The 57,671-nt window shown below is 36.0% G+C and carries 32 protein-coding genes, 3 pseudogenes, 1 riboswitch and 2 other annotated features (1 of these 38 cut by a window edge); of the genes and pseudogenes, 11 read left to right on the forward strand and 24 right to left on the reverse strand.

Going from position 1 to position 57,671, the window contains the following annotated elements; translation table 11 throughout:
* Positions 1 to 1,058, reverse strand: partial view of an amino acid permease gene (locus COI44_RS11605; protein ID WP_098428092.1) — the 5' portion only. 295 nt of this gene lie to the left of the window's left edge; 1,058 of the gene's 1,353 nt are visible here — the first part of the coding sequence; the start codon lies at positions 1,056 to 1,058; the stop codon falls past the left edge of the window.
* Between the two features lie 60 nt (positions 1,059 to 1,118).
* Positions 1,119 to 1,353, reverse strand: a binding site (T-box leader).
* A 292-nt stretch (positions 1,354 to 1,645) separates the two neighbouring features.
* Here COI44_RS11605 and COI44_RS11610 point away from each other — a divergent pair.
* The gene (locus tag COI44_RS11610; RefSeq protein WP_098428093.1) at positions 1,646 to 1,888 is read left to right on the forward strand and encodes a hypothetical protein; all 243 of its coding nucleotides are present in this window, start codon (positions 1,646 to 1,648) and stop codon (positions 1,886 to 1,888) included.
* Between the two features lie 165 nt (positions 1,889 to 2,053).
* Here COI44_RS11610 and pstA read toward each other — a convergent pair whose 3' ends face one another.
* The 5 genes from pstA to COI44_RS11635 all read right to left on the reverse strand — a co-directional run bounded on the left by pstA (position 2,054) and on the right by COI44_RS11635 (position 7,536).
* The gene (gene pstA / locus COI44_RS11615) at positions 2,054 to 2,941 is read right to left on the reverse strand and encodes a phosphate ABC transporter permease PstA (RefSeq protein WP_097973410.1); all 888 of its coding nucleotides are present in this window, start codon (positions 2,939 to 2,941) and stop codon (positions 2,054 to 2,056) included.
* Entirely contained in the window at positions 2,938 to 3,834 is an 897-nt protein-coding gene (pstC, locus tag COI44_RS11620; protein ID WP_141546903.1) for a phosphate ABC transporter permease subunit PstC, read from the reverse strand. The genes pstA and pstC overlap by 4 nt, the downstream gene beginning before the upstream one ends.
* Before the next feature lie 74 nt (positions 3,835 to 3,908).
* Positions 3,909 to 4,811: a phosphate ABC transporter substrate-binding protein PstS family protein gene (locus COI44_RS11625; protein WP_142329253.1), complete on the reverse strand. Its 903-nt coding sequence runs from the start codon at positions 4,809 to 4,811 to the stop codon at positions 3,909 to 3,911.
* A 369-nt stretch (positions 4,812 to 5,180) separates the two neighbouring features.
* Positions 5,181 to 6,077: a phosphate ABC transporter substrate-binding protein PstS family protein gene (locus COI44_RS11630; protein WP_098428096.1), complete on the reverse strand. Its 897-nt coding sequence runs from the start codon at positions 6,075 to 6,077 to the stop codon at positions 5,181 to 5,183.
* 232 nt (positions 6,078 to 6,309) lie between these two features.
* A complete protein-coding gene (locus tag COI44_RS11635) occupies positions 6,310 to 7,536 on the reverse strand; it encodes a Zn-dependent hydrolase (protein WP_098428097.1) in 1,227 nt (408 codons plus the stop codon).
* Positions 7,537 to 7,988: 452 nt separating this feature from the next.
* Between COI44_RS11635 and COI44_RS11640 the strand changes: the two genes are divergently transcribed.
* Positions 7,989 to 12,413 carry a pullulanase X25 domain-containing protein gene (locus COI44_RS11640; protein ID WP_098428098.1) on the forward strand — a complete coding sequence of 1,475 codons (4,425 nt, stop codon included), beginning with the start codon at positions 7,989 to 7,991 and terminating at the stop codon, positions 12,411 to 12,413.
* Between the two features lie 42 nt (positions 12,414 to 12,455).
* Here the strand turns inward: COI44_RS11640 and COI44_RS11645 are convergent, their stop codons facing one another.
* The 5 genes from COI44_RS11645 to COI44_RS11665 all read right to left on the reverse strand — a co-directional run bounded on the left by COI44_RS11645 (position 12,456) and on the right by COI44_RS11665 (position 23,941).
* Complete coding sequence (locus tag COI44_RS11645) at positions 12,456 to 14,801, reverse strand: immunoglobulin-like domain-containing protein (protein ID WP_098428099.1); 2,346 nt, start codon at positions 14,799 to 14,801, stop codon at positions 12,456 to 12,458.
* Positions 14,802 to 15,129: 328 nt separating this feature from the next.
* Complete coding sequence (locus COI44_RS11650) at positions 15,130 to 17,847, reverse strand: bifunctional YncE family protein/alkaline phosphatase family protein (RefSeq protein ID WP_286163890.1); 2,718 nt, start codon at positions 17,845 to 17,847, stop codon at positions 15,130 to 15,132.
* Between the two features lie 568 nt (positions 17,848 to 18,415).
* The gene (locus tag COI44_RS11655; RefSeq protein WP_098428101.1) at positions 18,416 to 21,562 is read right to left on the reverse strand and encodes an efflux RND transporter permease subunit; all 3,147 of its coding nucleotides are present in this window, start codon (positions 21,560 to 21,562) and stop codon (positions 18,416 to 18,418) included.
* Between the two features lie 552 nt (positions 21,563 to 22,114).
* The gene (locus COI44_RS11660) at positions 22,115 to 22,939 is read right to left on the reverse strand and encodes an amidohydrolase family protein (RefSeq protein ID WP_098428102.1); all 825 of its coding nucleotides are present in this window, start codon (positions 22,937 to 22,939) and stop codon (positions 22,115 to 22,117) included.
* Between the two features lie 588 nt (positions 22,940 to 23,527).
* Entirely contained in the window at positions 23,528 to 23,941 is a 414-nt protein-coding gene (locus COI44_RS11665; protein ID WP_098428103.1) for a hypothetical protein, read from the reverse strand.
* 161 nt (positions 23,942 to 24,102) lie between these two features.
* On the opposite strand from COI44_RS11665, the gene COI44_RS11670 reads away from it, so the two are divergent.
* Positions 24,103 to 24,348, forward strand: coding sequence for a hypothetical protein (locus COI44_RS11670; protein ID WP_098428104.1), 246 nt, complete (start codon positions 24,103 to 24,105; stop codon positions 24,346 to 24,348).
* A gap of 1,527 nt (positions 24,349 to 25,875) precedes the next feature.
* Here COI44_RS11670 and COI44_RS11675 read toward each other — a convergent pair.
* From COI44_RS11675 to COI44_RS11685, 3 genes are read right to left on the reverse strand one after another with little or no spacing between them, the layout of a single operon-like run.
* Entirely contained in the window at positions 25,876 to 26,964 is a 1,089-nt protein-coding gene (locus COI44_RS11675) for a GerAB/ArcD/ProY family transporter (protein ID WP_098428254.1), read from the reverse strand.
* A gap of 26 nt (positions 26,965 to 26,990) precedes the next feature.
* The gene (locus tag COI44_RS11680; RefSeq protein ID WP_098428105.1) at positions 26,991 to 28,178 is read right to left on the reverse strand and encodes a Ger(x)C family spore germination protein; all 1,188 of its coding nucleotides are present in this window, start codon (positions 28,176 to 28,178) and stop codon (positions 26,991 to 26,993) included.
* Positions 28,175 to 29,770: a spore germination protein gene (locus tag COI44_RS11685; RefSeq protein ID WP_098428106.1), complete on the reverse strand. Its 1,596-nt coding sequence runs from the start codon at positions 29,768 to 29,770 to the stop codon at positions 28,175 to 28,177. The genes COI44_RS11680 and COI44_RS11685 overlap by 4 nt, the downstream gene beginning before the upstream one ends.
* Positions 29,771 to 30,393: 623 nt before the next feature.
* Here COI44_RS11685 and COI44_RS11690 point away from each other — a divergent pair.
* The gene (locus COI44_RS11690; RefSeq protein WP_098428107.1) at positions 30,394 to 31,635 is read left to right on the forward strand and encodes a helix-turn-helix domain-containing protein; all 1,242 of its coding nucleotides are present in this window, start codon (positions 30,394 to 30,396) and stop codon (positions 31,633 to 31,635) included.
* Positions 31,636 to 32,198: 563 nt separating this feature from the next.
* Here COI44_RS11690 and COI44_RS11695 read toward each other — a convergent pair.
* Together COI44_RS11695 and COI44_RS11700 are read right to left on the reverse strand one after the other, a co-directional pair.
* Positions 32,199 to 32,603: a BsuPI-related putative proteinase inhibitor gene (locus COI44_RS11695; RefSeq protein WP_098428108.1), complete on the reverse strand. Its 405-nt coding sequence runs from the start codon at positions 32,601 to 32,603 to the stop codon at positions 32,199 to 32,201.
* 546 nt (positions 32,604 to 33,149) lie between these two features.
* Entirely contained in the window at positions 33,150 to 38,063 is a 4,914-nt protein-coding gene (locus COI44_RS11700) for a S8 family serine peptidase (protein WP_098428109.1), read from the reverse strand.
* Positions 38,064 to 38,607: 544 nt separating this feature from the next.
* Between COI44_RS11700 and COI44_RS11705 the strand changes: the two genes are divergently transcribed.
* Positions 38,608 to 39,012 (forward strand): BsuPI-related putative proteinase inhibitor, encoded by a 405-nt coding sequence (locus COI44_RS11705; protein ID WP_179887094.1) that lies wholly within the window; start codon positions 38,608 to 38,610, stop codon positions 39,010 to 39,012.
* Between the two features lie 516 nt (positions 39,013 to 39,528).
* On the opposite strand, the gene COI44_RS11710 is transcribed toward COI44_RS11705, so the two are convergent.
* From COI44_RS11710 to COI44_RS24610, 3 genes and pseudogenes are all read right to left on the reverse strand, one after another.
* Complete coding sequence (locus COI44_RS11710) at positions 39,529 to 39,726, reverse strand: aspartyl-phosphate phosphatase Spo0E family protein (RefSeq protein WP_098428111.1); 198 nt, start codon at positions 39,724 to 39,726, stop codon at positions 39,529 to 39,531.
* A gap of 1,461 nt (positions 39,727 to 41,187) precedes the next feature.
* Complete coding sequence (locus COI44_RS11715; protein WP_254664642.1) at positions 41,188 to 41,361, reverse strand: aspartyl-phosphate phosphatase Spo0E family protein; 174 nt, start codon at positions 41,359 to 41,361, stop codon at positions 41,188 to 41,190.
* A 1,019-nt stretch (positions 41,362 to 42,380) separates the two neighbouring features.
* Positions 42,381 to 42,764 (reverse strand): annotated as a pseudogene (locus COI44_RS24610) (DDE-type integrase/transposase/recombinase); the annotation flags it as partial.
* 1,532 nt (positions 42,765 to 44,296) lie between these two features.
* Here COI44_RS24610 and COI44_RS11730 point away from each other — a divergent pair.
* Both COI44_RS11730 and COI44_RS24165 read left to right on the forward strand, forming a co-directional pair.
* On the forward strand, positions 44,297 to 47,440 hold the full coding sequence (locus COI44_RS11730) for a S8 family peptidase (protein WP_286163891.1): 3,144 nt from the start codon (positions 44,297 to 44,299) through the stop codon (positions 47,438 to 47,440).
* Between the two features lie 355 nt (positions 47,441 to 47,795).
* The gene (locus tag COI44_RS24165) at positions 47,796 to 47,939 is read left to right on the forward strand and encodes a hypothetical protein (RefSeq protein ID WP_179887095.1); all 144 of its coding nucleotides are present in this window, start codon (positions 47,796 to 47,798) and stop codon (positions 47,937 to 47,939) included.
* A 541-nt stretch (positions 47,940 to 48,480) separates the two neighbouring features.
* On the opposite strand, the gene COI44_RS11735 is transcribed toward COI44_RS24165, so the two are convergent.
* Positions 48,481 to 49,371, reverse strand: a complete 891-nt coding sequence (locus COI44_RS11735; RefSeq protein WP_098428114.1) for a LysR family transcriptional regulator — start codon at positions 49,369 to 49,371, stop codon at positions 48,481 to 48,483.
* A gap of 84 nt (positions 49,372 to 49,455) precedes the next feature.
* Positions 49,456 to 49,560, reverse strand: a riboswitch (SAM riboswitch).
* A gap of 73 nt (positions 49,561 to 49,633) precedes the next feature.
* Here COI44_RS11735 and COI44_RS11740 point away from each other — a divergent pair.
* A pseudogene (locus COI44_RS11740) lies at positions 49,634 to 50,052 on the forward strand (IS110 family transposase); the annotation flags it as partial.
* Between the two features lie 80 nt (positions 50,053 to 50,132).
* Here COI44_RS11740 and COI44_RS23890 read toward each other — a convergent pair.
* Together COI44_RS23890 and proC are read right to left on the reverse strand one after the other, a co-directional pair.
* Positions 50,133 to 50,219: pseudogene (locus tag COI44_RS23890) on the reverse strand (formylglycine-generating enzyme family protein); the annotation flags it as partial.
* A 207-nt stretch (positions 50,220 to 50,426) separates the two neighbouring features.
* Positions 50,427 to 51,248, reverse strand: a complete 822-nt coding sequence (gene proC / locus COI44_RS11745) for a pyrroline-5-carboxylate reductase (protein WP_098428115.1) — start codon at positions 51,246 to 51,248, stop codon at positions 50,427 to 50,429.
* Between the two features lie 391 nt (positions 51,249 to 51,639).
* Positions 51,640 to 51,852: a binding site (T-box leader), on the forward strand.
* A gap of 103 nt (positions 51,853 to 51,955) precedes the next feature.
* On the opposite strand from proC, the gene proB reads away from it, so the two are divergent.
* The 3 genes from proB to COI44_RS11760 all read left to right on the forward strand — a co-directional run bounded on the left by proB (position 51,956) and on the right by COI44_RS11760 (position 54,849).
* Complete coding sequence (gene proB, locus COI44_RS11750) at positions 51,956 to 53,059, forward strand: glutamate 5-kinase (RefSeq protein ID WP_098428116.1); 1,104 nt, start codon at positions 51,956 to 51,958, stop codon at positions 53,057 to 53,059.
* Between the two features lie 166 nt (positions 53,060 to 53,225).
* The gene (locus tag COI44_RS11755) at positions 53,226 to 54,473 is read left to right on the forward strand and encodes a glutamate-5-semialdehyde dehydrogenase (RefSeq protein WP_098428117.1); all 1,248 of its coding nucleotides are present in this window, start codon (positions 53,226 to 53,228) and stop codon (positions 54,471 to 54,473) included.
* Between the two features lie 85 nt (positions 54,474 to 54,558).
* The gene (locus COI44_RS11760) at positions 54,559 to 54,849 is read left to right on the forward strand and encodes a hypothetical protein (RefSeq protein WP_098428118.1); all 291 of its coding nucleotides are present in this window, start codon (positions 54,559 to 54,561) and stop codon (positions 54,847 to 54,849) included.
* A gap of 16 nt (positions 54,850 to 54,865) precedes the next feature.
* Here COI44_RS11760 and rlmD read toward each other — a convergent pair whose 3' ends face one another.
* Complete coding sequence (gene rlmD, locus COI44_RS11765) at positions 54,866 to 56,254, reverse strand: 23S rRNA (uracil(1939)-C(5))-methyltransferase RlmD (RefSeq protein WP_098428119.1); 1,389 nt, start codon at positions 56,252 to 56,254, stop codon at positions 54,866 to 54,868.
* A gap of 13 nt (positions 56,255 to 56,267) precedes the next feature.
* Positions 56,268 to 57,128, reverse strand: a complete 861-nt coding sequence (locus tag COI44_RS11770; protein ID WP_098428120.1) for a DNA-3-methyladenine glycosylase family protein — start codon at positions 57,126 to 57,128, stop codon at positions 56,268 to 56,270.
* Positions 57,129 to 57,671: the final 543 nt, after the last annotated feature.

Consider the following 57,671-nt stretch of genomic DNA (forward strand, 5'->3'; position numbering starts at 1 on the left):
GCAAATAAGGAAATTAGTACACCGCCAAGTAAAGTGGAAGTACACATTAATATTGCGTATACAGGAACTTTCCTCTTAGATAATCTTGAAAATATTTTCGGAATGCGACCGTCCGCAGCTTGCGTATACAGAACACGGGATGAACCATACAATCCAGAGTTCATCGATGAAATAATCGCTATTAGAACAACGGCGTTCATAATATGGTCAGCACCAGGAATCCCTATCATTTTAAAGACCATCACAAATGGACTTTCAGGCACCCCGTTTACTTTATTCCAAGGAATTAAACTAACGATGATGAAAAATGGAATGATATAGAAAGAAATGATTCTGACTAATGTACTTCGAACGGCTTTTGGAACCACTTTTTCGGGATTTTTTGTTTCTGCTAATGTAACCCCGATAATTTCCGTTCCACCATATGAATAAATTACCACCAGCATAGCTGAGATTAATCCTGTTGATCCATTCGGAAAGAAACCGCCATGGTCTGTCAAGTTAGAGAAACCAACTGCTTTATGATCTCCAAAGTTCACTAGTAACAACACTAATCCAGCTAAGATGAACACAATGATGACAGTAATTTTAATTAAAGCAAGCCAGTATTCCGTTTCAGCAAAAACCTTTACTGATAGCAAGTTGATTGTTGTAACTAACACCGAAACAACTAATGCCAGTAACCAGATTGGATAGTTAGGCAACCAATATTGAATGAAAATGGCAGCAACGATTGATTCGGCCGTGATGTTCAATACCCACATTTTCCAATAGATCCAATCAAGGAAATAAGCAGGATACTTTCCTAAAAGAGATTGGACAAGATCCCTGAAAGTTCTTGCATCGCTATTGCGAACCGCCATTTCAGCTAAACCTTGCAAAATGAATAATAAGATGATGCCTCCTAGCAAGTAAGCAATAATGATGGATGGGCCTGCCATATCAATTGCTGAACTACTTCCCTTAAATAGACCTGCCCCAATGGCACCTCCTAATGCCATCATCGTAATATGTCTTGACGTCATTGTCCTTTGTAAATTCCGTTTTTCCGTTTTCATATCCTAACCTCCCAAAAAATCAAAAAAGGCATATCATCTCATTCTTCATAATCAAATGAAGAAAGAGACGACATGCCTTAGCTTACCGCGGTACCACTCTTATTGGCTCTTTTCGAACCCTACTTTAAAAACCTTGTAACGAAGGTCAATCGTTAAAACAAGAGAAAAGATTAAATCTAATCTTTCGCTTTACCACTCCCAGGCAAGTTCAAAGTATCATTGGACTGCGTTGCACCAACCCGCAGCTCTCTTAACCTAATAATTAACTTTTACTACTCCTGATCTTTGCGTTTTGATAAATATTTCTGAATATTTTTTATAATAACTAATACTATACGGACGTGAAGCAAACTTGTCAACCGTTTTTTTAGGATAATAATTTCAGAAAAACAAATCATAAGCTTATTGGTTCAGTAACTAAATAGATCCGTAAAACCCTTTTATTGAAGCATTCATTTGTCAATTTCGTTAGCCCTGAAAATCCAGATAAATCAAACGATATTTGTTTCAAATATTGATATTTTTAGTGGTCATATGTAAATACCAACTATCAAAAAATTATTAAAACAAAATGGAGAGTGCCAAGAATGAATGAAATGATTGAAAGTTTGGAAAGCATACACAATGAAATAAGTCTTAAGCTCAGCAATGCTTTCAACTTCTCAGAAACCAATGATAACCATAACCAAAATTCTCATCACGATTATACTGAATTATCTAAAGCTGCTAAAGAACAGTTAGAACAAAATAAAGAACATCAAATAGCTAAGACAATTTTAAAACATTTAGAAACATTACTTAGTGAGATTGATAAAATAAAAAACGATTAACTTTTAATCGTTACAAAACATTATCGAAAAAAAGGATTTTCCCTCCTGTATCAATAATATTTTTACTCAAATTAGCACTTAAAACATGTATAAAGGACAGGGCCAACTAATACAAAAAATCTCTACAGAATCTTCCATAGAGATTTTAAAAAAATAAATATTTTATTATCTTTTTGCCCCTGTGAAGCGTCTATTTAAAAACTTAGCAAACAATCTAGCAAATAAATTAAATAATAGGATCATTACAATTAAAACTGCTGCAGATTTTGTAGCGATACTTTGCGCATCTGGAACTATACCTTCTGAATTTAATTTCCAGATATGAACTGTTAATGTTTCTGCTGGTCTAAAAATATTAAACGGATTCATCGGTGTATTTAATGGAGCAGCATTATTTAGAATAGGCGTTGTAAGTCCAGCAGTATAGATTAATGCCGCTGCTTCACCAAAAATTCTTCCAGCTGCTAAAATAATTCCCGTAATTAATTGCGGAATTGCTGTTGGGATACTAATTTTAGTAATTGTTTGCCACTTTGTAGCTCCTAATCCAAGACTACCTTCTTTACTAGTTTTAGGAACATTTAATAACGCTGTTTCACTTACCCTTGTTAAACCTGGAAGATTTAAAATTGAAATCGCAAGTGCACCACCAATTAAAGTGTAACCCCATCCAGTCATCGTTACAAATACTAATAAACCGAATAAACCTACTACGATTGAAGGTAATGAAGCTAACGTTTCAATACATAGTCTTAAGAAATTTAAAAAACGTCCTGGTTTTGCATATTCTGCCATATAAATCCCAGCTCCTACTCCAATCGGAACTGAAATAATTAATGTTAACACTAAGATATAAAATGAATTAAAAAGTTGTGGTCCGATCCCACCACCTGCTTGAATATTACTAGGTTTTCCAAACAGGAAATCAAAGTCCCAGAATCCCCAACCTTTAAAAATAATTTCACTCAATAAAAATAATAATAATATTACAACTAAACCAGCTATTAAACAAAGTATTCCGGTCCAAATCTTATCCATTTTTCTTGCAATCATGATTCATATCCTCCTTTTCGTCCAATTAATCGAATGACTAGTATAAAGAGGAAGGATATTAGAAGTAAGATCATTGCTAAAGTCCATAAAGTGTTATTCCACGCTGTACCGTTTAATGTATTTGCCATATCCATTGTTAAAATTCCTGTTAATGTTGCTGTTGGGTCAAAAATACCATTAGGGAACTTAACTGTATTTCCGATTACCATTTGTACAGCTAATGCTTCACCAAATGCACGAGCAAGACCTAAAACGATCGCAGTTAAAATGTTTGTTTTTGCAGCTGGTACAATTGCCAACTTAATTGCTTGCCATCTAGTTGAACCTAGTCCATATGATGCTTCTAAATAGGTTCTAGGAACAGCTCGAACAGCATCAGATGCTATACTTGCAATTGTAGGTAAAATCATGATACTAAGCACAATAATCCCTGCAATTAAGCTAAAACCTACGCCACCTACTGTATTTCTAATAAGAGGAACTAATATTGTTACGCCAAGAAATCCATAAACTACTGAAGGAATACCGACTAGAATTTCCAATACTGGAATTAATACTTTTTCACCAAACTTCGGTGAAATAAAATTCATGAAAATTGCTAATGCAATCGCAATTGGAGCAGCTATAATAACAGCACCAACAGATACTAGAATTGATCCAACAATAAAGATTAAAGCACCATATGTTGGGTTTGATGCATTATTTGGACTCCAATGTTTTGAAAACAAAATTTCACTTAACGATATATCATTTACTGTAAATGATTGGATTCCTTTACTAACAATAAATCCTATTATTGCTATTGTAATACCAATCATTAAGAAACCACATATCGTTACAAGAGTTCTTCCAAGGTATTCAATTAGAAAAAAGTTTCTTTTTTTGAAATTCATGATAAACCCCTATCATCCATTAATAAATTAGTTTGAGAGTTGGTATAAAACCAACTCCCATTTTTTATATTATATTATTCTAAACCTGTCATTTTTGAAGCCGGGATATAACCCATCTCAACTAGCTTGTTAGCAAACTCGTCGCCACTAATGAATTCAATATATTCTTTTACAGGAGATTTCGCATCGCCTTTTGTAATCATGTACTCGTATGAATAGAATGGGTAATCACCTGCAACGATATTGTCAGTAGTAGATTCTTTTCCATCAATTTTCACAGTTTTTAATGCATCTTTTTTATCGCCGATTAAATATGAGTTAGCAAGATAAGAAATTGCACCAGGAGTAGAGTTTACAGCTTGTTCAACTGCACCGTTTGAGTCTTGAACTGTTCCTACGCCATCATTAATCTTAACGTCTTTCATAATTTTCTTTTCAAATGCTGCACGTGTACCAGATGATGCTGGACGATTAATTACATTAATTTTCTCATCTTTACCGCCAACTTCTTTCCAGTTCGTCACTTTACCAGCGAAAATATCTTCAATTTGTTGAAGTGTAAGTGAATCTACACCAACATCTTTATTTGTTACCATTGAGTAACCAACACCAGCAACTTTAGCTTCTACTAATGAACTTGCTAAAGATTTATCTTCTAATTTTTCAGCAGCTGGTACATCTGAGTTACCAATTTGAATTGCTCCAGTAGATACTTGGTTTACACCAGTACCACTACCGCCACCTTGAACTGTAATTGATACTTGTGGGAACTTCGCCATGAATTCAGTTGCCGCTTCGTCAGCTAGTGGTTGTAATGCCGTTGATCCTGCAGCACCAATTGTTCCTGTTAATTCTACTTTTTTATCATCTGTACTAGTCTTACCAGTTGTTTTTTCATCTTTATTAGAACATCCTGCTAACATACCTGTAATAGCCATTGCTGCAAATGTTAATTTTAATCCACGTTTCATTTTAATCCCCCTAAAATGTTTGTTTTTATTTTTAATTTTGTATTTAATTTTTGTTTGTTATCTCTTACAATCTCTACTTTAAAGTTTTTAGGTTAAGCAAGTTTTAATCAATCGTAAAGAAATTGTAAATCTTTTTAAGAGGTAGTATGTTTAATTGATTTAAGGGCATTGAATGTAAGATAAATACTAATTACTTATTAAAACTTGCTAAATATAAAAAAGAAAACTACTTAAAAGCAGCTTAACTTTTAAATAGTTTCTGGTGCTGATCTATGGCGAATGGGGAATACTGAAAACACATAGTTGATTCTAAAGGAAATAAAAAAAGCTGACTCAAAAAGTCATAGACCTTTTGAGTCAGCTTAAATGGAATTATTATTTTAAACCTGACATTTGTGAAGCTGGGATATAACCCATTTCAACTAACTTGTCAGCAAACTCGTCACCACTAATGAATTCAATATATTCTTTTACTGGAGATTTTGCATCACCTTTTGTAATCATATACTCATATGAATAGAATGGGTATGCACCAGAAGTAATGTTATCAGTTGAAGATTCTTTTCCATCAATTTTCACAGTTTTTAATGCATCTTTTTTATCGCCGATTAAATATGAGTTAGCAAGATAAGAGATTGCTCCTGGAGTAGAGTTTACAGCTTGTTCAACAGCACCGTTTGAGTCTTGAACTGTTCCTACGCCATCATTAATCTTAACATCTTTCATGATTTTCTTTTCAAACGCTGCACGTGTACCAGATGATGCTGGACGATTAATTACATTAATTTTCTCATCTTTACCGCCAACTTCTTTCCAGTTCGCTACTTTACCAGCGAAAATATCTTCAATTTGTTGAAGTGTAAGTGAATCTACATCAACGTCTTTATTTGTTACCATTGAATAACCAACACCAGCAACTTTAGCTTCTACTAATGAACTTGCTAAAGTTTTATCTTCTAATTTTTCAGCAGCAGGTACGTCTGAGTTACCAATTTGAATTGCTCCAGTAGATACTTGGTTTACACCAGTACCACTACCGCCACCTTGAACTGTAATTGAAACTTGTGGGAATTTCGCCATAAATTCAGTTGCTGCTTCATCAGCTAGTGGTTGTAATGCTGTTGATCCTGCAGCACCAATTGTTCCTGTTAATTCTACTTTTTTATCATCTGTACTAGTCTTACCAGTTGTTTTTTCATCTTTATTAGAACATCCTGCTAACATACCTGTAATAGCCATTGCTGCAAATGTTAATTTTAATCCACGTTTCATTATTGTTTGTCCTCCTAAGGAAAATTATTATTTTCTACATCTCTAACTATAAAAAAGAATAATTAACCTAGTTTTAAACGATTGTAAATAATTCGTAAAGTTGTTTTAAAAAAACAACTTTAGGATAAAAATAAGACTCTCTAATTTTTTAGAGAGCCATGAGAACCGATCTATTTTGTTTACGATTATTGAAAAACATATCACTTATCACTACTAGTTTTTAAAAAAAACCTTATTTATTCACTTTTTCAAGACATAGTTTTAATACAGCATTAAGCAAAACATTCGCTCCTTTTGCACAATCCTCATATGAAGTTAACTCATCTTCACGATGACTATATCCATTTACACTTGGTACAAAAATCATAGCCGTTGGGATATAAGAAGCAATGAATTGAGCATCATGCCCGGCACCGCTATACATTCGATTTTCTTTATACCCAAGCTCTTTGCAAGCATATTCCACAGCATTTACGACCTCTTCATTAAAGTCTACTGTGTCTCGATCCCATAGACGTTTGGATTTGATTGGACAGCCACTTATATTTCTTGGCAATTCTTCTACCATTCTTGTAACTTCTGCAATAACACTCGGATCCTTATGTCTCGCCTCTAAAGTAAAGATTACTTCTGAAGGAATGACTGTATGAATATTTGGATATGCATTTATACGACCGATTGTATAAACGAGATCTGAATCTAGTCTTTGTAATTTCTTTTGTAAATCTACTACCACATTAGCAGCAGTAAACATCGGATCTTTGCGCATGCTGATTGGCGTCGTACCTGCATGGTTGGATTCTCCAAATACAGAAATTTCATAGCATACCATTCCTAGTACACCTTCTACTACCCCGATTTCTAAGTTTTTCCGTTCCAGTACAGGTCCTTGTTCAATATGTAGTTCGATATAAGCAGTAGCTTCTCTCAATCGATTTGTTTCAGAACCTTCGAAACCACTTATATTCAATGCTTGAGCAAATGATATCCCATTTTTATCTGTTGAATCACTCATCTCCTCCTTATCAAATTTACCTGATAGCACTCCAGAAGACATAAGAGATGGCTCAAATCTTGCCCCTTCTTCATTTGTAAAGTTGACAACTATAATTGGATAATCCAATTCGATTTTTTCATCTATTATTGTATAAACAGTTTCTAAAGCTGTGAGTACACCTAGTACGCCGTCGAAACGTCCTCCCTTAATTACTGAGTCCAAATGGGAACCAATTACAATTGGAGGCAAGTTTTGTTTCCCCGGTAATGTGGCATACATATTCCCCATATCATCATGCTTTACTGTCATTCCTACTTCTTCACATAACGCTTGAAATTTCTTCCTTGCAGCAATATCTTCAGCAGATAGTGCTAGTCTTGTTACTCCGTTGTTTTCCGTTTTACCATATTCACTAAACAACTCTATTAATTTTTGAAGCCGATTAGCATTTGTCCTGATCATATGAAAGCCTCCTTTTATTATTGGGCAATATCCTCAATAACAATTGCTATTAATTCATTTAGTGAACTAGAAATATTTAAAGTTGTTTCATTAAATAATACGATGGAAACTGCTGTTATAATACTAGGAATTGCACCTTACTTATTCATTCAAAACAAAGACACACATGCTTAAACGTCTGAAACTGATTAATTACCTAATCCATAACGAAAAAAGGACCATTAACATTATTTATATGAGTCCTTTCTATAACTGACATTAAGTGACCATATTTCAGAAAATTTTGTATTATTTTGCTATTTTCCATTGATTTGTGTTAATAAAAAGTTATAATTATTTTGAAAACAATTTGTGCAAACGTTTGCAATAAGTTGGCATTACCTACATACATATTTTTATTGCATCTTTTGTAAAAACGTTTTCCTAATTTAGAAAGAGAAAGGGGTTTTTTCATGAGGAGAAAACAGAGATCACTATTATCGCTTGTTACTGTATTAGGATTAGTTCTCCAGATGTTTCCGACATTTTTTACAAATGGAACTGTAAAAGCAGCAGAAACGACAGCTAGACAAGTTGTACTTGTAGGAAGCCTTCAAAAATTGTTAGGAAATTCAGGTGATTGGGACCCATCCTCGCACCAAACTGAAATGGTGTATAAAGGTAATGGGCTCTATACATTTACTGGCACTTTACCGGCTGGTGAATATGAGTACAAAATCGCCATTGGTGGAAACTGGTCAGAAAATTACGGTGAAGGCGGAAATCCTGGCGGCAACAACATTAAACTAATACTATCCGAACAAAAGGATGTCACTTTCTACTATAATGATAACACTCATTCAATTACTGATAGCACTCATTACACCTCTATAGCAGAGGAAAGACAACCACGTCTTGTTGGAACGATCCAGCCTGCTATTAATGCAGGGCCAGCTTGGACCCCAGCAGAATCAACAGCCTTTTTAACAGATGATAATTTCAAAAATATCTATTCATTTACTACAAAAGTGCCAAGTGGTACTTACGAATACAAGATTGTACTAGGAAAAGATTGGAGCGAGTCCTACCCTACTTCCAATCTGAAGTTAACTGTACTCTCTGAATCTACTATTACATTTTTCTTTAATAACCAAACAAAAGAAGTTTATACAGATTATAAACCAACAGGCTCTGATGGCTTGATTGATCAGAATGCACTCTATCATGATTCATGGGATCAAGTATACAAAAAGCCATTTGGGGCCGTTCCAGAAAAGACACCTGTCACCTTCCGAATATCAGCTAAGAAAGGAGATTTAACAAGCGCGAGCCTTTATGTAAAAAATTATAATTCTGGCACAACAAAGGTCTTGGCTATGAAGAATGTAGGCTGGTCAAATACAAGTGGCAAAGGTGACCTTGAATACTGGGAAGCTACGTTTACGCCAACAGACAAAGGTATTCATGGGTATAAGTTCATTGTCAGAGATCAAGATACAACAGCTGAATATGGAGAAGACACACAAGAAGGTCATACTGGAAAAGCAGTAAATAAAAATGCTGGCCTTTTCCAACTGACAGTATATGACCCTAGTTATCAAACGCCAGATTGGATGAAAGAAGCAGTAGTCTATCAAATCTTCCCCGATCGCTTTTTTAACGGGAACAAGAGTAATGACAATGTAAAGGATAAAGTCGGAGCTCGTGGTAATCAGCCAATCGAACACCCCGCTTCTTGGTCAAGCTTACCTGATAATCCTTATGAACAAGGAACTGGATCATATACTGGAGACGGAGAGTTTAGTAATGATTTTTATGGAGGAGACATTGTTGGAATCAAGTCTAAGCTTGATTACCTTCAATCACTAGGAGTCAATACACTCTATTTAAATCCGATTGCTCTTGCACCATCTAACCATAAATATGATGCAACAGATTACAAATTAGTTGACCCGATGTTTGGCTCAGAAAAAGAATTTAAGGATTTCACAAAAGAATTAGCAAAACGTAATATGCATTTAATTTTGGACGGTGTTTTTAACCACGTCTCAGACGATTCAATCTATTTTGATCGCTATAACAAATATAAAACAGTTGGTGCATATGAGTACTGGTCTCGTATTTATGAATTGATGAATAATGAAAAACTGTCCGAGGCTACTGCCAAAGAGAAAGCGAAAAAGCAATTTATCTCCGAAGGCCAATCTTTTAGCCCGTACGGTTTTGAAAACTGGTTCCATGTTGAAAATGTTAAAGTGCCAAATGAAAAAGTAAACGGTGTTTCAACTGGAGAACATTATAAGTATGAAGGTTGGTGGGGCTATGACAGTCTCCCAGTATTTGAATCAAAAGAAGGTTCAAAGGTTGATCACCCTAGTGAACTTAATAACACCGCATTTGCTAACTATATAATGTATGATAAGGATTCCGTAAGCAAATCATGGATTGATCGCGGTTCTTCCGGTTGGCGTTTAGATGTAGCGAATGAAGTAGACAGTTCATTTTGGCAAGAATTTCGAAAAGAAATTAAATCCAAGACGATGACAGGCGCAGGACAAACTCTCCAAAAAGATGAAAAACCACTTATTTTGGGAGAAATTTGGGATGACGCTTCTAAATACTTTTTAGGAGATCAATATGACTCTGTAATGAATTATCGTTTCCGAGGTGCCGTACTAGATTATTTAAAGAATGGTAATGCAGAAAATGCTCAAAACTCACTCCTTGCTGTTCAAGAGGATTATCCAAAGGAAGCTTTTTATGCTCTCATGAATCTAATGGGATCTCATGATACTGCACGAGCTATTTTCCTGCTAGGTAACGGAACAGATACTTATAACAGAGCTGAACAAGATCCGAACTATAATTACAATGAAGGTGTGAAACGATTAAAGCTAGCCTCTATCCTTCAAATGGGTTATCCTGGTGCACCTACCATTTATTATGGAGATGAAGCGGGTCAAACAGGTTCAAAAGATCCAGATGATCGCCGTACGTATCCATGGGGAAATGAAAACCAAGATTTGATTAAACATTATCAAAATATTGGTCAAATTCGTAGTAAAAATTCCGATCTATTTAGTCATGGTGATCTTCACCATATTTATGCTAAAGACGATGTATTAGCTTACGTTCGTACGAAAGGCACAAAATCAGCTCTTATCATTATCAACAGAGGGAAAACTGCACAAACTGTTGAAGTTGATACAAAAAAGCTGATTGCAAACGGAATTCGTCTAGAAGACCAATTAGATAAAAAATACGCTGCTACAGTGAAGGATGGCAAGTTAACATTGACCATACCTGCTGAATCAGGAAGAATGTTACTTTCTAGCAATGACGTGAAAAATCCACAGTCAGTTAAAAATGTAATCGGTACTGTAGGTTCTAAACAAATTACGTTAAGCTGGACAGGAACTGGCACAAAATTCAATGTCTATGAATCAACCGTTGCTGGCGGATTATGGACAAAAGTAAAAGAAACGAAAGACACTAATGTAACCATTTCAGATTTAAATAATGGTCGCAACTACTATTTTTCTGTAACTGCTGTAGATTCAAATGGGAACGAATCTGAACCTGCAGTCTCTGTTGGTCTCGTGCCTCATTACGATGTTAGCAAGGCTAGCGTGTACAACATGACAGCCATAGCCAATCAGGAGTTGAATTTAGCGCTTGATTCTACTGTTAAAGCAACTTTTTACTTGCCGGGTGCAACAGAAACAGGACCTGCTGAAGGAATTACTCCTGAGCTTCAAGTAAGAATGAAAGGCCAAACTGCTTGGGAATCATACAAAGCTCTATATAATGGTCAATCTCAGGAAAATCAAGCTAATGAGTTCCAAAGTAGCTTCACACCATTAGAGGCCGGCATATATGAATACCGAATGGCCTTTACACCTGATTTAGGAAATACATGGGTATACTCTGAAACAAAAGAAGTGAATTATACACGTAGCACTATAGATACTACTCCGCCTGCTAGTAAGGTCACTTTGGAGACACCAATTAAAGAGTCTGGTCAGGTTAACTTGAACTGGAAACTAACGCAGCCAGATCAGCCATATAAATCTGTCATTTATCGTGACGGTCATATACTTACTTCAGTGAATGGGGACACTACTACCTTCCGTGATTATCAGGTCTCAAACGGTACAGCATATAACTACCAAATCCGTGTCTTTGATCAAGCAGGGAACTATGTGGATTCAAATACTGTAAATGTCACACCAGATATTGTCATGGTACAAGTCACATTTAAAGTGCATGCACCAAATGACACTCCATTGTCAGCACAAATGAATATACCTAACAGCTTAAATGGTTGGAATACAGGTGCATGGTCAATGAGCCGAAATGGTGCAGTTACACCAGATTGGGAATATACAGTTGAGCTTGAAGAAGGAACTGAAATTACTTATAAATATACGCGAGACAACACATGGGATCATGAAGGATTAGCAGACCACACACCAGCTGATCCATCAGATGATGATATCAGCTACTATGGTTATGGTGCGACTGGAACTGATATGAAAATTGTTGTTTCAAATCAAGGTGGCAACAAAATGACTGTCCAAGATACAATTTTACGTTGGATTGATAAGCCACTTGTAGTAAGCCAAATTGATGTGAATGGTTCAACCTTAACTGTCAAAGGGAATTCTATTAAAGGAGCTAACCTCACTATCAACGGAGAAAAAGTAACTGTCGATAATGAGATGAATTTCAACCAATCTTTTAAACTAAACGAAGGTCAAACACAAGTACCAGTACACATTGAACCAACTGATACAACCAAATCCACGATTTTTAAGGGTGATGGTGGTTCGATTAATAAAAACACTAAAAACTATGTGATTGATGTTGTTAATAAAACGATTAGTGAGTCTAAATAATAAGAATTAAGAAAGGTCTACCGATTTTGGTAGACCTTTAATTTATTTAACCGTGATTTTACGTTGTACAGTAGTTTTGTTACCAGCTTTATCAGAAACTACATACGTTAATGTATAAGTACCTTTTTTCTTTGTATTTACAGTTCCCGTAATTTTAATCACTTTTGTTAAATCCCCGTCAACATTATCTTTTGCAGTAACACCTGTTCTTGAGTTGAAATTAGACTTTACTTTAATTGTTTTCGGTGTTGCACCATAAATTACAGGTTTAATATTATCCTTTACAGTGATTTTTCTTGTAATAACCGTTTTATTACCGGAATAATCAGTAACCGTATATGTTAATGTGTATGTTCCGGTTTTCTTTGTATTTACTGTTCCTGTTACTTTGATAAGCTTTGTTAAAGATCCATCCACATTATCTGTAGCAGTTACACCTGTTAATGGATTGAAATTAGTATTGATATTAATAGTTTTGTTAACTGCACCGTAAATGACAGGTTGAATATTATCAATCACCGTGATTGTTCTTTTAACTGTTATTATATTTCCAGCCTTATCACTAACCGTGTATGTGAGTGTGTAAGTACCTTTTTTCTTAGTATCTACTATACCTGCTATTTTAATGGATTTAGTCAAATCACCATCTACGTTATCTACAGCAGATACTCCAGCCATGGAATCAAACTGTGAATTAATATTTAATTTCTTATCTGCCGTACCATATATAACTGGTTTAGTTGAATCGATTACAGTAATTTTTCTGATAGATGTTGCTGTATTACCTGCACTATCTGTTGCAGAGTAAACTAATTGATATTCTCCTGGTTTTTGGTTATCTACTGAACCAGATACTTGAATTTTAGAAGTTAAATCGCCATCTACATTATCTGTTACAGTAACGCCTGATTTTGAATCAAATGATGAACCGACTTGTATAATTGTATCTGCAGCACCAGAGAATACTGGTTTAGTAGAATCGATTACAGTGATTTTTCTGATAGATGTTGCTGTATTACCTGCACTATCTGTTGTAGAGTAAACTAATTGATATTCTCCTGGTTTTTGGTTATCCACTGAACCAGATACTTGAATTTTAGAAGTTAAATCGCCATCTACATTATCTGTTACAGTAACGCCTGATTTTGAATCAAATGGTGAACCGACTTGTATAATTGTATCTGCAGCACCAGATAATTCTGGTTTTGTTTTATCAATAGTAAACGTAATTTTTGTTGTGTTACTTTCTGCATCTTTTACTTCTAACATGTATTTTCCTTCATTGGTAACTGTAGTTCCATTTTCGAAAGCTATTCCATTTAATAAAGCTGTTCCTTCATCAAAAGAAATCTTTACGTCTTCATTGTAATACTCATTATTTTTAACCCCAGATACAATTGGATCAACGAAATCTTTCTTTTTCGTTAGATAAGCAGATGAAATGTAACCTGATAAAGCTCCATCAGTTGATTTAACTGGGAACCAAACATAGTGCTTTTCTTTATAATCTTTGCTATCAGGCTCAGTGTATTCAAAATCTCCATCAATAATAAACGTCTTATTTAAAGGCTGTCCTTCCCCTCCTGAGTATCTAGTAGGTCGGTCTCTTAAATTCGCGCCATCTTTGGTTACTTTTACAACGTCGCCTTTTTTCAGTAAATAAACTGACTCATGGAGTTCATCCGTTAAGACATAGTCAAATCTATTAAACTTAAAACCTGTACTGAAATCAGTTTTGTAATCAAAATCATTATACTCAAATGGATATTGAGCTAATTTGGTGTCATTAGAAAAACTTTGATATTCAATTTTACTAAATACTTGATCTTGATATGTTTTAAGATTCCTAGATCCCTCGCTACGGAAAATTGGGCTGTTTGATGGAACTATGCCATTATAAGCCATTACTGGAAAATACCAGTTTTCAATAATATCTTTTCCTGCATCCTTTATTCTAGGTATTCTAGGAACACTAGAAGGAATTTGTAATTCATACTTTGCATTTAAAATTTTCACACCTTGCTCAATATTATAAATGATATCAGTTTGAAGTCTTTCTGGGTTTGGAACTTCATCAGTAACTTGCATAATACCATACCCCTTATGCTTATCACCTTCTGAACCGTTAGAAATTACATTACCATTATCATCAAACTGTCTCCAACCTGATTCTTGCTCAGCAACGGCTTTTACAACTTCAGGTGGTATTTCCTTACTTAATGCTGCGTTTGTTAATAAACAATTAATTTGTTGATAAGGAGGATTTTTGCCTACCACAATTTCACCACACTTAGTAGCCCAATCCATTTCATCTGCTGAAGCTTTACCAGCAACTAATCCAACAGAAAGTGTTGTTAATAAACCTGCTTTTAATAAAATTGATTTCAAGTCCCGACTCCCCAATCGATTTAAATAATGAACTATTAATCTAGTGTATCATAGGTAATATTTAAAATTGTTAAACAATTAATCTAGCAAAAAAAATGACTCAGTTAAATTGAGTCATTTTTTTAATTCATTTCTTGTATTATACACCTTTGTGAACCCCACCTTTATTTTAAAACAAGCTCAGTTAGAATACTTATGCCAATAAGATTGCGATAAGAAAAAGGAGATATTCTTCCCACTAGTCCATACCTTATATATATATTCAAAAAAAAGGCTAACTCCATAAATAATGCAAGCAGCCTCTTTTTCTTCTATATCCTTTACGATTTTAATTATTTGCTGGAGAAGGTGCGCTGCTTTCTGGTTGCTTTTGCACTTCTTCTGGGCTTAGCGGTTGTTTATCCCCTGGATATGGTTGATCAAAGCCTTTTGTTGCGTACCAAACAGAATGATTTAGCATGTTGGCGTTGACTTCATCCGGAGAAGCATGTTTTCCGGTAAATAGATCCTTGTTCTTGTTAGACCATTCAGTCCATTTTTTTGAAAGTTCTTTTGACTCTAGTGTAACTTGTTCTGTATTAGCAAGTGCAGCCGTATTGGAGTTCGGCTGTCCATTTAAAGTATCAAGCGGTATCTGATTAGGCTCGAAGTTATACGGAGTAAAGTCTGGCTTGTCTGTAAAGAGCTCGCTCATCGGTTCTGCAGCTGCATCATTTTGGTTCATAGCAGGGAGACCAAGAATTTGCTCGATACTTCTTACCATATTTATGACAGTCCAATAGTGGCTGTCTGTAATACCTTTTTTCACCCATGGACTGATTACATGCGCAGGCTGACGATGACCATCGACATGGTCTAATCCATTCTGTGAATCATCTTGAGTAATGAAGATTACAGAGTCCTTCCAATATGGACTATGCGAAATAAGGTCAACGATTTTACCAATAGCAAGATCGTTATCCGCAACCATAGCTTGTGGTGTAGGAGAACCTGTTGCATTTCCTGCAGTATGGTCATCCATTACCCACAACGTGTTTAAAGCTGGTAAATCGTTATTTTTGACGTGTTCTTCAAACCTTTGCTTAAATATTTCAAATCGATATTGATCTGGAATACTCGTATCAAAGGTTGGGAAAGGTTTATAGGTAATCGGCCCAAGAGATGGAATATCATATGTTGCCGAATAGTTTCCTATTGGTACATGAAGATCTCCCTCTTTCTGTCCGGAAAGGATCTGATAATCTTTGTACCAGTCCATCCAGGTACCAAACGGTGCTGATCCAGTGAAACCGGTTGTATCCTCGCCGAAGTTTTCTACAGATACGTTATTTTTTGCAGCTTGATCCCATAAGTGTCCTGTAGGTGCGTACGCCATAGGATCCCCAGCCCCTCCAGGATAGCTTCTAACATTAGCTGAATCTGTTTCTTTATCCTCATAGTCCGTGTTAGTTCCTTGCATTACCCATTGGTGTCCGCTTGCTGATTGAATACCTGAAGTATATACGTTATCAAGGAGCGGGAATGTACTCGCAAGTTTGTGAATGTTTGGAGTTACTGCTTTTGGGAACTGAGTTAAAGCTGGTTCTCCATTTCCTTTACCTAAATCTCCTAAAACCTGATCATAAGTGCGGTTTTCTTTAATAATATAGAATACATGTTTGATTGTTGAAGGCTCACCAACCCGCTCAGGCATAGCAACAGGTTTTTTATTTTGACGAGGTTTTGCGTTTAGGTTCTTTAATCCAAACCAGTTGTTGTCAGCAAAAACCTGCTTGGTCCCTTTTGCAAGATCCTCTGCAGAAGGGAATGGGATTAATGATAAAGAACCAATTTGAGCATATGATGATTTCCCGGTAACCTTAATTCCTTGAATCGTTAAATCACGTGCAGGTCCACGAGAACCAATACCATCCGCATTAGCAACGATTAACTTCTTATTTTCAGAATCAACAGCGATATCTACTGGAAACCAGGCTGTCGGCAAAAGACCTTGCAGTTCAGGGGTCTTATCAGGTCCGTGCCAATCGTATACTGCAATCGCATTATCCCGCCCAAGGCTGACCATTAATTTATTATCTACTACTTTCACAGCGTTAGGTGCTGAGCCTTTAGCAGCATTAGGGTATGGTTTGATGTCGATCGTTTGTGCGACCGTATTAGTGTTAGAATCAATGACAGAAACCGTGTCGCTATTTGTATTTGCTACAAATATGTATTGACCTGACTGCGTCATACGTTCAGGCTGCACACCAACTTCGATCGTTTTTGTTACTGTATTCGTAGTCAAGTCAATAACAGATACTGTTCCTGTCGAAGTTGCACCTGTTTTAGGGTCCACAACTACATTTGTCCCTGAAGAATCTACTGTTGTATCCCCTTCTTTTGCGGTACGGCCACCCTGGTTCGTTACATAAGCAAAGTTGCCTTTGACTAATACACTTGTAGGCGCATTTTCTACTGCTACTTTAGTAACAGAACCGGTTTGAGGATCAATAACCCCAAGGCTGTTATCACGGTTTAGGGCAACTAGCAGCTTACCTTCTTGTGTAACCGCTATATCAAGGGGGTTAATATTTCCGCCGACAGATGCTTTGGGCAGATTAATGCTTTTTTTGACAGATGGAGTTCCATCTTCACTAACTGACATAACGACTACTTTTCCGGTTGTTCCTGATGAACCTGTTGCATATAGCTGGCTACCATCCGCAGAATAAGCTAATCCCCACATTTGAGAGAGGCCTATTGATAAATCTTGAGTAGTCAATTTTCCAGTCGAAAGATCGACAATGTTAATCCCTTTTCCACCGTAATTATTGCGTCCAACGATAGTTGCTGCTGTCTTACTATTTGGATGTACAGCAACCGTTATAGGATTGCCCCCAAATTCAATTTGTTTTCCCGCTGGTGTGATGAGTTGATTGACAGGTGTTAATACGGAGCCATCTGCCTGAGGGCCAACGAGCCTGTTTCCAAAAGCATTATCATTTGCAGCATAAGCACCGGCAGATCCTAACAATACTGTACTTAAGGTAATTCCAGCGAGCAATTTTGTCTTACTTACTTTTTTCTTCATTAACTTTCACTCCTTTCTGAATCTTCTTAAAGAATACTCTTATTCTATTAATCTACTACTCCAGATTAGTAAATTAATATAAAGGTTATATTTAGTAGAGTTAAGTATTAATTAGTAAATTTCTCCTAAAAAATAGGGTGGTTGGAATAATCTTTCACATTAAAACGTTGATATATCAATATCGGTAGTCCTGGTATGCTCAATTTCTCATCTAAACAAATTTACATAATTTAAATAAAATACAAGTAAATAACACATAAAATTACTTACTAGGAAATTGAACGTCCCCCCTCCTATCGGGGGAAGTAGTAGAACTATTATTGCGTAAAAAGAGTAGAAAGATAGGATTTAACTCTATGTAATCCAGGAGTCTAGTCCGTTTACCGTTATGGACCAGAAATGATTGTATGAGGCCGATTGAATAGGCACATTATATGTAACTTATATCTATAAAAATATTTCACCAATAGAAAAAAGAACCGTTTTTAAAACGATTCTTTGATCTAACGACAAGAATGAACAAATAAATACTACACACTTCCTAAACAGTTTTTATATATTTATGACTGAGGTCATCAACGATGTCATTGGGTCTCTGGTCATAGTCCTTATGAAGCCATTTATACAAAATAGGAATCATAAATAAGCTGATCAATGTGGAGCTTACTAACCCACCAATCACAACAATACCGAGAGTTTGAGAGATAATAGTGTCAGTTCGAGATGATAAAGCTAAAGGTATTAGTGTTAAAATTGTTGTTAAAGCAGTTGTGAGAATCGGCCTAATTCTAGATAATGTACCTTGTAATAGTGCTTCATCTAAACTGTGTCCTGCCACCCTATTTCTCTCTATTTTATCTACCAATACAATCCCATTCGTAACCACGATTCCGGTTAACATTAACAGTCCGACCAGAGCGGCCAGGTTCCATTCCAAATGGAAGATTAACATTCCAGCGACTGATCCAATGAAGGCAAGCGGTATACAAACTAATACTGTCAGAGGTGCCTTCCATCCCCTGAATACACAGCTGATAATGGAAAGAACAATCAAAATGGAAAATGATAAAGCTATGGCCATTTCATAGATCATTTCCTTTACTTGCTCAGGAGCTCCTGCAAAAGAGTAATTGACTCCTTCGGGCAACGGAGTATCCTTAAGTACACTTTTAACCTGTTTGGTTACTTTCCCTACATCTCTAGAGAGAATGTTTCCCGTAATAACAGCGTATGGATGACCATCCTTCTCTTGTATTACAGATGCATCTGTTATGGGAGAAGCAACAACAAGCTGATTTAATCTAAAAGTTCTTCCCTCTTTATTAATAAACGATTCGTTACCCATCCGATTTAATAATCGCAGAGCCGGATCTGTTTCATTGGGGGCTTGGGCATTCTTACGATCCACATTCTTAAGATGTAAAACGATAGGATAAGTATTATTGTTAATCGAAATCTCGCCTATTGTGCCTTCAGCAGTGTATAATTTGAACCGATTTATTATATCTGATAAATTCAGACCGTTTTGTTCAATCATCCTTCTGTTTAAGGTTAATTGATATTGAGAAGCGGTGCCTTCTTCATCAGCCAAACCTTGCACGGCAAGTCCCGGTATCAACTTTAAACGATTTCCAACAGAGCGTGATAAATTTTCAAGAGTTTGGCTATCCGCACCACTTAGATTAATTTTTAATAACGAGTCATCTCCCGAGATACTCTTGTCAGTTACCGTGTAAATTGCTGAACTTTTAAGAGAATCCAACTGCTTTTGTAATTGGCTAGTCATTCTAGTTTTATCTGCATTTTTTTTAATACTTAGGGACAGATTGGCTATATTCGGCTGCTGGATCCATCCACCTCCAGCATCAAATACATCGTCTGATTGGGGAGTGTAAGAAGAACCGAGGCCGGACGAAAATGAAGAAACGTTTTGATTCCTTTGCAAAAGTCCCTCAACTCTCTTCACTTCTTCGTCTACTTCACTCAGCGATGTATTTTTGGGTAATTCAATTTGAATGCCGAGCTGCCCTGTATTATTAGTCATGGTCAGGAAATTTACAGGAAGCAAGGTCGAGGCTACACCCAAAACAACAAATAAACTTACAGTTATTGTACTAAGAAGCTTCCTTCTCTGTAAAACCCAGCCATAAATCTTATAAGAACGTTGTGCCATGAAATCATCGTGTGCTGTTGGCTTTCCTTTCCAGACAAGATTATATAGAGCAGGAACTACAAGAACTGAAACAACTAAGGAAATAATGAGAGCAATTACAACAGACCATGCAAAACCTGAAAAGGCTGCGCCAACGAGACCACCGACAAGGGCTATGGGAATATATACAGCAACCGTAGTGGCCGTAGATGAAACAATCGCCGGAATCATCTCTTTTACGGCTAGCGTAATGAACGAAAAGCTTTTTAATTCTTTTCCTTCTTTTACTTCTTTTACTTTTCTGTTGATATTGTCCAAGATAACAATCGAATCATCCACAACCCTTCCCATCGCCACCACAAGGCCGGAAACGGTAAGAATGTTAAGGGAGATTCCTAACAACTTTAGGATACCGGTAGTAGCTAAAAGACAGATCGGCAAGGAAATGGCAATCAATAATGTAGAGCGTACATTGCGAAAGAATAGAAATACGCAGATCATGGAGAACAAGCATCCCAATAATCCCTCTTTAACGAGTCCCTGTAAAGAATGGTTCACCTGCTTGCCCTGGTCAAAAAGTATGGAAGCTTCTACATCATTATTTTTAATCGGTGTTATATCTTGTAGTCGGCTGTGAATGCTTTTCGACAGATTGCTAATATTTGACGAAGGCGTTTTTAAAATATCCAGTACTACACTTGGTGTACCTTTTGTTCTGGATATGGTCTGAAGATTAACAATCGAATTCGAAATATCTGCCACGTCAGATAGAGAAATGGTCTTACCATCTGACCGACTTATAGGCAACTTCTGCAGATCTGTTTTGTTCAGCCCCCAGCCGTTCACTTTTATGGGAAGTGTCATCTGACCGTCTGATAAGTTCCCTTCTGTTTCAGTTGTGTGTTGTTGTATGAGGGAATTATTGATGTCGTCCACACTAAAACCGGACTTAATTAAATCTTCCTTGCGAATTGAGATGGCGTATCCAGCATTTCCAGCGCCTGATACTTGAATGTCCTTTATTCCAGGAACAGTTTTAAGTCCTTTTACCACTTCTTCTTGTACGGAAGTCCTTAGCATGTTTTCTGTAATATTGACATTATTGCTTTTTAGACTGATTGTCATAATAGGAAGCGAATGCGTACTAAGGCGGTTCACAAGTGGTTTGTCGGTTCCTTTTGGCAATGAAATTTCTTCTATCGCTTTATTCACTTGCTGCTCTGCTTTTTCCATATCATATTTCATAGGAAAATTTAGACTTATAAACGAGCCCCCATTAAAGGAATTAGTTTCCACATTCTGAAGATTGTCTACTACCCTGACCGCCTCCTGGATAGGATTTGTTATATATTCTTTAACCTGATCAGCCTGTAGGCTCTTAGCTTTTACTGTAACCGTAAGTGTAGGATTATTAATTTCAGGTAGATAATCCCTCTGCATTTGAAAGGCTGATATTGCACCCCATACTAGAACGATGATAGTTAGAGTAATAATGAGGCCAGCTCTTCTGATAGAGGCTTGTAGTAAATGATTCATTTTCTCCAGATTCCCTCCTTATAAAGAAATTATTATGTACGTTTTACTGCACCAAAGTAACATGCCAAGCATATTTACTTTTTGAATTGGTAAGAAATCTAATCTGCCCTCTTTTTTAAGCGAGTAGATGACAAGTGGTAGTTGTGAAATTATGGTCATCGGTTTCACCATTTACCCTTAAAAGACCCAGCAAGCAAACTTGTGTCTTTCTTGAATCCCCTTACTCCTTTTTAATAGATTAATCCCCATCTGTTAATCTACAATTTCAGATTTGTAAAGCTATATAAATTCTTTGTTAATCCTATTAATTATTTATCAGATAAATTTACGTTTTTTTGGGGAGCCACAAGGCAGAACAGCTCTTCAAAAGTCAGAGCTATCCTTCCTCATCTATTGGAACAATTCCGTTCCCTTACAGATCTAACTTCTCAAGTTCTTCAATCACTACTCGAAGAATAACTCAAGGTGATATCTGGATCCATAACAACCTCGTAAATCCTTTAGAAGAACAAAAAAAGGCACCAACCACAAGGGTTAGTTGCCTCCTTTTTCCTATTCAATTAATCCTAAAAAGTTTTTACCGAGTATGTATTCCTTTTCATTATCAGGAATTAGAAGGGATTCCACCCATCTTTTCTTGTCCGAATAGTCATATTCATTAAATGTCTTCATTCCATATGGTCCGTCACAGCCAAAAAGAACTTTACGGTAACCTAAAGCCTCTACCGCTTGTTTTACAATTGACGGATTAAGATAATCACTTGATGTATCAACATATACATTTGGTTTTTCCTTAACATATTTCCATAGATTTCTCCAAAATGGTAGACCAGCGTGAGCATAAATTAATTTAAGTTTAGGAAAATTTTCAGGTAGATATTTATAGGAGTCAATCTCAGAAGAAAGATGAATAATCATCGGTACATCTTTTAATTCACATAAAGCAGCAACTGGTTCAAGAGCTTTAATACGATAACCATGCATGAATGGATGAACCTTTACCCCAATAAAACTAGGGTTATTAAGATAGAATTCGATTTCTTCCATAAAATTAGGAATCATAGGGTTCACTGCTACCCAACCTAGAAAACGGTCTGGAAATCTTGCAATTGCAGTAGCCACAATATCATTTTGCGGCTCGGTAAAAATCTTGTATTTGTTACCATAAAGATTCAAATAGCCATCTTTCACTAGACCATCATAAATTTTGTGCCCAATTTGAGGTGTATTAAGTATTAGAAAACGGAATAATCGTTGGATCTGATACTGAATGGTACGATCCGATTCAAACATTTTTTCACTCATAGGAGGGATTAGAGCAGTTTTTGCTATATTATTTTTATCCATCCCCTCTATCATTTTTTCTAAGGTCAGCATGGATTCATCCACATGAAAATGGCAATCAATAATAATATAAATCTCCCCTCTTCTACTCTATTTTTTCAATGTATTGCTTTATCAACTTTTAAATTATTCACTTTTAACCTATCTTTACTAGTATCATATATATGCTTTGAAAAAAACTTTATTAAATTAAAGACTAATGATCAGATTCAATGCACCTTTAACTGCAAATGAATTGCACTTTCTTTTTTACGAATTTATTTAGAAACTCTCTTTGGGGGGATTCAACTTTTCAATGTAGGATTAAGAATTGGAGATACATAGTTTTTACCAGTCAATATGTACCGAGTGAAATACAGCTACTAAAATATTAAGTTTAGTATTGTATGGGGCTAGCCCCAAACCCTAGCTAGCTCAACCCAATAGCTTAAAAAAGAAAAAGGCTTATACAATTATTTCTATAAGCCTTTTTGTAGTAAGGTTATCTATAGTCTTTTAATTGAATTGAGTGGTATCTAGTAGTTTTACTAATTAATTTAGTACGCTTGCTGTCTGAGTATGAATAATAAATTATTTTACTCCTGTTGTAATAAGCGTCATTCTTCACATATATTACCGCTTTTAGATATTTAGGGGTATAGTTACCAAATCCAAGGAAACTAAAATACCATTCCAAACAGCTTTAGCTTTATTTATATAATAACCTCCTGGTAATCCATTAATCAGAGTAGTTGCAACTGCTGCTACGAATCCGTCACGTGCACTTGTAGTACCATAAACAGTTTTTGCATAAGAATAATCTTGATATCCATCATTTACTACCATACGAGCTGATTTCTCAGGAGTTTCAGGTGTTGCTAATGCTTCTGCTTCAAGTTGTTCAAGTTTATCTGATTCATCGACAACAATAGTATCATCAGATATGTTGTTTACTTCTTCCTGTACTGGCTGAGTTTCTTCTGCATTTACAAAGTTTGGAGCAATTGTTGATGTCAAAATTGCTCCAGAGAGTAAGGTTAATCTTAATTTTTTCATGATTTCCTCCTAACATTAAACTATTCATATTTAATGTTAACAAAATACTAGAAGGAAAATTGTTCTATAAATTACATTTTTGTGTAATTTTTCACAATATTTATCAAACTATTTTATGGTATAATATAACAATTAAACTACAGATATAGAAGGTGTTTGTGATGACTTATTTAAGTGATTTGACAAAAAAAATAAAACCTTTTTTTATAGCAGTGATGATAGGTAGTCTTTTTATTATTAAACCTCAAAATATTGATTTGAAAATACTTTTAATGTGCATTTTAGGTGGTTCACTTATATTAGAATCTTGTTTTTTAAGCTACAAAAATAAAAAGGTGACTAATCGGATAGATTTCTTTTTTGGTTTGTTTTTAATTTTTTTTTCTATCTTTCAAAAAATAAATTAAATCTGTCATCTGTAATAGCTTCATTAAAATTGAATCTCTATCAGTTAACATTTTTATTTCTTTATTTTCTTTTTCTAACTCTTCAACACGTTCATTTGTAAACTTCAATGCTCCAATATTGTATCAAGTTTTTCGTTCATTATAAAAGGTGTTACGGAATTATAAAGGCCAACTGAATTCCCTTTAATAACTTGTTTAACAGCTTCTTCTACTTTCAAACTTCTATTACTACAATTACCTGTTCAAAACAATCAATATCCTTAACACTAAAGAGTCTATAGCCATTTTATCGATCCATAATAAATTCATAATCGTACTTAACAAACATAAAGCAAAATAGGGAAAAAGATTAAGGTGACTACATTAGTCCCCTCTATCCTCCCCCCTGTTCGTGCCTTTTGTCAGATGTCTATTCTGATTTTAGCAAAGGTTTATTATTTTAAAACAAGCTCAGCCACACACTCAACATGTGTGGGATGTATGTAGCAACACATGGGATGTCGGTGGATTTTCCTAACTTACAATTAAAAACAACAGCGTATTTTCGTTTTACCCAGAAAATATTCAATATTATACTTCAACAGAGCCTACAATTAAAAAAGGAAACCAAAAACTTGGTTTCCTCTCTTTTTTTGCATCTCAATTGCATCTAGTACATCAATAACATTATCTTTAATAACATCTCCTGCTTTTGCTTGTAAAATGACCTGGTAAATCTACTTTTAATGTATAAGGAATTAGATCAGTATTCAAATCTAGCGCATAACTTCCATTTTTGTTAATAAAGAATGCATCTACAACATTTTTCCCATCATATGTGCAGTCACTTTTGCACCAATATTATTTTGAACTAATTTTAAATTAGTCGAACCAGTAGTAGGATTAATTGTTCCTTCTAAAAGCATTTTTATATAAACGGGTAATCTTATGCAACTTTTTCAAATAAAGCTAAAGCTTTTTTTGAACTTTTTAACGCATGTAGTGCGGAAGAAAGAGTTCCTGTTGGATCTCCAAATGAATAGTGATCGCAGATAGATGGTGTAGTGGTGTTTACCTGATTATTAAATTGTAGCTAAAATAAAAATTTTTTCCAAGAAAAAACAAAAGTGCAGAGGCTGCAAAGAACAAACTAAAAATAACACAAAGAGAAACGGCTGTACCTAACCATTTTCTTAAGAGCAATCATTAAATGTCTTATTAGAAAATCGAAATCCAAGCGCGATTAACAACCATATAATTAGTAATCCGATCAGTATTCCAAGAAATACAGGAATCCAAGGTATCATGTTTTCCATAAGAAAAACGAGGCCTAAAGGTATATCCATCATTTGCAGATGGATAGGCCATTAATCTTATCTCAAGCCATAAGCCTTAATGACTTCTTGAGAAATTTTGTTGCCTAGATCTTCCCAAGCAGCTGCTCGTAACGATACTTATTATTCCTCTGATCATACCATCATCTGCAAAAATTAGAATATCATTTATTAAACTCTTTCACCATTACATTTAATTACTCTTCCAATTGGGTTAAGCCAATTTTCTTCGGATCCTGCCAACCACCAACAACAGCAAGGGAATCCCAAGCTCATACACGGGAAATGCAATTGGAATCACGAATAACATGTAATAATAATGGGTAAATATATGGATATTTTTAATCGACACAGCCATGATTAACGAAATAGGAGCAAGAAACCAAGCTACTTTTCGCCAATCCTTTAAGTGAAACATTTGTGCTGTTCCATAACAAGCGAGAAACATATATAACGAAAGTTTAACAAAAATACTGAAGAACCAAATCATAACGATCAGAATATCCACATTTTGAATGAATCCCATGACAGATATGTACCGGCTCAAATCGTAAACTGGATACAAAAACCTAGAAGGCAAATTCGGACCGAATGTTAAAATCACCGCTAATGTCCCGATTGTTACCATGAATACGGCCAATCCTACTCCTCCCATCGCCCGTGATGACGCTTTGTCTGGTTTGTCCATAAAGAAGACGAACATTGTCATCATAACAGACTCTCCAAAAAAAGCAGCTACAGGCTGATAGGAACCTTTAAGAATTGGAAGCCATCCAGAATCTTGATAAATGGGGAGCATATAATGCCAATTCATGTTGCTAATATTCAAAATGATTACAGACAATAACATTAAAAGCACCATCGGTCCAAAGATTTCACTTAAGCGTCCTATGCCTTCCACACCACCTTGGTAAATGATAAAAATAAGCAGTAACATAGCAGGAAAGACAATGACCCACAGAGGTGTATTATGAAACAACGATGTAATAACGAAATCACCAAATTCACGGACGGTTATCCCATTAATCCAGTACCATACAAGTAAGTAGGGAATCACCATAAGCTTTCCTAGCCATTTACCGAGCAGTGTTTGACTAAATTCAATCATGGTTTGATTCGGATAAAGCGAAGCGAGTTTGGTTGCCAGTAAAGTAAGAGCAATCCCAGCAAGCCCTGCAATCACCATCGAGATCCACGCATCTTGTTTGACAGTACGAATCGTAGATGGGATGATCAGAAGAATTGTTTGCCCCACTTCTAATGTGAACATCATCCAAAAGATTTGCGTGCCAGAGATTTTCATTGAATTCCTCACAATCCATTTACCTCCTATTTTTTTATTTCATTTTGCTTTACCTGCAAAGATGGCCCAGTGAGTCCTATTCGCTTAATGGTCAGATGTGCATGGACATTGACCTGTACTTTTGGAAACTGTTTGTCCCAATTCTTCTTTAGTACTTTCCATTTGGATGGATTATTTTGGTGAATAGCTTCTCCCAAGCCAAAAATATCGGTTCCGTATTGCTTTTGAACCTTTTTTATAGTCTTTTGAGCTTGTTTTTCGGCCTTTTTTTCCAATACATGTTCTAAAAGAGTAATATTTTTAGGTTGCGTAAGATCTAAATTCGTATTGTTCTCCTGAATGGTTCCTTCACCAGAAAGAACAATGTCACACTTGATGGTGTTCCCGCGAATAATGGGTTTTATTTTACTGGCGATTTTTGTCATATATAAACTGGCATTTCCATTTCCTTGGACAGTTTCTGTAATAGTCTGTTTACTTAAACGATTAGCCACCCAAAGCGAAGTTGATTCTTCCTGATTATTTAAAAATCCTACCAATTTAAGGTCTTTATTAAAAACCGCTCCACCTACATATTGAAATTCTTTGGCACCCGGTTGATCTTGGTTATTAGAACTAGGAATCAATTTAATAACGGGTAAGATAGGGTTAATTCCATCACTTGCGCCGGCAATCAGAAAATTTACTAAAGAACTATCTCCTAACCCACCCGATTGCGTATGTTCTTTTTGTGCCCCAAGTGCGGGGATATTTTCTAAAGGGGAAGATGCTGCCAGAAATTCTTTTGCAGAACTTCCCTTTACTACGAGCGCATCTGCTCGTAATCTAATATCAGGATCGCGGCTATTGTTATCTAAAACATTAGCAAGACCATGCCTAGCTAATGGTTCTCCAATCAATATCACACGATGGTGCCCTCGAAAGACTTCTCTTGACAATTTTGTTTGCATCTTTTGTACTGCTTCAAGTGTGTCCCTTCCAGTACCCGACTCTATAAAAAACGGTTTTCCCGAATCACTTCTTCCACTCTGGCCCATCCCCATCATTGAAGGGATGATAAATTGAGCGCTGACTTCAAGCTTGTTTTTTTTCGCTTGATCAAGCCCCAATCCTAACTCTATTGCCAGGTCGTTTAACTCCGTGCGATCCCAACAGCCCGTCAAGAAAAATAAAGAAACGATCAGCATCATACAAAGCAGCTTGTGCTTGCTCATTCTGTCTCTTTCCCCCGTTTCGGACCTGGTTGTTGTCCTTCTGGAATACGCGTTTTATCCTCACCTGAAACCATTAATGGGCGACGGGTCATGTTCCACCGAGGTGTTCGGAGCAAAACGTCTTTCAAATCGCGAGTAATTTGAGGAGCAACCGGGCTTAGATAAGGAATACCAAAAGAACGAATGTTAGTTAGATGGATTACAATCGCAATGGTGCTTATAGCAATGCCATATAGCCCTAGCATACCTGCCAATAGCAGCATCGGAAAGCGTAACATACGATAGGCTGTACCCAAGTTGTAGCGTGGAAAAGCAAACGACGCAATACCAGTTGTAGCCACAACAATGACCAAAGGTGCCGAAATAATCCCTGCTTGCACGGCAGCTTGTCCGATGACAAGTGCTCCCACGATACTAACAGCTGATCCAATCGGCTTTGGCAATCGAACACCCGCTTCCCTCAAACCCTCAAACAAAAATTCCATCATCAGTGCTTCTATGACAGCCGGGAAAGGTATGCTTTCTCGCGCTGATGCAATACTAATAAGTAAATTTGTCGGAATCAATTTCGGATGAAAGGTTGTAATCGCAACGTAGAGGGAAGGAAGAAATAAAGAAACATTGATTAAAACAAAACGTATCCATCGAACAAAGGTTGTGTAAATAGATCGTTCATAATAATCTTCCGCTGCTTGTAGACCTGTCCAGAATGTCATAGGAACGATTAGAACGAATGGTGTGTTATCTACTAAAATAGCGATTTTTCCTTCCAATAGGCTTGCACACACTGCATCCGGCCGCTCGGTATTCTGAATTTGAGGAAAGGGAGAAAAAGGTTGATCCTCGATAAACTCTTCAATGAAAGCGGACTCTAATACTCCATCAATTTTAATTCGCTCGACCCTTTGTCGTACTTCCTCCAATACCGAATCTGGAGCAATTCCCTCAATGTAAGCAATCACCACATCTGTCTGAGATAACTCCCCAATCGTATAGGGTTCCATTTTTAGTCTTGGGCTCCGAATTCTTCGGCGAATAAGACTCGTATTGACTCTTAACGTTTCTGTAAAACCATCACGAGGGCCACGAACAGAGATTTCGGCAGATGGTTCTTCAATACTACGCTTTTCAAACCCTTTTAAATCAGCTACTAGTGCTTGATTCTCCCCATATGTTAGAACGATGATATTAGCTTTCATTACTTCATCTATAACCTCACGAACCTTTGAAACCGTCTTTATTTGGGAAACAGCGATAAGCCGATCATGGATGATATCCCCTATTGAGTCCACACTTTTTAGTCCATTAGGCATACCCTCGTACATCATTGGTTTCATAACAACCTGATCCAATGTTTTTGTATCTACTAATCCATCTATATAAATTAGAAGCATTTTGGTTTGCCCATCTACGAGAATTGGACGAAAAACAATATCTGAGCACTTCTCAAATACTTGTTTCAAAACCTCTTCATTTAAATATATATTCTTTTCGAGTTCACAATCTTGACCATTTTGGAGCAGTATGCTGGCAGACTCAAGTTCTTGAATATCCTTTTTTAAACGCTTCAAATTACGAGTTTTTTTCATCATACTACCTCATTTATCATATGTATTAGTTTTTTTATAAAGGCTGTTTTCGTATATTGCTATTTTAAAATACATTAGATGATTACAACTCCAGGATGCTCCTTTGCCAAGGGCGTGAGCTTTGCCTCCTCGGCAAGTCTGCGGGGTTCAGTTTTCTCGCTATTCCCACAAGAGTCACGCACATTTTTAATGTTAATAATTTTTTACAGCAATTTTCCACATACTTTTCTACCAAACAGTTTTAGGTAAAATCATTTGAAAAAATTCAAGAAAAAATACATCCTCGACATCCTTCTTATAGTCCCCACCCACACAGGAAAATTATTCAAGTATTTCTTTAAATTAGTTAACCTACAAAATGGGACCCTAACCTATTTAAGTTCCTTTGGAATAATGTTTAAAATTTCCTAAACAACAAAAAACCACCTATCCATAGGTGGCTCATATATACACTTTCGATGAGTATTCTTCCCTTTTCACACAGTATTTTCCACCTACTTTTACTATTGAAGTTTTTTAAAAAATAAAAAATCAAAATTTTCATTAAAAATATATCAAGTTTTGGTTTTCTTTAGTAAAATAAGAGCAAAAATTTCATATCAGCGAGATAAAGTGAGGGGTTCACCATGCTAGAGGGACAAATAATCAAATTCTATCGTGAACGTCAGAACATGATGCAGAAGGATTTAGGAATTGGCATCTGTTCGAGTACACATATAAGCAAAATTGAACGTGGATTAACAGAAGTTTCTAAAGAAACAATAAACTTTCTGTCAGAGCGGCTTGGCATTGATATGGAAATAGAAATCAAAACATATAATGGCATAGATTCCATTTTAAAAAAATGGCATGAATCGATCATTTTAAAACTGAAAACAAAGGCTAAGAATTTAAAGGAGCAATTAGAAGCTATTGCTCTGCTGCATATGCAGGATATTTATCGTTCCTATATGCTCATACTCACAAGATATTATTTATTGTTAGGACAGGGGCATCAAGCTACATCTCTAATTGCTGAAATGGACAAATGGTCTGATCTTCCACCATATGAAAAAAACATGCTTCTTCACATTAAAGGGATCAATGCATTGATAAATAAGGAATATTATAAGGCAATTTCATATTTTCAAGGAATTGATCTAACCTATTACAACAACCAAGAGTACTATTATCATTTGGCTTTTGCCTATCATTCTCTGAATTCACGAGTATTGGCTTATTATTTTGCCGAAAAGTCCCTGAGCTTTTTCACAGAAGTACGCAGTTTTACGCGTATGATTGAAGCAGAAATGCTTATGTTGGTCCAAGTAGAGCGGGACGAGTTTTACGATCCAAAAGATATCGAATATCAAAGATTAATCGAGATGACAGAAAACATAGGATTAGACCATCAAAGAGCAATGCTGATTCACAATCTCGCATACCAAAAAGTTCGCCAAGGAAATTATGATAAAGCTAGTGAATACTATAAACAATCCATGGATATAAAAGATCCTAATACAGCCCTTCATATAGCCTCTTTGGAAGGATATATAAATGCATTATCGAAACAAGGATTGAAATCAACCGAAAAATTGCTCCAATTGGTCGAAAAGGGTATTGCTCTTTCTGAAGAAATAACAGAGCCAATCTATTTACATTTCTTCTATTTACATAAATATAATCTTCAAAAAGAAAAAGAGCTTTACTACCATTACCTTGAAAAAGAAGCATTTCCTTATTATCAGAAAATGGCACATGTTCGCTTATCTGAACATTATGCGATAAAGTTGTTTGACTATCATATGGAAAAAGGCAATGTCGAAGAAGCAAATCAATACGCTGTGCATCTCGTGGAAAAATACCGCAGAAACGATAAATTTGCTTGATTTTTAAATTAATACCTTAAGGAAGTCGTGTTACTTCGTACTTTATAAAGAAAGGATGGGAACAGGAATCCCATCCTTTTTAATGCCCAAATAAAAGTTAAGAAACAGTCTGATATAACAACGTTTGAAGTAAAGAAGAGGGTTCTAAGAACCCAACAAGTAAGAGAAAATCACTTTTCCTTAACCCTCAATCCTGTTCTCTGTCCTACGACTTTGTTTTAACAAATAATAAAGTTTTGGCAGAAAAAAGTGAGAAGAAAATCTGGAAAATGTAGGAATCGTGCAGGACTTTATATGGAGTAAAATAGGGAGTGTAGGAATGCGGGTTGGAGTAGCTGGAGATTATTATTACTGAACAACGTTAAATTAAAGCATATGGAGCCGGGAATCTACAAAAGATTCTAGCTGAACCACCTGCTTTAATTTCAATCCTTTCAATTATTCGATGTAATAATTCAGGTGTTAAAGTATCAATCTTAGTAAATTAAGAAAGAACTTTTTGAAGAGTGTGGATTTGTTCACGTTTATTTGAATCAAATAAATTCTCTTCCATCAACTTTCACTTATCGAATGGCTGTATTTTTAGGCGGAATATTGAAAGTAAAGGAAGTAGTTGGCTTCGAATGAACAAGTTTGTCATTTATTTTCCATATTTCTAAAATGACACTAACTGTATATGTTCCTGCAGGTGTGCTCTCTCCATCTTTCGTTTTGTAATTCCACGTACTTTTCCATTGGATTTGTTCCCCGCAGTTTAATGACTCATGTTGAAACACCTGTAAAAAAAATTTCATGTTACTAAAATGATATACCTGTTCTCCTTGTGCATTAAACACTTTATAATCAAAAAACTGGCTTGTTGGAAACTCTATAAGCATTGGCTGATCACTATTATTTTTAAACGTAAAAATAAATGTGGCTTGTTCCACATTTGCGATTACATCTCCATCCCATATCCAATCTGTCATGCCTTTGACCTCCTTAGCTAATTAAATGATTCCCGCAAACAAAATTCTCAAAAGTGATACCCTTTCCTAATGTATAGATATATCCCTTTAATGTTGCTTATTTCTTTATAAAAAACCATAACAATCCGTCTAGTTAAAAGATAAAAATAGCCTATCAAACATTTGCAGATGGATAGGCTATTAATCTTATCTCTAGTCATAAGCCTTAATGACTTCTTAAGAAATTTTGTTGCCTAGATCATCCCAAACAGCTTGTCGTAACGATACATACTTTGGATTTTGAATCTTGGCTACCCACTTGTTATCGGAAGTACGATCGAGTTTCACAATTTCCACGATTCACCTAAATTAAAGGAACATCTAGTGTTGCTCCTTCTCTTTTAATAACCTTCTACACTTTCAAGTTCTGCAACAAATCGTTCGAGATTTGTGGAACGTACCTCAAGTATTCTAATTTATTTCCATTTTTTTCATTAACAAAAAGGTACCAGCTACCAGAGTCAGAGTTATTCTCTTTTCTCAGGAGCTGGCACCCTTTTAGTGTAGTTATTTTTTAATAATAACCTGTGTTACTTGTCCATCTTTGTAACCTTTTGCTTTTATTACGATTTTATAGGATTGAGCCTTTGTAAATACTTTTCCGTTTATTATTATGTTTCCTTTATCTATTTTGTAGTTTCCTTTTATTGATTTTCCATTTACAGTTATGCTTGTTATTGAGCTTCTCCATTTTGCATCGTCTTTGAAGGTTATGTTGATTGTTTTTCCTACTTTGTTATCTTTTTTGTCTGCTGTTAATGTTGGTGCAGGTTTTACTTCTGGAATAATAACCTGTGTTACTTGTCCATCTTTGTAACCCTTTGCTTTTATTACGATCTTGTAGGATTGAGCCTTTGTAAATACTTTTCCGTTTATTACTATGTTTCCTTTATCTATTTTGTAGTTTCCTTTTATTGATTTTCCGTTTACAGTTATGCTTGTTATTGAGCCTCTCCATTTTGCATCGTCTTTGAAGGTTATGTTGATTGTTTTTCCTATTCTGTTATCTTTTTTGTCTGCAGTTAATTTTGGTGCTGTTTTTACAACTGGTGTCGGTTTTACAACTTTTGTATTAACATACAATCTTCCCTCAGTCATCTTGGTCAATTTATTTCCATTATTGTCCTCAACTGTAACCTCTATCTGTCCACCGTTTAATACAATGTCTTTTGAAACAATCCATTTTCCAACATAATGCCCTATACCTTTTCCATCTTTATCTACTACCTCTTTCATTGGCATTTCAATGGCAGATTCATTAACTGTTTGTATACTATTAGTCTTATTTACATTACCTATAGGAGAAATAATTCTAAATGCTGCTTTCTTTAATCCTACTTCTGAATCAAATTCAACCTTAACTGCATCACCAGAATTTAATTTTAAATCTTGATCTGGTTTCAAATTAGTAATACCTTTTATTGAATATTTCACATTTACAGTTACGCTCTTAACTGTTTCATTTCCTGCCTTGTCTCTAGCAACAACATTTATTCCATTTTGCCCTTCCTTAGACATAAGCTTTACTGTCCAGTTTCCATTTGAATCTATGTCTGCCTTTGTTCCGTTAACATCAACATATTCTAAATAATCATCTTTAGCTGTTCCCTTTACAGTTATAACTTGATCATTTTTATTTGCGTTATTTTGTGGGCTTGTAATTTCTAAAACTGGTGTCGTCTTGTCTACTATAACCTTTATTTCCTTTGAATAAGGAGTAGATCCGATTTCTGTAATAGTTTTTGCCTTTAGAATATTAACTCCCTCTTGAAGTACAGTATCAATTGAGAAGCTTCCATCATCGTTTGTCCTTCCATTTGCTATATCTTCATCTTTGCTAAATATATGAACGTCCATTCCTGGAGCCGCCATACCTTTTATTGTTACGTTTTCATTATTTAAATATGGGTTGTCCACTGGTGAAGTTATAACTGGAGCTAGTGCCTCCTCTTTAACTGTTGCTCTAATCATCATGTTTCCAAAATCTTTATTTGCTACAGTGAATGGGCCCCCTTTTACAAACTGCCATGATCTTTGTGCTGCTATTGAATTTTTATCCAATGAAATTAGTGGACTTACAGGAGCCATCTTATCCTGTATTAAAACCATATAAAAATCGCCTGTTACAACTATTTGTTGCGCGGATAAATCAACGACTGTCCATTTCCCTGCTTCTCTAATAGCATTTCCATTGAATGGCCCTGCTATCATTTTTCCAGGGGCTCCATCTTTTCCAATTGCATCATAAACTGCCACCTTAAATGTGGTTCCGCCTGATTTTGGATCAAACATAAATTTTCCAGAGGTTACAATTGCCGAGGTTTGTCCCTCCGGAAGTGACATTCTTACTGCATAGCCGCCTCCTGCTTCCCATTGACCCACTGAATATTCTGGTGTTCCATCATCATAACCTATCTCTCCTGAAAAATTTATAAATGGTTTTAGCTGAAGATCATGTGAAACATTTTTATTACCCGTAACATCTACAGTAAATTGCTCGTCAAAATAGTTCTCTGCTGTAACCTGTACTGTATATTTACCTTCATATGCAGTTATTGAGTAATTCCCCTCTGCATCAGTTGTAACTGGTGCTACTGCTGCATCCTCAATTACGTAAACTTTAGCGCCTTTCACAGGTTTTCCTGTTTGGGCATTAATGATTTTACCTGTAAATGTTCCCTTAGGTATTGGAGCCAATGTAATGTTTGTATTTTCAAGAACTTGGTCAGCTGCTACTGTAACCCTCTGATCCTGTGGATAGTATCCATAGGTTTCAGCTCTTAATGTATAATCTCCTGCTTTAACTTTAAAACTATATGACCCGTCTTGCGGATTTGTTTTTGTTGAACGACCATTTTCAACAATAGATACTGTAGCTGATAATGGAATTTTTGCTATGTCAGCATTGGTCTCCGCAGAATTTATTATTTGTTCTTTTGGGCTGTTTAAAGTTGATGTGCCACCTGATGCTGCAAATAGGTTTGTTAATCTACTCATCAGTTCTTTAGGGATGTTGCTTAAAGCTGCTGATGTGCTGCCTGATGCTGCAGATTTGTTTGTTAATCTAACATCATCTATAAACCATCCTTGATTATTATTGGAGTCAGTAGATATAAAGTAAAATGCGACATCTATTTTCTTTCCTGCATATTTGCTTAGATCTACTTCCTCATTTGAATATCCTCCTGACGTAGTGCCTACATATTCTGCTTCTATATAAAAATTCTCATCGCCGTCAGGTTTAACCGCAACAAATCCACGGTCATTTTTTCCTATATCATACCAATCTTTAAACTGTAAATAAGCCTTTCCTTCCGGTAGGACAATAGCAGGCATTTTTAATAGCATAGCTTGATTTCCTGAGTACGTTCCTTCAAGATTAGTAGCTAAAACCTTTTCTCCCGAGGCTGCTGCCTTAGGTCCTGTTGTTGGTTTTCCCCACTTCCATTGATCCGTCCCGCGAGGATCGCTTTCCCATCCTGTCATGTCTGTTTCAAAATCATTAAAGTATCCTATTGTAATTGGAGTTTTAACAAGTATTGTATAGATATCACTTGTAACCTCGTTCTTTCCATTGTCAACTATTCTCCATCTGTAAGATAGATTTGATCCTGCCACTACTTTATCAGCTGGAATTACAGCTTCATAGCTTCCTGACTTGTAGTCCCCACTCTTCCTTACAGCTGCAACCGTTGTCCACTCATCCGATGAATTATTTCTATATTGCAGCTCAACTGTCTCGACGCTTACATTATCCTGTACATCTATTTTTAAATCTTGTTTCAATCCTTCGTATGTCTCTTTAACAGGTATATGTTTAAATGTTGGTGGAACTGTATCCTTGGCATCTGTTGATACTTGGCCTTTAATCTCAGAAATTCCTTGCATAACTGATGTTACAGCCTTAAATGCATTTATAACACCATGTCCATATCCATTGTTAGGAGTTTCAGGATAATCAGCGTTAGTACAAGGAGTTGCTGTATTCTCTATTATTCTTTCAATATCGTCAACTTTTAAAGATGAATTGGCCTGTAGAAGTAATGCTACAAGTCCCGATGTATGTGGAGTTGCCATCGAGGTTCCATTCCACCCACCCTCATATACACCTCCTGGAACTGAGGATCTTATATTAACTCCAGGTGCTGAAATGTCTGGCTTAATTATTCCACCATATGGTGATGGCCCCCTTAATGAGAAGCCGGCTAAATTGTTGTTTATGTCAACTGCTCCTACTGTAAAGGATTCTGGATAATTTCCAGGATTAGCAACTGATCCTGGCCCACCAGCATTGTAAGGGGTTGTATTTCCTGCTGCAAATACTGGGACTATATTTGCTGCCCTCCAGTTTCTTATAATTGTTCTATACCAATCATCTACTCCAGGACCGCCTCCCCATGAGTTATTAATAACATTAGGAGCCATTTCTGGATGTGGTACTCCATTTCTATCCTTAGGTGCAAGCATCCATTCACCAGCCGCTATTAAATCAGCATCATTTCCGCCATCTTTTGTAAATGCCTTAGCAGCTATCCACTTTGCTCCAGGCGCAACACCTATCTTATTTGTTCCATTTGGTTCTGAACCAACCATAGTACCTACTGTATGGGTTCCATGACCGAGATCATCGTAGGGGACTGAACCGTGAGTTTCAGTTGCATCAAACCAATTGAATTCATTATTTGGATTATCTGGATTATTTGGGTCATATCCTCTATATTTTGTCTTTAATGCCGGGTGATCCCACTGAACTCCTGTATCTATGCTACCAACGACTATCCCTGTTCCATCTATTCCCAAGGTCCAAACGTCAGGCGCCCCAATTTTTTTAAGACCCCATTCTGTATTATCATCCGCTTGAACAGCGGCTCCAATAGTTTTTTCAGGCTCGATTAACTTTGTAATTCCATTAGGTTTAATACTTTCAACCTCAGGCATAGCTGCTATGTTTTTCATAACTTCCTCTGTTGCTGTAACTGCCATACCATTTACTATGTAAAAAGATTTAATATCCTTTACATTTCCGTTATTTTTTTCTTTTACTAAATACTTCTTCAAATTACTCTGTGATGAATCTGCTTTAATTCTCAATTCAGAAACGATTGATGAACGAACTACTAACTCTTTTTTTACATTTGATAGCTGCTTATTCTTAGCCTTGGCTTCATTAGCAACCTTTACTGTATCTACCTGATCCTTAAATTTAACAAGAAAGCTATTTTGAGACTTGTTGTCAAATTCTTTTTTAAGTTCTGGACTTATTTTATTCTCTATTACTTCATTAGATTCAAGGTTATTACTATTCATATTATTTTTACTTGCATAAGCCTTACCATAATTTCCAACTGGTGCAACAAGTGAGCTTATGGTAAGTAGGAAAGCTGCTGACGATGCAAGTAATTTTTTGTTGATTTTTATCATGTTTATACCTCCATATTTAGATTGAAATTACCTAACTTTTTCCCTCCTTTCCCTTAACTGCTTCAACCCATTGACTTATAAAAAATAGGGTTTGCGATGAGTCTTACAACATTAACTGCATGTATCTTGAAGCAGGATTCATAGTTGAATAGGTTAAATTAAGAGATTGCTAACAAGATGAAAAGGCCACCTCCTAAACCAATTACCGATTCTGTATCAGAGTTTTGTAGTTTCTAGTTGTACATGAAATGAACGGGTAATATTGAATTTTAAAAGAATTATATATTTGTTTAGACTAGGATGACAAATGGGGTTTTGTAAGGGGAGAGCAACCTATTTTTTTACACTTTTTTACATTTTTTTATATTTTTTTACATTTTTAATATGATTACAATGTAAATCTATCAATCGTACTATTAATATAGATTTTGACTTGGGTTTATAAATGAATATATTGACAATTAACATTTTTTGTAATATTTGGTATATTAAGATGATTTTTGTTTGTGGGAATCAATTAATCTTAGCTAAGGAGGTTAAAGGCATGACAGATTGGATATGGAATGGAGATGTCATCGCAGACGTGGAAAAAGCCACGCTTATTTTTACATTTAAAAATAATAGTGATCAGCCAATGCTAATAGAGTTTCCAACAAGCCAGTTTTATGATTATAAGGTGTATAATGCACAAGGAGAACAGGTGTATCATTTTAGTACAAGGAAATTTTTTTTACAGGTGATTCAAAATAAGTCGTTAAACAGTGGCGAACAAATCCAATGGAAAAGTACGTGGAATTACAAAACGAATGATGGAGGAAGCTCACCTGCAGGAACATATACAGTTAATGCTATTTTAGAAATATGGAAAATAAATGACAAACTTGTTAATCCGAAGCCAGCTACTTCATTTACATTCAATATTCCACCTAAAAAAACAACCATTCGATAAGTGCAAGTTGCAGGAAAAGAATTTTTTTGATTCAAATAAACGTGAACAAATCCACACTCTTCAAAAAGTTCTTTCTTGATTTACTAAGTTGATACATTAACGCCTGAATTATTACATCGAATAATTGAAAGGATTGAAAATAAAGCAGGTTCTTAGAACCCTTTCTCTTTCCTTTAAACGTTGTTATATCAGGCTGTTTCTTACTTCTATTCGGGCTCAAACCCACATTCCTACGTTCCTATTTTTCTCATTCATAAAAACCTCGCTATAAAATCCGTTTTTTCACATTTTTCATTCTAACTTTTTTTAGCAAATCATTATTATTCATCAAATAAAGTCTTGATAAAAAAAGAGAGAAAAGGCTTGAGGTGACTGCGATTGTCCCTTTTTCCTTTTCTCTACTCATGCATTTTATCAGATAATCATAAACGAGATGATGTTAAGTTTCCATCTAATCCTAAATCTTGGTATGAACAGCAATTGATGCCAAGCACTATAAGTTTAGAATATCGATGTCTAATTCATCAAGTATTCATAACGCTCATCCTTCAAACCAGTATATATTTTGAATAACTGATTGATTAACTGGTCTAACTCTTGACTACATTGAATGGTATTATAATGAAGAAATCCATACCTCTTATTAATATCATATAATTCATTTCTCTTTTCCTCTATTGCTAGTGTTGCTTGTTGTTGTATTAAAGTAACCATTCCTATATGCCCCCATTCGAATAAATCTCTTATAAAGATTTTTATATTGATGTGACTTCCTAAATTTGCTACTCAGTTGTTATCTTTTGCGCTTGTTACAGTAAAATTAGAATAATTTAATCGATTAACTGAAAGCTGCATTCCATTTTGACACTAGTGAGAAACGGCTGGTAAATGCTCAAATCCAAAATCCTTTCTTCAACCCTTTTTCACTGCTTTTTCTACAGAATAGAGAAATTAATCTTAAAAAACCGACAACGTCATTACGAAGCGTCACCGGTTCTTGTTAACATTAATAAGCTAGGATCTATACAAAGTTTGCACTTGTGATGTCATAACGTACAAATTGCTGTCATTGTATGATCAATCAAACGAGGGAAATACTCTAAGACTATTCCATATACATATTGTTAGAATGTATTGATAATTTTACACTCGTAAACTATTACACTCTTTTTCTAACCATGCTGTCTTATGTACACTTTATACTTTTGTTCCATCTTCCATCGAAGTCTATTTAGACAATACGAGGAAGCTAGAAAAACCGTAGATAAAGAGGTAGCTAAAAGCGTCTTCAATTTCCTTTCACCATACATCCTCTTAGTAGATATGAATAAATTAGGGTTCATTGTTGATTAGGGTAAATTAAGAGATTGCTAATAGAATTATAAGCGACATCACCTGGACGAATTATCGATTTTATATCAGAGGCATGTAGTTTCTAGCTGTAAAGAAGTGAATAGGTAACACTGAATTTAATAGAATTGTATATCTACTAGAATGGTGTGACAAATGGTTTTTTTTACGGGGCTTAAGACCTATTTTTTTTATAATTCAAATGATTTTAACTAAAAATGCATGGCAAATCTCTATCAATCGTACTATTAATATATATTTTGACTTGGGTTTTTAAATTAATCTATTGACCATTAAGCGATTGTGTAATTTAAACGTTTATAGCCAATAAAAAAGGTTCTTCGATTTTTTTGAAGATCCTTTTTTGCTACTCATATAACTAAACCAGCCGTGAAATAACCGATGGAAAGAAAAATAAAAGCAAGAAGAATTAGTTGAATTAGAATATAAACTGTATACTCGTAATGATGAAAGTTACGTAAATAATTCGATAAAAGACATTATCAAACTGAACGAAATTGTTCCTAAGGTTTTGGACGTTCTAATTAATCGCATCTCTTGTAATATTAGTAGCAAAGTTACAATTCAATATAATTTTTCCAGTCCTTTATTATAAATAAAAAGGCAGCGCCCACATGGGCTTGCTGCCTTACTTTAAAATGAGTTGCGCCACGCACTCAACATATATAGTCTGCAATTGGTACTACATGAGATGATGATGAGTTTACGTATAATCACTAAATACTACAGAATAAAGTTACTTTAATTTGTAAGAAAAACATCCAAAGAAGCCTTTACAATTGATAATTTTGTATATAGGTTGGCTTAAAACCACATCCCTACATGCCTTTCTTTGAATAACTGATTTAATAACTTGTCTAGCTCTTGACTACATTGAATGGTTTTGGAATGAAGTAATCCATACCGCTTATTAATATCAAATAATTCATATCTCTTTTCTTCTATCTCTTTTGTTATCTGTTGTAATAAAGTAGCCACCCCTATACCCCTCCATCCAAATAACTCTCCAGTAAGAATTCTATCTTGATATGACTGCCGAATTTAGCTGCCCCGTTATTATCTTTTGCATATGTTACAGTTTAATTAGCAAGTAGATGAACGTCCTTTATTTTTAAAGTAATTTTATGATTAATTGGAAGCCGCGCTCCATTGTGCCACTTCGCTTAATTTCGTCAACTCTCATTACAACTGGCTGGTCAACACTCAAATCCAAAGTACCATCTGCAACCCCTTTTCTCCGCTTATTCCTAAAGAATAGAAATATAAAGAGTAAAAAACCAGCAACGTCATAATGAAGCGTCACCGGTTCTTGGGAATCATGAAATTATCTAGAATCTAACTATAGTTTGCACAACAGAGGTTTTTACGTACCATTTGCTGTACCTGCTTATAATCATTACATTACTCGTATAAAGCACATCGTATTTTTGTTTAGCTATTACAGATAGATTAGCAGAGTATGTTACACCTTGATAATCATTTGTTGCTGACTCATCATGCTTTACGCCAAACGAAATATCAATGTATTCATTTTTTTCTAAATTCCAGAATTTGTTGTCTTTCCTGATTCTTGCACCATCAACCAACAGAGTTTGTTTTTCACCGACAGCTGAAGCGGACTTTGCTACTATAGAAGTAGCTGACTTTGCTGCTACAGGAGCATTCAGGAAGCCAGTTACTATTTCTACACCTTCTGTACCAAGTGCTCCTTTCTTAAAATTCTGAATTCCCCATACCGACCATACCTCATTTTTAGAGTAATATTATCCGTATGTCCAAGAGTTAGAGATTCATTGCAAGTGCTTTGAAGTTCTTGCACAGGAACCAAATAAATAATATAAGCTGCTTCAGTTAGTGTTCTTGGCTACTGCATCTTATATTAAAACTTTAAATTTTTACTCGTTTATTGTAAAATCATGAAATATTATGGTAACCATAACATTATTTTATTGATATTCAGCACTATACTTATTTGCTCAATCCAAAAAATCTGGTTATATTACAAGTGGTCTGGCAACATACGAAAAAGCCAAGGCTTTTTTCAAAAATCGCTTGGCTGATTTGGCATCCCTCACTAAGGAAAAAGTCAATGGTATTTCCTTTTGATCCGACTACACGATGTAAATACATCCATTATCCTTTTACTTTTATGTACGTTTATTCACTGCCCATGAGTCATTGGTTCGTTTGAGTTGAGGAAAGATTCTCTTATTCAATTAAGGACCGTATTGATGTTCCCATCGCATACTGATTGTGTGAGTAATGGATAAGCCTCGTTCCCCATCATTTCCACCTAATCACGGAAACTAATTGCGTACCGTAGATAGCATCTCACCTTTAACAAAATAATGTCAGCTTGAATACTTCCATTTGAAAAAAATTTTGTTTTTCCATACCGATTACGCAGCTTTTTAGAATAATTGTATCAGTATGTTCAAGAGTTAGAGATTCATAGCAATTGTCCTAAAGTTGTTGCATCGGAACCTTTCCACTTGTCATAACGCAACTACTTCTCCACTAATATCAGTGTTATATCACAACTAAAAGAATATCGTTCGGCTTTTTTACTCCATAGTAGAAATGCTATTCCAAATTTTTTGGATTTGGGACTAAGTCATCACTGCTAATTTCTTTTTTTATGTAGACACTGCTTCCCAACCCTACCCCGATATTATTTAATACGGCCTTTCTGATTCCTTCTAAACTTCCAATTTCTATTACGTTTTGTGATAAGAGCTTCGATTGTCTCAAATTTTACTCATCATCGTTTCAAAATATCTTTCAGCTTGATATTTAATTAAAGGAAATTTCGTCAGTAATTGGTCTTCCGGGTATTTAGCATATAAATCTTTAGAAACCACTAGAACCATGTCGTTCTCTGCAATCACGATGTTTGTCATTCCATTTTTATATAGCGTTGTTTTCAATTTGGCAAGACAGTAAGCTACTAAAGAATACCTTCTTTTTAGTTACTCACGATATGAACTATGATTACAGGCTTACAATTACATCATAGTCACCCTTTTATATTAACTATATCTAGACCTAATCAAAAAATCTCAAAAGAGTAGGTCTATTTGTGATGTCCTATTTTAGTTTTCATCATATGTTTAATAAATTATTAGATTTGAGTCAAATATGACTAATCGTAAGAGAAAGAGTCACAACTGTGACTCTTGATCTTCAACTAATGCTAGCGTTAGTTGTATAAGAAATGCCTTTCAACTATTATCTCTCCATAACTCAACTTCATTAACTTCATATTTTTCCTTTTTCACCCATTTAACCATCAATTCATTTGCATTACCTTTTCACCAGAAGCAGATTTTTTGGATTTTGCATATTAGTATTTTGTCGAATATCAATAAAATATTGTTATGGTTACCATCATATTTCATGATTTTACAATAAACTCGTAAAACCTTAAAGTTTTTAATATAAGATGCAGTAGCCAAGAACTCGAACTAAAGCAGCTTATCACCACTTGCAATGAATCTCTAAATCTTAGACATACTGAAACTATTACTCTAATAAGAGGCAAAATCAGTATGGGAAATTCAAAATTTTAAGAAAGGGACAGTTGATTACTAGTATTCTGAAAAGTCTATCAAAATTATTCATTAATTAAGAAAGCAACTTCTATGGCATTTTTCAGCAGCCTCAATATTCATTCGATACTTTCCAATAAAGTAATAGCAAAAGAGCAAAAAGATATACAAATCTATTAAATTCGATGTTACCAATTTATTTCATATACAGCTAGAAACTACATATCTCTGATACAGAATCGGTAATTGGTCCAGAAGGTGTTTCTTTTAACCTGTTAGGAATCTCTTAATGTACACTATTCAATTCTACTTTAAGATATTTCTCAACATTTGTAACTTATTCATATCTACTAGGAGGATGTATGATGAAAAAAATGAAATTGAATACGTTTTTAGCTGCCTCTTTATCTACGGTTGTTTTTGCTTCTTCGTCTTATAACGTAAAAGCCTATGATAAATCGTCATTAGACAAAACACTTAATAGTGCTGCCGTTGTTAACGCTTTGAGCGGTTCCGACGAACAAACCATTACCTTAATTACGGGTGACATCGTAAAGGTTAAAAAGATTGAAAACGGTAAGAGTGTCATAAACGTGGAACCTGCCGATCCGAACAATGCAGGCGTACAAATGTATACAATTGGTGAAGATACGTATGTCATACCAAGTTCAGCTATACCTTATCTGGCTGCTGACAAACTAGACGAGGATTTGTTTAATGTAACGAAATTAATAGCGGACGGCTATGATGATAAAAGTCTCTCTTCCCTGCCAGTTATCGTAGAATACACAGAGTCCAAAGCGAGTTCCGTCCAAACAAAGAAGGAATACACAGAGTCCAAAGTAAGCTCCGTCCAAACAAAGAAGGCCCCAAAAGGAGCAAAAAAGGTTCGTGTGTTAGAAAGTATTAATGGTGCCGCTCTTGCAACATCTAAAAAAGAAGCGGAGACGTTCTGGAAGGATATCACACATGAGGCTTCCCAGAACCCCAATTCTAAATCAGTATTATTCGACGAGGGTATTGAAAAGATCTGGCTTGATGGTCGTGTGGAAGCCACATTAGACCAAAGCGTACCTCAGATTGGTGCCCCAACGGCTTGGGAATCTGGTTTTACAGGTAAGGGGGTTAAGGTAGCGGTACTTGATTCAGGCATCGATCCTAATCATCCCGATCTTGTAAATCAAATAGAAGAGGCAAAAAGCTTTGTACCTGGAGAAACGGTTGATGATTTTCACGGGCATGGTACACACGTTGCTTCAACGGTATTAGGGACAGGTGCTGCTTCTGATGGCAAGTACAAAGGAGTTGCTCCTGAAGCACGTTTACTTGTAGGTAAAGTGTTAGACAAAGGAGGACACGGTTTCGAATCTTGGATTCTTGATGGTATGGAATGGGCTGCACACAACGCCAAGATTGTAAGCATGAGTTTGGGAGGCGGGAAAAGTGACGGAACAGACCCGATGTCCCAAGCCGTAAATAACCTAAGTGAAGAAACAGGTGCACTATTTGTTATTGCTGCCGGTAACGATGGTAGAGAAGGAGCCATCGGTTCACCAGGAGCTGCAGATGCTGCTTTAACGATCGGTGCTGTGGATAAGGCAGACAACCTTGCTCCTTACTCATCAAGAGGACCTCGTCTTGGAGATGGGGGATTGAAACCTGACCTGTCTGCACCGGGTACTGGGATTGTTGCTGCTCGATCTGGACTATCAAGACTAGGAAGCGGATCTTACCTGAGTATGAGTGGTACATCCATGGCAACCCCACATGTGGCGGGTGCTGCTGCGATCCTTCTGCAGAAGCATCCTGAGTGGAATGGCACTCAGCTAAAAGAAGCGTTGATGAATACCTCTAAAAGATTAGATTACTCGCCTTATTATATCGGTACGGGCCGATTGGATATACCTGCAGCTCTAAACAGCACTGTTCGTGCAACGGGTTCTCTGTCGTTCGGCTTCCTTCAGTGGCCATACGATCATGCGCAGCCTATACAAAAAACAGTCACGTATACAAACGACAGTGACTCCACTGTCACTCTAGATCTTCAAGCGGAATTTAAGAGTACAAAAGGTGATGCTGTACCAAATGGTATGTTAACCATTTCTGAGAGCAAGATCACGGTTCCAGCTAATGGTACAAAGACAATAACAGTTACAGTAGATCCGAAGCTTGGTAACTGGGGTCGTTATGAGGGGCAACTAACAGCAACTGATTCTGAAGGCAAACAAGTGACTCATACTTCAATGGGCATAGAGAAAGAAGATGAGAGGTATCCGCTAACGTTAAACGCTACAGACCTTATTGGAGATAAGGTTCCTGCGATAGTCGCAATCGTTGGCGATAATATGAAACCTACATTTATTCCGATAGTGGGAACAAAAACAATTCGTGTAGCACCTGGTACGTATTCAGCCATGACTCGTATAGAATCGGACTTTGACACCGATCATGGTAGTAATGCAATAGTCGGTAATCCTGAATTCAAGGTAGACGGTCCTCAAACCGTGGAACTTGATGCACGAAATGCAAAAGAAATTACAGTTGAAGTGCCAAAGAAGACAGAATCACAATATAGTCGCTTGCAATTCCACCGTTCCTTTGGTGACAATGAAGTAACCGCTGCGTATTTTATGTCTGCAGACACGGATAAAATATATGCACAACCAACAGAGAAAGTTAAGACAGGAGACTTCGAATTTCTGACTCGCTGGCATTTAATAAAACCTCAACTTGAGATCCAGTTTAAAGAAACAGTGTTGGATGATATACTGGAGTATGGAACTACACCTCTTGATGGTAAATATAACTTAGACACGGTTTATGTAGGAAAAGGAACACCAGCTGACTATGAGGGTCTGGACGCAAATGGCAAAGTAGTTGTCGTCGATCGTTTCGAAGGTGGTTATTTTGCGACAATGGAAGCGACACGTGCGCAGGCCAATACGGCACTTGCCGCGGGTGCAAAACTGATGATTCTCGTAAACTATAATGAAGAGGAATTCATTCCGTTGATGGGAAATGAAGAAGGAAATCCAAGAGGCACGAACATCCCACTTACCGTTACTGGAATCAGTAAGGTTGTAGGCGATAAATTGATTGCAGCAACACGTTCCGGTAACCTGCACCTGCATGTTGAAGGTGTACCATATACACCATATGTATATGATTTGGTGGATGTTCACCAAGGCCAGATTCCAGAGAATTTAAAATATAAACCATCTAACAATGAACTCGTTAAGATCGACACGAGTTACAAATCAGATGGTGAAGCAGTTGGTGAAGATGTCCGTTATGATTTACGACCGTATCAAAATGACACTTTTAATTTAATGAATCCTGTACCACTGCAGTTGCCTTCTGATCGAACAGAGTGGGTTTCAGCAGTGAAAGATACTCGCTGGTCTCACCAAGGCAGAGTAGTAGGAGTACCATCCCATCCATGGCAAGTTCAGCCTTTTGTTACTTATGAAAAAGGACAAAAACTTCAGGAAGACTGGTATCTCCAATAGTTCGTCCGCGTTTGGGTCAAGGCTATTGGACACCTAACCGCCAAGGGAACTATTTACTGCTTGGGCAGATTCAGGAAATGGCTCTACAGGTCAGGTCTCGTCTGCGGAATCCGTAAAAAATGAATCACTTAAATTGTACCAAAGAAATACTCTTCTTATAGAAGGAAAAGGACAAACTATTTTAAATAAACCAGTCCCAGAAGAAAAAACATAATACCGTATAGTAAGTGATGCGAAGCGAGAACCGAATCGCTGGATAACATCATTAAGTACGCATACAGAACGGACAATTTGGTCTCAAATAGGCCAAACTTTACTCCCATGCTATTCACTGAATTATAAGGTTGAGACCGATATGAACAGTAACGCACTTGCGGCACCTTCCACTCCACTCGAACTATCTGTTGCAAAACTTGAAGGTGTAGCAGATTATCCTTTAATGAAGGTGAGTCCTAGGAGACTGTTAAATTCGAGCAAACAGCCGATAACAAGTGGATAGCCAAGACCAACAATCCGAAGAATGCTGAATATGTATCATTACGAGCAGCTGCTTTGGAAAATCAAGGAAACAAGATTTCTTAAGAAGTCATTAATGCTTATAGCTTGAAATAAGTTTAATAGCCTATTCATCTGTAAATGATGGGTAGGCTATTTGCTAAGTGGAGATAAAAATCTTATACTTTTCCAATTGTTTAAATGTTATTCAAGAGTCATTTATCATTTGTTCTTTAATAGCAATTATTGTAGATGCGGATACATTATAATCATGTTCTTTATCAATTGATTGACTCTCTAATTAAAGGCTATTCTACAATAAAATAATCGTATCATATGACTACATACTTCCATTTGAACAAATTTTGTTTTTACATACCAAACACAGCTTTTTAGAATAATTGTATCAGTATGTCCAAGAGTTAGAGATTCATAGCAATTGGTCTAAAGTTATTGCATCGGAACCGTTCCACCTGTCATAACGTAACTACTTCCCTACTAATCTCGCTGTTATATCACTACTAAAAGAATATCGTTCGGCTTTTTTACGCCATAGTAGAAATACTATCCCAATTTTTTTGGATTACATTAATAAAAGATTGAATTGTTTCTAGGTTTTCTTTTTCCTTCAACGTAATGATAGAGGTTTTTATTTTTATGTTCTCAGTAACTAGGATTGGAACTAAATCACCATTGTTAATTTCTTCTTTTAGGCTGACACTGGCTCCCATCCCTACCCCAATATTATTTAATACTGCCATTTTGATTCCTTCTAAACTTCCAAATTCTATTACGTTTTGTGATAAGAGTTTCATTTGTCTGAAATATTTACTGATCCTCGTATCATAACATCCATCAGCTTGGAGTTGTAAAAAAGGAAATTTCGTCAGTAATTGGTCTACCGGGTACTTAGCATATAACTCTTTAGAAACCACTGTAACCAATTCGTCGTCCTCTGAAATCACTATATTTGTCATTCCATTTTTATATAACTCGCCCGAAATAATCCCTATATCGTATTTATTTGATTCTATCCCTTTTATAATTTCATCCCTTTTACAGGAAATCAACTTAAGCTGTACCTGGGGATATTGCTTCAGTAACTCAGGTATGATATTAGGAAAATAATACGTCCAAAAGCCTTCAGTAGCGGCAATCGTTACATTGCCGTACGAATTTGAAAGTTCGGCGAATGATGATTCAATCTCCTCTACTATGGGAAAAAGCTGATCCGTATATGTTTTAAGAATTTCACCTGCAGGTGTCAAAAAGATCTTATTTCCAATCCGTATAAATAGCTGCTGTTCCAATTCTTTTTCGAGCGTCTGAATTTGTGCGGTTACAGCAGGTTGCGTGAAGTTTAACTGTTGTGCAACCTTTGTAAAATTTAAGTAATCTGCTGCAAATTTGAAAGTTTTTAGATGTCTTAATTCCATAATAGCTGCTCTCCTTTAGTTACTATCCAGAGAAAACAAAAACGCACTCTAAAAAGAGTGCGTTACTGACAAATAAAATGAATACTCTTATCTATCAGGAGTTTTACCCGATGGAATTAGCACAGTATCTTAAATAGACCAGTTGCTGAGGTTTCATAAGGCCAGTCCCTCCACCTCTCTGGATAAGAAATATTTTTTTATAACAATATCAATTCACTTGAAAATTGTCAAGTTATTTCAGTGTTTTCAGAAAATTACTTGGTCCACAGGACATTATCAAGCACCTGTCATACAATTCTTAGAGAAATACAATTACTTGTATATTATGATTACTCCTTTAGTGTCTCAACAGTCTAAAAAAACAAGCTTAAGAAAAGTTAAAACTGATGCCATGGATGCCTATAATCTGTGTAATTTATTTTATAAAGAAGAATTAGAACCCTATAAAAAACGAGGAATTAATCTCTTAAACCTACGCCATTTAACGAGACAACATGAGGCGATAACTGGTATGTATGTCCAAGCAAAGCTACAATTTCACACTATGTTAGATCAAATATTCCCTGAATATAGACGTGTACGTGGTGATTTATTTTTAAAGTATCTTTATATCTATTAAATGAATTTCCCACTTCTGAAAAAGTTTTAAAAGAATGTGAAGTAAATTTAATAAATCGTATTACCAAAAGAGGTTCAACTAGGCTCTTAGTTACATAAGAATGTTTAGCATTAACTAATAACTTTCCCATCCTTTTGGGAAATTAAAAAGACCGGGCAAGACGGAATCCAAGGTCGTCTATGTAAAATGACGGATGGCTACGACGACGACATGAAGCCCCACAACCTCTATTACTTGTAATATTGTAGGTGAAGTTACAATTCACTATAATTTTAGAGATCCTTAATTATAAGCAAAAAAGGCAGTGCCCACATGGGCTTGCTGCCTTACTTTAAAATGAGTTGCGCCACGTACTCCACATGTGTCGACTGTAATTGACAACACAATAGATGTTGGTGTTCGTTCAAAACTGAACAAAAAATCGCCTTTTTTTGTTTTACATATGTTTTATGAGACTGGATAGTTCAACAGACTTTTGCGTACAACGCTTTATAGCTGAAATGATAGCTGTTCTTAAGCCTTTTTCCTCTAATATTGCTACAGCTTCTATTGTCGTTCCACCTGGAGAACAAACCATGTCTTTCAATGCACCTGGATGTATTCCCGTTTCCAGTACCATTTTTGCAGAGCCTAATACAGCTTGAGCTGCGAATTTATATGCTTGATTTCTTGGCATACCATCTAATACAGCAGCATCTGCCATGGCTTCTATAAACATATATACATATGCTGGCGAAGAACCACTTACAGATGTTACAACATCCATTAATTTTTCGTTTACTATCTCTGTTTGGCCAAAACTATTAAAAATGTTCAGTATATCCTCTAAATCTTTTTCTGTAACCATTTCATTAGGACATAACGCAGACATTCCTTCTCCAACAAGAGCAGGTGTATTAGGCATTACTCTTACAACCTTTAACTTTTTATCAAAAGCTTCCTCAGTACTTTTAATGCTTTTTCCTGCAGCGATAGTTACGACTATAACATGGTTTTTTATCTGTTCGTTTATTTCGTTAATTACTGATGAGTATAGGTCTGGTTTGATAGATAAAATTAAAATGTCAGCATTTTTAGCTACCTCATTGTTGTCAGGAGTTGTAGTTATACCATATTTTTTACTAGCATTTTTTAAATTTGTATGGTTTAAATCTGAACAAATTATTTTATCCGAAGGCACTATATTTTTGGTTATCATCCCACCAATCATAGCTATCCCCATATTTCCGCATCCAATGAATCCAATTTGTTTATCCATATTTACTCAATTTTGCTCCTTCTAAAATAAATTATATCGGTTTGAAATTATTATTCTGAAAAAATTAATAATATCCCATGCAATATAACAAAACATTTTAAGAGAGTACATTGTTTTTTGCAATATAAAAAAATTTAGAAATCAGTTTTATTCTGTATGAAACGCGTAATTTCTAAATAATTTAGTATCTTTGTTATATATTAACTAATCAAATTTTAAATCATGTTGAAGATTAGTAAACATCACTATTAACAACGTAATGAATATAAAAAACTTATGTTTAGACATGAATTTCACTTTATGCTAAGAGATATTTAGAAAATTAATTTAATTTAAAAAATGACTCTTGACATAAAAACGCACTATATTGCATAATGTATAAAAATCAAATTGAAAATCGTCGAAGGGAACTAGTACATATATCTTCTTGCGAAAGAGAGTGGAATTCACCGGCTGAAAGATTCCTCGTATAGAAAATATGGAACCTATCCCTGAGTCTTAAACGAAAGTTTAGGCGTATACCTTCGTTATAGGTGTCAAGCGGATATATATATTTATATCAATAAAGGTGGTACCGCGGAACAATGATCGTTTCGTCCTTTTTATTAAGGGCGAAGCGGTCATTTTTATTTTACTCTTTATTGCTAAATAGCATGTTAGAAGTTTAATTTACAAAAAAATTCGCATTTAGAATAGGAGGTACAAAAGTGAAAAAACAGCGAATTGTCGTGAAAATTGGAAGCAGTTCCTTGGCAGTTAATCATGGAGGTATCTCTGAGGAACAGCTTTCTGATCATGTTGCTGCTTTGGCGCAATTGAAACAGGAAGGACATGAAGTGTTGCTGGTTACATCTGGGGCAATTGCTGCAGGTTTTTCTGCTCTTGGGTATCCAAGTCGACCTGTAACAATTAAAGGGAAGCAGGCTGCCGCGGCTGTAGGACAAAGTCTGTTAATGCAGGCGTATACGGAGGAATTCCGTAAATATGGTATCGTTACCGCGCAGCTTTTGCTGACGAGAACTGATTTTTCTAGAAAAGATCAATACAGTAATGCATATGCCACTTTAGAAGAGCTACTAAATCGTTCCTCTCTTCCAATAATCAATGAAAATGATTCAATTTCTTTAGAGGAGCTCACTTTTGGTGATAATGATATGCTGTCAGCTTTAGTGAGTGGGCTTGTTTCGGCGGATATGCTCATGATTTTTACAGATGTGAACGGTTTATATGATCAAAACCCTCAGAAAAATGCGGATGCGAAAAAGTATTATTTTCTCCCTGAGGTTACGGAAGAAATTGCTTCTCTTGCTGAAGATGCGGGCTCAAAACTTGGAACTGGCGGTATGAGATCAAAAATCGATGCTGCAAAGACGGCACTATCTCTTGGAGTGAGTGTATTTATCGGAACAGGATCTGGACAGGAGAAGTTTTTAGATGTTTTGAAGGGTAAAGGTGATGGAACGTATATCGGTAATGCTCCTCAAAAAGTGATTAAGATGAACAAGCAATGGATCGCGCTACATTCGCTTGTTAGTGGACAAATTGAAGTAGATGCTGGGGCAGCCTCTGCCATCATTCATCATGGAAAAAGTCTTCTTCCTGCTGGTGTTACTAATGTGTCTGGGTTCTTTCGAGCGGGCGAAGTTGTGGAGGTCATTACACAACAAGGACTCTTGATAGGGAAAGGTCAGTGTAGATATAGTGCAGAGGAACTACAGGATATAAAAGGGATGCAGAGTCACGTCATTCAGGCTCAAGCCGTAAGACATAGCTATGAAGTCATTCATAGGGATAATTGGGTTTCATTTTAAGAATAGAGAGGATCCGTTCAAGTGAAGAGGGCGGAATCCTCCATCCTAAATCTGATTGATTCACCTAATATCTATGTAGAAGAGTCTTGGATGATCGTTCCAAGTTGTCAAAGTTAAACATGCCTCAAGTTTTTATATTTTGAATCTTTAAAAGGAGGAAATGAAGATGAATGAAGTATTAGAAAAGGGACAAAAAGCGAAAAAGATAGCTGGAGAACTCGTTCTCAAATCCACAGTTCAAAAAAACAAGGCACTTGCTGCGATTGCGGATCAATTGATAATAGAAACACACTATATTTTGGAGGAGAACAAAAGAGATATTGAAGTAGGTAAAGCAAAAGGAATGTCTGCTTCTATACTTGACCGCCTTACGCTGAATGAACAGCGCATTATTGATATGACAGAGGGTATCCGGCAGCTAATTGATTTGCGTGATCCTGTTGGAGAATGTGTAACCACATGGGAAAGACCGAATGGATTGTCTATTCAAGAAATGCGTGTGCCACTAGGTGTTGTCGGGATGATTTACGAAGCGCGACCGAATGTAACTGTGGATGCGGCCACAATTTGCTTGAAAACAGGAAACGCAGTGATCTTGCGTGGCAGTTCTTCCGCTACTTATTCTAACAAAGCCATCGTAGCTGTCATTCACCGAGCTCTTAAACAAACGAGCTTGCCTCCAGAAAGCGTACAGCTCATTGAAGATACGTCACGATATAGTGCAAAGCAGCTGTTTACATTAAATGAGTATTTGGATGTTCTTATCCCAAGAGGTGGCAAACAGCTAATAGATACTGTAGTGAGAGAAGCGTCTGTTCCTGTATTGGAAACAGGTGCGGGAAATTGTCACATTTTCATTGATGAAACAGCGGATAAACAGATGGCATTTGATATTATTATAAATGCAAAAACACAGCGACCATCTGTATGTAATGCAATTGAAACAATTATACTTCATGAGGAGTGGGCGCACCGATTTGGTACCGAGCTCTTTTCTTCCTTAAAGGAAAAAGGAGTAGAGCTACGTGGAGATAAGAAGGCACTGGCTATCGATTCTTCTATTGTACCTGCTTCAGAAGAAGACTGGGGAACTGAATTTTTGTCTCTCACGCTAGCAGTCAAAATGGTCTCCTCTGTTGAAGAAGCTATTAACCACATCAATACTTATGGATCCATGCATTCCGAAGCGATTATTACAGAAAGGGAAGAAAGTGTGAACAAGTTTTTCACGTCCGTAGATGCCGCGGCGCTCTACCATAATGCTTCGACTCGCTTTACTGATGGTTTTGAATTCGGCTTTGGTGCAGAAATCGGCATCAGTACGCAAAAGCTACATGTAAGGGGACCAATGGGACTTCCTGCATTGACTTCTACAAAATACGTGATTCGTGGAAATGGACAAATTCGGAGATAAGGAATGTAGGGAAAGAGGCAAATCCTTAACATAAATCAAAAATAAAGCAAATAAATTACGTTCTAGAAAGAAAGATTACCTTGATATGTATGCTGACCAAATTATATCTCGAGAAGAACTGGATGAATATAGAAAGCAGATAGACCAGGAAGTAGCTGAACTCGAAACAGCCAAGATTGAGTATCAAGAAAAGCTTGAAGAGTGCGAAAGTGAGAACTATGCAATTGATTTAGGAAAAAAGCTTAAAGACGTTTCATTACTAGATGATTTAACTCCTCAAATCTTGCACTCTTTGGTGAATAAAATAACCTGTAGCATTGAAGGTAATCTTCGTATTCATTACAACTTTGTAAATCCTTTCGAAGAACAAGAATAGGCAACAACCACAAGGGTTAGTTGCCTTCTTTTAAAATGAGTTGCGAGATACACTCCACATGTGCCGTATGCGGAAACATATCAACAGGCTGTAAATACTTCACTTCATAACTCTTACTCAATACCTTTAAATCCCTAGCCAACGTAGAAGGATTACAAGAAACATATACTAATTTCTTTGGTTTAATTTTTAATACAGTATTTAAAAACTCCTCATCACAACCAGTTCTTGGTGGATCAGTTATAATAACGTCTGGTTTCCAACCTTCTTGTAACCATTTCGGTAATACTTGCTCAGCTTTACCTGCTTCGTAATGAGTATTTGTAAAGCCATGGCTTAGGGCATTTGTTTTCGCATCGATGATTGCTTCTTTCGTTACGTCCATGCCTCGAACTTCTTTTGCGTCTTTTGCTAACCATAGTCCGATTGTCCCTACTCCACAATAAGCATCTACGACTTTTTCTGTTCCAGTAAGTGCCGCTGCTTTTTTGACTTCATCATATAGCTTAACTGTTTGTTCAGGATTTAATTGGAAAAACGCTCTTGCCGAAAGTTCGAATGATAAGTCTCCAAGCTTTTCTTCAATTACTTCTTCACCTGATAAATAGACAGTTTCACGACCAAAGATTACTGAAGTCATCTGATTATTAATGTTTTGCATTAAGCTTGTCACTTCAGGAATTCGTTTTTTAATTTCGCTGATTAGTTCATTTTTCTGAGGAAAATCTTTTGTTCCAGTTACAAGTACTAATTGGATTTGACCTGTACGTAAACCAACACGGGCTACGATTGTTCGAATTACGCCTTTATTTTTTCGTTCATTATAAACAGGGATATTTAAACGAGTTAAAATTTTCTTCACTTTACCAGTGATTTTATTTAAATCCTCATGCTGGATTGGGCAATGGCCAATATCGACAACGTTATGAGAGTTTTGTGTATATAGTCCAGCGATGATTTTATTTTTTTCTAGCCCAGCTTGAAGCTGACTTTTGTTTCGATAATTCCAAGGATTTTCCATACCGATCGTTTCTTTAATAGGTGTTTTTTCTAGTAAATCTTTCGCATACTTTTCCATTGCTTGGATAACAATGTCGCGTTTATATCGAAGTTGTCCTTCATAAGATGCATGCTGAATTTGACAGCCACCACATTTTTCGTAGATTTTACAAGTCGGCTCTACACGATCTGGTGATGCTTTACGAATACGTTGAATTTTCCCTTCAGCAAAACCGTTGTGAACATTCGTTACCTCTGCTACTACTTCCTCACCAGGTAATGCTCCTTTAATGAAGACTACTTGTCTTTTGAAGTAACCGACACCCTCACCATTTATCCCAATTCGTTTAATTGTTAAAGGAAAGGAATGTCCTACTTCTAATTTATTTTCTAACTGATTGCTCATATATACAACTCCATTATTCTATGCTCTTCCAAAGATAAAGGGCCGCGTAGCTTCCAAACGGAGAAACCTGATCCTTTACATAATCCATTATTTCTTTTGAAGGCTTTTCATCTAAATTTAAAAGCTTTTGAAGTGCGATTTGAATTCCAACATCACCAACTGGGAAAATATCTTTTCGACCTAGACCAAATAATAAGAAGTTTTCAACTGTCCAAGGACCGACTCCCTTAAGCTTGATTAACTCCTTAGAAATTTCCTCTGATGATAATGTCCGATAATCTTGATGACTTAAAACTCCTTCACTCCAAGCTTTAGCAATTCCAATCATGTACTCAGCTTTTCTCGTACTAAGCTGCAAATCTCTTAACTCATCTATTGTTAAATTAGCAATTATTTCAGGTGATGGAAAAAACCATGAATTACCAATTCTTTCACCGTACATTCGAACAAATCGTTTTGTTACTTGAATTGCAAATGTACGCTGTATTTGTTGATGAATAATACATGTAATTAAACAGGCAAAAGGATCATTCGAAACGGTAATTGGTGTATGTCCAAAAAGGTCAATTAGAGGAGAAATTGTAGTTTGTCTTAAATGATGATGTAGTTCTTCAAATGCTGTCTGCCATTGCAAAATAGTCGCAACTTCTTCGAGAATTTTCTCTTTATTTTCATGTTCACTAATAACTTCAAACTGAACAGGTGCATCATTTATTTTCTTAACCTTTACAACTACTTGATCCCCATCAATATACAGTGGAATACTTAACCGCTTTTCAGCAGAATGCACTGTAAAAGTAGGTTCATGCTCTAATCTCTTTAAAACTTCTTCCCATTGATATGGTGTTTCTAAAGCAACCTCTTCCTTCCACATTCTCCCGTTCCTCCTTAATTACTCTGAAGTGTATTATAGCATAACAAGTACCGCTTAAGAAAATTTGTGTGAAACGCAAAAAACTAGAGAAATAATCTCTAGTTAAGGTGTGCATAAAATCTGATTATCAGACTGATTGCAACCGCTTGTCTTTCGAGGCGCGAAGCCTGGTGAGGAGCGGGTTACCTTTGACGGTAATGAGCACCGCAGTCAGGCGAAGCAACGAAGAAAGCGAGCGTTTGGCGGGCAGTCTGAAGAAATGCAAAAAAAGCTTGGGGACTAGTCAAGCTTTCTTTGACACATTAAATTTTAAGGGAATGGGGAAACTTTCAAGTCCAATCAGGTTTCAAAACTTATCAAATATCGCTACAATGGTGTTGATATTTGCTATACTTAAATGATAACGATTATCATTATCAAAGTCAAGTGTTCAATGAAAATAATTTTAATCTTTTTTCTATACTTTTTATAGCTACTCTCTCAAAACTATTATTCATCTCTACTCTCTTCTTCCTTAAAATATCTCCAGAAGAAATTGGAAAT

The sequence above is a fragment of the Bacillus sp. AFS088145 genome, assembly GCF_002564465.1.
In the GTDB taxonomy this organism is placed as follows: domain Bacteria; phylum Bacillota; class Bacilli; order Bacillales; family Bacillaceae_G; genus Gottfriedia.

What these genes read in the sequence shown, in the direction of transcription:
- COI44_RS11610 (WP_098428093.1), top strand. Translation starts at nt 1,646, where the DNA reads ATGAATGAAATGATTGAAAGTTTGGAAAGCATACACAATGAAATAAGT.
- pstA (WP_097973410.1), bottom strand. Translation starts at nt 2,941, where the DNA reads ATGATTGCAAGAAAAATGGATAAGATTTGGACCGGAATACTTTGTTTA.
- pstC (WP_141546903.1), bottom strand. Translation starts at nt 3,834, where the DNA reads ATGAATTTCAAAAAAAGAAACTTTTTTCTAATTGAATACCTTGGAAGA.
- COI44_RS11630 (WP_098428096.1), bottom strand. Translation starts at nt 6,077, where the DNA reads ATGAAACGTGGATTAAAATTAACATTTGCAGCAATGGCTATTACAGGT.
- COI44_RS11635 (WP_098428097.1), bottom strand. Translation starts at nt 7,536, where the DNA reads ATGATCAGGACAAATGCTAATCGGCTTCAAAAATTAATAGAGTTGTTT.
- COI44_RS11640 (WP_098428098.1), top strand. Translation starts at nt 7,989, where the DNA reads ATGAGGAGAAAACAGAGATCACTATTATCGCTTGTTACTGTATTAGGA.
- COI44_RS11655 (WP_098428101.1), bottom strand. Translation starts at nt 21,562, where the DNA reads ATGAATCATTTACTACAAGCCTCTATCAGAAGAGCTGGCCTCATTATT.
- COI44_RS11660 (WP_098428102.1), bottom strand. Translation starts at nt 22,939, where the DNA reads ATGCTGACCTTAGAAAAAATGATAGAGGGGATGGATAAAAATAATATA.
- COI44_RS11665 (WP_098428103.1), bottom strand. Translation starts at nt 23,941, where the DNA reads ATGAAAAAATTAAGATTAACCTTACTCTCTGGAGCAATTTTGACATCA.
- COI44_RS11670 (WP_098428104.1), top strand. Translation starts at nt 24,103, where the DNA reads ATGACTTATTTAAGTGATTTGACAAAAAAAATAAAACCTTTTTTTATA.
- COI44_RS11675 (WP_098428254.1), bottom strand. Translation starts at nt 26,964, where the DNA reads ATGAAAATCTCTGGCACGCAAATCTTTTGGATGATGTTCACATTAGAA.
- COI44_RS11680 (WP_098428105.1), bottom strand. Translation starts at nt 28,178, where the DNA reads ATGAGCAAGCACAAGCTGCTTTGTATGATGCTGATCGTTTCTTTATTT.
- COI44_RS11685 (WP_098428106.1), bottom strand. Translation starts at nt 29,770, where the DNA reads ATGATGAAAAAAACTCGTAATTTGAAGCGTTTAAAAAAGGATATTCAA.
- COI44_RS11690 (WP_098428107.1), top strand. Translation starts at nt 30,394, where the DNA reads ATGCTAGAGGGACAAATAATCAAATTCTATCGTGAACGTCAGAACATG.
- COI44_RS11695 (WP_098428108.1), bottom strand. Translation starts at nt 32,603, where the DNA reads ATGACAGATTGGATATGGGATGGAGATGTAATCGCAAATGTGGAACAA.
- COI44_RS11700 (WP_098428109.1), bottom strand. Translation starts at nt 38,063, where the DNA reads ATGATAAAAATCAACAAAAAATTACTTGCATCGTCAGCAGCTTTCCTA.
- COI44_RS11705 (WP_179887094.1), top strand. Translation starts at nt 38,608, where the DNA reads ATGACAGATTGGATATGGAATGGAGATGTCATCGCAGACGTGGAAAAA.
- COI44_RS11710 (WP_098428111.1), bottom strand. Translation starts at nt 39,726, where the DNA reads ATGGTTACTTTAATACAACAACAAGCAACACTAGCAATAGAGGAAAAG.
- COI44_RS11730 (WP_286163891.1), top strand. Translation starts at nt 44,297, where the DNA reads ATGAAAAAAATGAAATTGAATACGTTTTTAGCTGCCTCTTTATCTACG.
- COI44_RS24165 (WP_179887095.1), top strand. Translation starts at nt 47,796, where the DNA reads ATGAACAGTAACGCACTTGCGGCACCTTCCACTCCACTCGAACTATCT.
- COI44_RS11735 (WP_098428114.1), bottom strand. Translation starts at nt 49,371, where the DNA reads ATGGAATTAAGACATCTAAAAACTTTCAAATTTGCAGCAGATTACTTA.
- proC (WP_098428115.1), bottom strand. Translation starts at nt 51,248, where the DNA reads ATGGATAAACAAATTGGATTCATTGGATGCGGAAATATGGGGATAGCT.
- COI44_RS11755 (WP_098428117.1), top strand. Translation starts at nt 53,226, where the DNA reads ATGAATGAAGTATTAGAAAAGGGACAAAAAGCGAAAAAGATAGCTGGA.
- COI44_RS11760 (WP_098428118.1), top strand. Translation starts at nt 54,559, where the DNA reads ATGTATGCTGACCAAATTATATCTCGAGAAGAACTGGATGAATATAGA.
- rlmD (WP_098428119.1), bottom strand. Translation starts at nt 56,254, where the DNA reads ATGAGCAATCAGTTAGAAAATAAATTAGAAGTAGGACATTCCTTTCCT.
- COI44_RS11770 (WP_098428120.1), bottom strand. Translation starts at nt 57,128, where the DNA reads ATGTGGAAGGAAGAGGTTGCTTTAGAAACACCATATCAATGGGAAGAA.